The sequence below is a fragment of the Dehalobacter sp. genome (assembly GCF_030063005.1).
GTDB classification, from domain to species: domain Bacteria; phylum Bacillota; class Desulfitobacteriia; order Desulfitobacteriales; family Syntrophobotulaceae; genus Dehalobacter; species Dehalobacter restrictus.
This window is the reverse complement of sequence record NZ_JAPDHR010000039.1, coordinates 1-44,699: the sequence shown is the minus strand read 5'-3', so window position 1 is coordinate 44,699 and position 44,699 is coordinate 1. Positions and strand designations below refer to the sequence as shown.

Here is a 44,699-nt window from a genome sequence, read left to right as displayed (position 1 = left end):
TATTATAACACATTACCACAAATTGCTCAATACTAAATAGCAATAATTTGACGATTTTCTAACAAAAAAAGCCCTGTTTTCAAGGCTTTCAAAGATTTTAATATTTATGCAAGTGTCAAAGACCCGGAAAAACCGTCAGATTAGGACTGAGTTGTGTTTTGATATGCCAAAAAAGCAGGCTCCTTCCAGCTTGACGTGTCCATATTCATCCTTTATAATTATTTCGTATCATTTACCAGTGGAGGGAGGGATAAAAAATGAGTGAAGTCAGAGTCGGTAAAAATGAATCCCTGGATTCCGCACTCCGCCGGTTCAAGCGAAATTGTCAACGTTCGGGGGTATTATCGGAAGCTCGCAAACACGAGCATTACGAGAAGCCAAGCGTTAAGAGAAAAAAGAAATCTGAGGCTGCGCGGAAACGTAAATTCAAATAAGGGAGTTGGCTCCAATTGTCCCTGAAGGATCGTCTGATTGAGGATATGAAGACAGCTATGAAGGCCAAAGAGGAGGGGAAGGTTAGACTTTCTGTTATCCGAATGGTACGGGCTGCCATCAAATACGCTGAGATAGACAAGAAAATGGAGTTCAACGATGATAATCAGGTTATCGAGGTTCTTGCCCGCGAGTTAAAAATGCGGCGGGATGCGATGGAACAGTTTGCCAACGCGAACAGGCCCGACAAAGTTCAGGAGCTCGAAGAGGAAGTCGCCATCCTAATGGAATACTTACCTCAGCAGCTCACTGAAGGGGAAATCCGCGAAATAGCTAAAGAAATCATCGCTGAAACCGGTGCCCAAGGCCCCAAAGATCTGGGGAAAGTCATGGGAATTATTACGCCGAAGATAAAAGGAAGAGCCGAAGGGAAGCTTGTGAATCAAGTCGTGAGAGGACTCCTGGGTTCCTAAAAAAGAGTAGTGAAAAACTGCCGCTAAAACATAAGCGGCAGTTTTTTTGTTTTAATTGGCGTTAAATTTTGCGTCCATTAAGCTATCATATTAAAAGTGAGCGAGCATCTGCTCTTTTATTTTCCTTTGCTCTCCTTTGTTCCTCTGGTTCTCCCGCTAACTGCTTGGACTATTCTCTGCTCCTGATGCATAGACATGCTATGAAGGGAGTGGTAAGCGTGCTGAAAAGGCTTCAAAAACATGCTGGTGAGATCCTGGAATTTCCGACGGATGTCCTGAATAACGGACCTAAAATAACCATTATCGGACGCAGTGAGATCATCATAGAATATTTTGATGAAGTGGTCGGATTTTCGGATCAGGAGATTACTTTGCAGACTTCCGAGGGTAAACTCTGTCTTAACGGAGATAAATTTATCCTTACCACTGTGCAGGATCATGAGATCAATATCCGCGGCCGGTTAACCGGACTAAGCTTTGGGGAGGGCTGAAGGTGTTCGGAAAATTTGGCAGGTACCTGCACGGAAGGGTAACCATTCAAGCGCAGGGTAAGAATTTAGCCGGATTTATTAATGAGGCGCTTAAAGACAGGATTGAATTTTATAATGGAAAAAAATTGACGGATAGCTTTTTGGCCGAAATCAATGCTGCAGATTTCAGGCGTTTGCGTAAGGCAGCCAAAAAAGCAGGAATCAAAATCAATATCCGGAACAGGTACGGATTTCCGTTTGTAGCGCTACGCTGGCAAAAACGCAAGGGCCTGATTTTTGGTGTTTTTATCATCATTGCAGCACTCACGGTTCTTTCTCAGTATGTGCTTTCCATTAGTGTGGAAGGAAACAGCAGGGTGTCAGCGGATCAGATTATTGCCGAAGCCGGGAAAGCCGGCTTAAATAAATGGGTGCTGAAAAGTTCTCTTGACCTTGATCAGATGAGCAAACAAGTTCAGGAGAGCATGCCTGACCTGGTCTGGATGACGATGGAAGAGCGCGGAACGAATATTAAAATCAGAGTCGTCGAAAAAACCCTGCCGCAAACCGTTTTATTCCGGGGAGATCTCCTGGCAGCCAAAACAGGTTATGTGGAAGATGTGATCGTCATTCAGGGGCAGGCGCTAATCGCTGAAGGACAGCTGGTTACCGCCGGACAGGTTTTGATCAAGGCTGCAGGAGGAATGACGGAATACAGCTTTGACGTATCTGGTCAGAACAGAACCAAACAAAACGCGACCGATGCGCCGGCGGCCAAAGGGTTTGTCCGGGCAAAGGTCTGGTACAGCGCGGATAAGATTATTCCCATGGAAGAGGATAGGACGGAAAAGACGGCAAATAGGACCAATGGCTGGGGAATAAAAATAAATAATCGTGTAATAATGATAATGAATCAGGATAGCCCCTATTCCGATTCGATCCAAGAAACCTGCACATATGCATTGCCCAGTTGGAGGAATTGGCGTTTTCCTGTCGAATTGTTAAAAGTACATTATGAAGAAACTCAAAAAGTACATGTAAGCCGTGCGGCAGCAGAAGCAAGGAAGCTTGCCGAGACCCTGGCCAGGGAGGAATTGAAACAAAAACTGCCTTCAGGGGTCAAAGTACTGCATGATAAGGTCCGGATCCTTTCATCCCAAAAAGGAACGGAACATGTCAGGGTTGAAGTTGAGACCTTTGAAGATATAGCGGTATATAAAAAATAAGCAAATATCTTTGCATTTGGAGGAACTCACATTTGCGTAATGAATCAAAACTCAACCTGAAAGATAAAGAAGAAGCATTAAACCTGTTTGGTCTCGAGGACGTCAACTTAAGATTTCTGGAAGAACGTCTCGGCTGTCAGATTGTTTTTCGCAGTGAAGAGATGACGATTTCAGGCGAAGAACAGCAGGTCAAGCTTGCCGAAGCAGTCCTCAAACAGCTTCTGGACTTAATTCGGAAAGGCAATACACTGACCCTGGCAGATGTAACTTATGTTGTTTCCCAGGTGGAAGAGGGCAGCGCGAAGGATATGGCTCAAAACCTCACCCATATCATCGCGACGACGCAAAGGGGGCGTCCGATCAAACCCAAGACGCTCGGACAGGCCAAGTATGTTAAAGCCATTGCTAAGGATTCACTCGTCTTTGGCATCGGACCCGCCGGCACAGGAAAGACCTATCTGGCGGTGGTCATGGCGGTCAAGGCGCTGAGGGCCAAAGAAGTGAACAGGATTGTTCTCACCCGGCCTGCGGTGGAAGCCGGAGAAAAACTCGGTTTTTTGCCCGGGGATTTGCAGGAGAAGGTCAATCCGTACCTCAGGCCGCTCTATGATGCGCTCTATGATCTTCTTGGACCGGAAACGACCGCGCGGTATATTGAGAAAGGTACGATTGAGATTGCTCCGCTGGCCTATATGCGCGGGCGTACGCTAGACGATTCCTTTATTATTCTGGATGAGGCCCAAAATACATCCCCGGAGCAAATGAAAATGTTTTTGACCAGACTCGGGTTTGCCTCGAAAGCAGTGGTTACCGGCGACATTACCCAGGTTGACCTTCCCCGCGGTAATTATTCAGGGCTGATTGAAGTACAACATATCCTGAAAGGTATCGGAGATATTTCCTTCCATTACTTTACTTTGGACGATATTGTACGTAACCCGCTTGTACAAAGCATTATTCACGCTTACGATGCGCAAGATATAAAAGAGGACAAGCAGTCCGGTAAGGATTGATGGGACTTGAATAAAAAATTGAAAACAATGCTTTTGCCTAAAGAGACCAAGAATGCTATGACAAAATACCAGATAGCATTATTTCTGCTGTTCTTTATTCTTTTAACCGCGATATTGGCCTCGGATCTTTTTCAGTCTAAATTAAATATTGAATCCGGTGAACCCAGTCCGGAATTGATTACGGCACCTTATGAAAAGAAAGTGACGGATCTTGCCAAGTTCCAGGAGGAACAGAAAGCAGCAGCGAATGCGGTCGAACCTGTTTATATGGCCGATGACGGTCAAATCTCCAACTTGTCAAAAGATTTGGATCGGACATTCGAGATTCTGGCGGATCAGAAAGATTCTAAGGACAGTCTTACTGAAAAAATGGACGAGCTCCGCAAGAGAGTCCCTTTCAGCGAATTATTGGACAGCACGCTTGGAGCGCTGCTGAATTTGTCTGATCACGAGATTGTAACTGCCTCTGGAACTGGTTCAGTTGTCATCCTTGGGATAGCAAGCAATGCCGAAAGCGGAGCGAGATCTCAGGCAGAAGTATCACTCTTGCAGGACCGAATGATTGAACAGATCAATAAATCTAGCATGACTGAACCTGTGAAAGAACTTATAAATGAATTTATCGAGCAGTGTGTGATCAAACCGACACTGACCATTGATAAAGAAGCGACAAAGAAAATGCAGGATATTGCCATTTCCGACGTTAAACCATCCATCCGGACCTATCGAGAAAATGAAAAAATTATCGGACCGGGGGAAATTGTTGATGATCAGGTTTATCAGGCCTTGCAGGCGTATGGATTGATCAAAGTAAAATCTCCGTGGAAGCCGGCTTCCGGAATTGCAATTATTGTCTTGGTTTCAATGATCATTTTGATTTTGTTCGCCTACCAGTTCAGTCCAGACACGTTTACCCACTGGCAAAGGATGGTGCTGATCGGACTCCTCATGATTGTTGCATTGGCCATGGGTAAAGCCTTTATGGCGATCAGTCTTGGGGACAATGAATTAAATACTTTGACGGCTATCCTGATACCTGCGGCCTGGGTTACGATGACGGTGACACTCCTGCTTGGCGTTAAGATTGCAGTTCTGGTAGGCGTCATTCTGGCTATTTTCACCGGAATGATGGCAGATCCAGGGAATATGGGAGCAGCAGGTTCGCTGGCAGCCTTATTTTCTTTGCTTAGCGGTATTGTCGGTATACAGGGTGTTGCCAAACTGGACCGCCGTTCTGAGCTGGCCAGGGCAGGATTGTTTGTGGCTTTGGTAAACATTGCCCTTGTAAGCGGTGTTGCCTTGATCCTTCAGATCAGCCCAACCGATTGGCTGATCGGCTGCATACTGAGTGTTGCCAACGGATTTTTGTCGTCTGTTCTTACCATGGGTATTTTGCCCTGGCTGGAACAGGGCTTCAACATTACATCGGCTGTAAGACTGTTGGAATTATCCAACCCGAATGCGCCACTATTGAAAAGCTTATTGATCGAAGCGCCAGGGACCTACCATCACAGCGTCCTGGTCGGGAATCTAGCCGAAACTGCCGCTGAGGAAATTAAAGCCGACCCTGTGCTGGTCAGAGTCGGCGCACTCTATCATGATATCGGCAAGCTGAAAAGACCGTACTTCTTTATAGAAAACCAGTTTTCCAAGGATAATCCCCACGAGAAGATTGCCCCGACGCTTAGTTCGCTGATTATCATTTCCCATATCAAAGACGGGCTAGAAATGGCCAAAGCGCATAAGCTTCCATCCAATATTCAGGATATTATTGCGCAGCACCACGGGGACAGCACGGCATCGTTCTTTTACCATAAAGCACTCGAAGAGAATCCGGATATTTCGGAAGAAGCTTTCAGGTATGACGGGCAGCGTCCCCAGTCTAAAGAGGCGGCGTTGGTTCTTCTGGCGGATAATGTTGAAGCAGCCGTTCGTTCCCAGAAGGACAGTTCGCCGGGAAAAATTGAAGGATTGGTGCGTAAGATTATTAAGGAGAAATTTGATGAGGGCCTGCTTGATCAATGTGACTTAACCTTTAAGGATCTGGATAAGATATCTATAGCTTTTGTTAAGGTTCTAAGCGGAATATTCCATTCCAGGATCGAGTACCCTGAATTGCCGTCCGCCAAGACCAAAGTGGCAGAGGAAGCGGGCACTGATCAGAAACAGGAGGAACCCAAAACGCAAAAAGAGAATGAGTCTCCGGCTAAGCAGGACAGCGAGCCTGGTTCGCCGTCTGAAAAAAATAATTCTCACGAATAGGGGGAGAAAATGGAACTAGATATCAGTTGGGAAGAGGATTCTGTTGCAGAAGATGAACAAAATAAAATAGCAAAACTGCTTCGTACGGGCATTCAGAAAGCGCTTCTTGAGGGAGGCGGCCAGGATGACGCTGAGATCGGACTTGTCCTGACCAATGATGAATCCATTCATCTCCTGAATAAGACGTACCGCGGAATTGACAGCCCCACGGACGTCCTGTCTTTTGCCCTTCGGGAAAAGGGGGAAGGAGAGCCGGAGATTTATTTTAGTCCTCAGTCGGACAAAGATAAGAAAGAACGGGTTGAGTATTCTCTCGAAGAAATTATCGACGAAGAAGATCAAGACCTCGACGAATACGAAGCAGATAATTTTGAGGAGTACGAAGAGGATGACGATGATTTGAGCTACTGCGATACAACTCTCGGTGATATCGTGATTTCTGTCGAAAGAGCCCGTTCTCAGGCCATTGCGTATGGGCATTCCTTTGCCAGAGAGATTGTTTACCTGGCAGTGCACGGAACACTGCACCTTCTGGGGTACGATCATGGCAGTGAGGAGGATTCCAGTGTCATGAGGCGTCTGGAGGAACAGGTTATGGATCAGCTGAGCCTGCTGCGCTGACAAGGGGGAAGAATAATGCCGGATATCCATAAGCCTGCTGGTTTTATTGGCAGCTGCAGACGGTCTTTGCAAGGGATTGCTTACTCGCTGAGAACAGAAAAACACCTCAGATTTCATTTTTTTGTCGCTGCGGTTGTTGTTTTGGCCAGCGCTTACTTTCGTCTTTCAGGCGTTCACTGGCTATTTATTATTTATGCCATTGGCAGCGTTCTGGTGGCGGAATTGTTCAATACCGCGTTGGAAAGCGCGATTGATTTGGCTGAACCCGGGTACCATCCCCTTGCCGGCCTCGGCAAGGATGTTGCTTCCGGTGCCGTACTGGTTGCCGCCATACAGGCCGTGATTATCGGAATCATTATATTCGGATCTTATATTTTTTAGAGTAGACCTGTGGGACAAATACCGCTTTTCGGCTGTTGCGCCATCCTTGACTTGTCGCTCCTTGCCCTCCATGGCACCGCGACATTAGGCCATCCGTGGCCGTCAAAAGGCCGCGCTTTGCACTCTATGCTCCGCTCACAGCGGAACTGTAGCCCTCAGACTGATCTTAAGATTGTTTAAGGAAGTCTGCAAGTCGTAGCGTTGTTATTATCTAAGACGGGGGCGGAATGAGATGAAGAACGAACAGGTTTTGGACATCAACCAGGCTGCGGAGCTGATTCGCCAGGCGCATCAGGCTTGTGAAGATGCTTATGCCCCTTACTCCTGCTACAAGGTTGGAGCCGCCGTTCTCTGGGAATCCGGAAGAATTACTTCCGGTGTCAATGTCGAGAATGCTTCCTATGGCCTGACTGTCTGTGCGGAACGTAATGCTGTGTTCCATGGGATCGGTTTGGGGGAAAGGCGGATCAAAGCGGTTGCTGTCGCAGTTCCGCTCGAGGAAATACCGTCCCCATGCGGTGCCTGCCGACAGGTGATCCGGGAATTCGCATCGGATTGCCTTGTTTTGCTCAGCAATGGCAGCGGAGAAATCAGGAAAACCCGTTTGAAGGATCTTCTTCCTGATTCGTTTGGCCCGGAGTTTTTAAAAAGCATTTAGGTTAAGAGACCACATGTTATACAGCTATAGGATATATAACGATAGGATACACAATTTTATGATACGAGACTTTATGATACAAGGAAGGTAAAGCATTTGAACAAGCAGGATAAAAAAGGTTTTCGATCGGGTTTTGTTGCGGTGATCGGACGGCCCAATGCGGGGAAATCGACCTTGCTGAATACGCTTTTGGGTCAGAAAGTGCTGATTATATCTGATAAGCCGCAGGCAACCAGAAACAGAATCCGGTGTATCCTTACCGAAGAACGCGGGCAGATCATCTTTTTTGACACGCCCGGTATCCATAAACCGAAGCACCGTCTGGGTGAATACATGGTCGCGGCCGCCAAAAGCACTTTGCAGGGCGTCGATTTTGCGATATGCGTCGTCGATGCCTCTGTACCGTTTGGATCGGGGGATGAATACGTGCTTCAGGTCATTAAGGACAGCGGAGTCCCGTGCATTTTGGCCTTAAATAAAATTGACCTGATCTCCAAGGATCAGCTGCTGGAGAAAATAGCCGGCTTTGCCAAAATAGCAGATTTTAAAGAAATTGTTCCAATTTCAGCTTTACAGTCCGAGAATACCATAAAGTTAATGGATCTGATTTTTGAAGCGCTTCTGCCTGGCCCAATGTATTTTCCGGATGATGTCGTCATTGACCAGCCGGAAAAGTTTGTCGTTGCAGAACTAATCAGAGAAAAGCTGATGAACCTGACCAGAGAAGAAGTCCCGCACTCCGTCGCGGTCGTGGTCGATAAGATGGAAGAGAAAAAATCCCTGATTAAGATAGAGGCTGTGATCCTCGTCGAGCGTGATTCCCAGAAAGGAATTGTGATTGGCAAGGAAGGAAATGTCTTAAAAGAAGTCGGAAGGCTCGCCCGGGAAGAAATTGAAACGCTGCTTGGCAGCAAGGTATTCCTTGAACTTTGGGTCAAAGTCAAGAAGGACTGGCGCAACCAGAATAACCAGCTCAGGGATCTGGGATATAATCTGAAGGACCTGAAAGAATAAATGTCGCGGGGTACATTAGGTTTACAAAAAATAGGGTATCTTAGCATATTAGCGATACGGGAAAGTATAAAAGAACGCTGAAGGGAAGGTAGATTTATGAATATCGCCGGAAGAATTGACCATACGCTTCTGAAACCTGAAGCGACGGAGAAGGATATCGTTGATCTTTGCCATGAGGCTGTCAAACACGGTTTTGCTTCCGTTTGTGTAAATCCCGTGTATATTTGTACCGCCGCACGCCTGCTGCACGGAACCAGTGTCATACCGTGCACGGTCATAGGTTTTCCACTTGGAGCTGCGTTTATCGAAATAAAGATGCAGGAGATTCTGGCAGCAAAAGCCCATGGTGCGCGGGAAGTTGATGCCGTGATGTGCATCGGCAAAGCCAAATCCGGCGATTGGAAGGCCGTACAGCGTGATGTGAATTTGATGGTTCAGACGGCACAGGGCTGCGGTCTAAAAATAAAAATAATTATTGAAACCGGGCTTTTAAACGAGGACGAAAAACAAAAAGCAGCTGAGATTGTCCGGGAAGCCGGAGCAGACTATATCAAAACATCGACCGGTTATTTTGGTGGCGCAACAGTTGAAGACGTCAAGAACCTGAAAAACTGGGCAGGCCCTGGTGTTAAAGTCAAAGCATCCGGCGGAATCAAGACGAAAGAGTTTGCCTTGGAACTGATCAAAGCAGGTGCCGACAGACTCGGAACCAGTTCCGGGATCGTAATAATCCAGTAGTATTTAGTTCTTAGATGTATTAACTGTTTAGTCAATAGAAATTACATAAATAGGAATGCTACCCAAATAGATAGCATCTATTGAAGATATAATAGGGAATAAAGACACGACCGGGGATGATGTTGGGAGATGGCAGTCTATCAGGCGGATGCGATTGTGATCCGCAGCAGGGAGTATGGTGAGTCGGACAGGCTTATCACGCTTTTTTCAAGGGAAAAAGGAAAACTGGAGGCTGTGGCCAAGGGGGTTCGGAAACCCAAAAGCACCCAGAGGGGCGGGACGCAGCTTTTCACGTATGCCGATTTTTTGCTGTACAGGGGGAAAACACTGGATACGGTGAATCAGGCTCAGCCCCGAGAAAACTTCATCCATCTCTGGGACGATTTTGATCGGACGATCACTGCGTCGGCAATGGTCGAACTGCTGGATATTTCTACTGTCAGGGAACAGCCTGATCCGGAACTGTTCACCCTTACCTTAAGCTTTCTTTTTTTGCTCAAACATCTTGACCCGTATATGGCTCAGGCCGCTTATGCGCTCAGGCTCATGCACCTACAGGGGTATCTGCCGTCAATGGAGGGTTGTACCGAATGCGGCGGAGACCTTTCCGGCGAGCAGGTCTATTTAAGTGCGGAGGCCGGAGGTTTTCTTTGTGCGGCCTGTAAAAACAACCGGATCGTCATAGCGCTGAACCCGGGAAGCCTGGCCCTGATGCGCCAGCTGTACCAGGCCGATTTCGTGAAGATTGATCGACTGCGCTGGAACAAAAAAATGCGGCAGGAAATCCTCGAAAGCCTTTGCCATTACTGTGAACAGAAATTTGAACGCAAACTCCTAGCCTGGAGACAAGGCAGTGAGTTCTGGAACAAGTGAGTTCTGGAAGAATTGACAGTGAAGCTTTATTGGCATATAATATCTCAGATAAAGGTTATACTGCATATAAGTAGCTTCCTTTTTATGAAAATATTTTGTCCGCATAGATGGAAAAGATGCCTGCAATAGCCGCTAAGAGAGTCCGGGAGGGTGAGAGCCGGACAGGTGAAAACAGGTTGGGCAGTCTGGAGCGGATCAGGTTCAAAGAGGATTCCAAGTTATCTGACAAAGTTACGTAAGTATATTGGAATCAAGCAGGGTGGAACCGCGGGAAATACTCTCGTCCCTGCAGCAATTATTTGCTGTATGGATGGGGGTTTTTATTTTTGAACGGAGGAAATCATATGAAATTTCAAGATCTTATTCTGGCCCTTAACCAGTTTTGGGGGGAGCAGGGATGTATTATTGCTCAGCCCTATGATATTGAAAAAGGTGCAGGAACGATGAACCCGGCCACTTTTTTACGGGCGCTGGGACCGGAACCCTGGAATGTGGCTTATGTGGAGCCGTCCAGACGTCCGACCGACGGCAGATACGGTGAAAACCCGAATCGTCTACAGCACTATTTTCAGTACCAGGTCATTCTGAAGCCTTCGCCGGATAATGTTCAGGAGCTTTATTTGGAAAGCCTGGAGCGGCTCGGAATTAATCCGGCCGACCATGATATCCGGTTTGTGGAAGACAACTGGGAATCCCCTACACTGGGGGCCTGGGGCCTTGGTTGGGAAGTTTGGCTGGACGGCATGGAAGTCACGCAGTTCACCTACTTTCAGCAGTGCGGCGGCATTGACTGCAAACCCGTCTGCGCAGAAATTACGTATGGGATAGAAAGACTGGCGACCTTTATTCAGGGCAAGGACAGCGTCTTTGATATTGAGTGGGTCGGAGACATTAGCTACGGTGATATTTATCTGCAGAATGAAATTGATTTTTCACGCTACAACTTTGAAGTGGCTGACATCGATGCGCTGCGGCAGTGGTTTGATATGTACGAGAAGGAATCAGAGCGGACCGTCCAGGCAGGCCTGGTCGTGCCGGCCTACGATTATGTACTGAAATGCTCTCACGCGTTTAACCTTCTGGAAGCCCGGGGGGCGATCAGTGTGACGGAAAGAACCGGGTACATTGCCAGAGTAAGACACCTGGCCCGTCTGTGTGCCCAGGCCTATGTCACCCAGAGGGAAACACTTGGGTTTCCTTTACTGAAAAAAAGGGGGGAATAAAAATGAGCAAGGACTTTTTACTGGAAATCGGCATGGAAGAAATGCCCGCCAAATTTGCACCAGGTGCAGTGGCCCAGCTGGAGAACAATGCCCGAAAAATGCTGGCGGAACTGCGTTTAGCGTATAAGAATCTGCAGTGCTATGTGACACCGAGGCGCCTGGCGCTCTATGTAGAAGCTCTGGCTGAGAAACAGCAGGATATCAGTGAGGAAGTCAAAGGACCTGCCCAGAAGGCAGCGTTTGATGCTGAAGGCAAACCGACCAAAGCTGCTGAAGGATTTGCGCGCGGACAGGGCGTCAAGACCGAAGACTTTTTTTTGAAAGAAATCAATGGCGTGCCCTATGTGTATGTTGTAAAATACCAAAAAGGCGAAGAAACCGAAAAGCTGCTGTCACAGGTCTCGCTGAATCTTGTTACGAGCCTCAACTTCCCGAAACCGATGCGCTGGGGAGATTATGAGATCCGTTTTGCACGCCCGATCCGCTGGCTTATCTCCTTGTTTGGCGACGAGGTAATCCCTTTCAGCTATGCCGGAATTCAGGCCGGAAGAACCTCACGTGGACACCGTACGCTTGGCAGCTATATCCGGATTGTTCAGCCGGCTGAATATCTGAATGCGCTGGAATCGGTTTTTGTGCTGGCTGACCAGGAGAAAAGAAAACAGAATATCTGGAGCCAGATCCAACTGTTGGCCGCTAAGGTCGGCGGCAAAGTCGACCAGGACGAGAACCTGCTGACTGAGATCTGCCATCTGGTGGAATATCCGACCGCTCTTCTGGGCGAAGTCGATGTCAAATATATGGTCCTGCCGGGAGAAGTCATCACCACGCCGATGAAGGAACATCAGCGTTATTTTCCGGTCAAGGCGGAAGACGGCAAGCTGCTGCCGTACTTTATTACGGTACGGAACGGCGACAGAACCTCACTCGATATCGTGAAAGAAGGTAATAAGAAAGTGCTCAAAGCCCGTTTGGAAGATGCCGCTTTCTATTACCGGGAAGATCTGAAAAGTCCGCTGCATACCCTGATTCCGAAACTGGACAGGGTTGTGTATCACGAGAAACTTGGTACTGTCGGACAAAGGGTCGCCCGTCTTCAGAAACTGGCTGTTGCGATTGCGAACGAAATGGGTCTCGATACAAAAGAAACAGAACTGGTTGACCGGACGGCCTATCTGGCTAAAGCAGATCTTGTGTCGCACATGGTTTACGATTTTCCTGAACTTCAGGGAATCATGGGTGCGTACTATGCCGGAAGCAATGGCGAAGCCCCGGCCGTTTGTGCTGGAATCCTTGAACATTACCGGCCGCGTCATGCCGGAGACGCGTTCCCTTCCTCTGTAACCGGGAAAGTGGTCAGTCTCGCTGATAAACTTGATGCGATCGTCGGTTCTTTCGGGATCGGCATCCAGCCGACCGGTTCGCAGGACCCCTATGCGCTAAGGCGTCAGGCGCTTGGAATTGTCGGACTGATGGTTCAAGACGAACTGGACCTGTCTCTTCTGCGGCTAATCGAAGAGTCCTACAGTATATTCACCGTGCAGGGAATCACGCTGGAACCGCTGGAGAAGATCAGACCGGCCCTTCTGGACTTCTTCGTCCAAAGGGTCCGCTACCTGCTCCAGGAATCCGGACTGCGCTATGATACGATTGACGCTGTCATGGCCCACGAAACAGAAAAGCCTGCTCATCTGATGAAAAAGGCCGTAGTACTCGCCCAAGTCAGGGATGAAGCTGACTTTGTCTCCTACAGCAACGCCTATGTCCGTTGCGTGAACCTCTGCAAGAAAGCAGCTGCCGCTGCATGGCAGGTTTCCGATTTACAAGTAAGCTCGGAGCTGGCGCTCGCCGAATGTTTGCACGAAAAAGCTCCACTGATTCGGACGGCTGTGAACGATGCGGATTTCAGGAAAGCCTACGCGTTTGCTACTGAGATCGTACCATTGATCGAAAAACTGTTTGAAGATGTCATGATCATGGTCGAAGATGAAGAGCTCAGAAATGCTCGTCTGGGATTGTTGAAGAGCTGTGTGGAAGCCCTGGGCTGTCTCGGAGACCTGACACTTCTTGCGTAGGTTCACCCTCGTTTTCAGAGGGATGACATTGATCGTCTGTATGTCTCTGTATGTCTGATTCTTCTGAGGGTTGATTTAGATTATTTCTGGAGGTATTTTGGATATTTTTCTAAAATGTATTTTTAATGTATTTTTTGTTTTTCTTTTTTAATGATAAGGCTTTCCTTTTTTTGAATATGTTATATAATATAGAAATATGACATACTATATCATTGGATTACCATCAATGTGCTACGATATTTGAGCTTTAGTTTCTATTTTCCGGAGGGTGAGAAAAATGCAGCTTTCCGAGCGCCAGGAGAAGATCCTCGAACTTGTGAAAAAATCCAGCCCGATGACGGGAGAACAAATAGCCAGTCAGCTGAATTTGAACAGGGCGACGTTAAGACCTGATCTGACAATTCTGACCATGGCGGGTGTATTGGAGGCGCGTCCCCGAGTCGGCTATTTTTATAATGGAAATGCGGGACCTTCACCTATCGCCCAAAGGTTCAGGCAGCTCAGAGTCGGTGATTTCAAATCAATTGCAGCTGCGGTCAAGGAGAGCGTCTCGATTTACGATGCAGTCGTATCCATGTTTACCAACAATGTCGGCAGCCTGATCGTGATTAATGATGAACGTGAGCTTAAGGGGATGGTTTCCCGCAAGGATATCCTGAAGGCTTCACTTGGCAATATGGATCTGCACGGGATGCCGATCAGTGTCATCATGACCAGGATGCCGAATATTATCATGGCTGCATCCGATGAATCCGTACTCGAGGCCGCCAGAAAGCTGGTACAGCACCAAATTGATACGCTTCCGGTCGTCGAAAGCTATATCAATGAGGGAGGTCGCGAAAGTTTTGAGGTAGTTGGCAGATTTACAAAGACCAATGTAACCAGCCTGTTTGTAGAACTGGGCCAGGATAAATTTCCAAATACCGCAAAGTGGTTTTAGAGGAGAAAGCGAGGGGGTGTTTTGGTGACCGATCAAATCCCGGTAATTTATGTAATTTCCGATGCGCTGGGAGAGACGGCAGAGTTTGTCAGCAGAGCGGCAGCAGCACAGTTTAACGGAATAAAGACAAAAATTCGCCGGGTGCCTTATGTTCTGGACGAAACGCATATTGATGACATCCTGGAAGAAGCGGTAGAGGAACAGGCAATTCTCGTTTACACGCTGGTCCTGACAAATTTGAGGCTCTACATAGAACGACGGGCCAAGGAAAAAAATCTGATCACCATCGATATTTTGAGTCCGCTGATTTCGGCATTGGCTGATAAAACCGGACTTGATCCCAAAAATATACCCAATGTTACGCACCGACTGGATGAACAGTACTTTCGGAAGGTAGAGGCTGTGGAGTTTGCAGTTAAATATGACGATGGCAAGGACCCGCGAGGACTGCTGTATGCTGATGTCGTCCTAATAGGCGTGTCCCGGACCTCAAAAACACCGCTAAGCATGTACCTTGCCCATAAAGGGATTAAGGCTGCGAATATCCCGCTGGTGCCGGAAGTGACACCGCCCCGGGAACTGTATGAAGTTCCCCGGAATAAAGTCTTCGGGTTGATCTTAAGCCCGGAAAAACTGAACCAAATACGCAGTGAACGGCTGAAAACGCTGGGACTTGGAGCATCTGCCGATTATGCCAATCTGAACAGGATTATGGAAGAGCTCGACTATGCCAAACAGATCATGAAAAAGATTGGCTGTGTAATCATAGATACCACCAATAAAGCGGTCGAAGAAACCGCAAGTGTGATTCTGCAGAAAGTAACAATAAACGGGGAGTTGAGAAAAGATGGTTGACAAAAAATATGTGTACTTGTTTCGTGAAGGCAGTGCCGACATGAAAAACCTTCTTGGAGGCAAGGGAGCAAACCTGGCTGAAATGACCAACATCGGACTGAATGTCCCGCAAGGCTTTACGATTACCACGGAAGCCTGCCTCGAATACTATGACTGCGGCGAGCAGCTGCCCGGAGGATTATGGGAACAGATCCTTCCCGCGATCCAGGATGTCGAGAGGGCAAGCGGCAAGAGATTTGGCGATCCCGAAAATCCGCTTCTGGTTTCGGTCCGTTCCGGTGCGAGGGTTTCCATGCCTGGGATGATGGATACAATCCTGAACCTCGGTTTGAACGAAGGAACAGCCAGCGGCGTCAGCAAGGCAACAGGCAATGAGAGATTTGCTTTTGACTGCTACAGACGCTTTATCCAGATGTTTGGCGATGTCGTACTTGGAATTGCCAGCCACAAATTTGAGAATATCTTGGAAGAAGTCAAAGAAAAGCAGGGTGTGACGTTCGATTCCGAGCTTTCTCCGGAAAGCCTGAAAGGACTTGTGGTCAAGTTTAAAGCGCTTGTTAAGCAGGAGACCGGTGTACCATTCCCTGATGATCCGTATGAACAGCTTAAGGAAGCGATCACCGCCGTTTTCAAATCCTGGAACAACCACCGGGCGATCGTGTACCGGAAAGCCAATGGTATTCCGGACAGCTACGGCACCGCCGTCAACGTCCAGTCGATGGTATTTGGCAACATGGGTAATGACTCCGGTACGGGCGTGGCCTTTACCCGGAACCCGTCAACCGGTGAAAAACACTTGTATGGGGAATATTTGATGAATGCCCAGGGTGAAGATGTCGTTGCAGGCATCCGTACACCACTTTCGATTGACAGCCTGCAAAATGACAATCCGGAAATTTACCGCCAATTCAGCGAGATCGCCAAGAATCTGGAAAACCATTATAAAAACATGCAGGATATCGAGTTCACGATTGAGAAAGGCAGACTCTACATACTCCAGACCCGTAACGGAAAATGTACGATTTCTGCTGCAATCCGCATTGCTGTTGAACTTTGTCAGGAAGGCCTCATCACCAAGGAAGAAGCAGTTGAGAGAATTGATCCGCATCAGCTGGAAAAACTGCTGCACCGCAGAATCGATGATGCCGCGAAGCTCGATGTTGTAGCGACAGGACTGCCTGCCTCACCGGGAGCAGCTTCCGGCAAGATTATCTTCAGTGCGGATGAAGCCGAAAAGCTTGGTCAGGCCGGAGAAAAAGTCATCCTCGTTGGTACGGAAACCACCCCGGACGATATTCACGGCATGCTTGCAGCCCAAGGGATTCTGACCAGCAGGGGAGGCATGACCAGCCACGCTGCTGTTGTAGCCAGACATATGGGCAAACCTGCAGTCTGCGGTTGTGATGCATTGAAAATTAACCTTGCCGACAAGATCTTTATGATTGGCGATGATGCTTATCCCGAAGGTACCGAGATTACGATCGACGGCGCAACAGGCAGGGTCATCAGAGGAACTGTTCCGATGAAGGATCCTGACTTAAGCGGTGAATTCCAAAAAATTCTGGAGTGGTCTGATGGAATCAGAAAGCTTCAGGTTATGGCCAATGCAGATAATCCGCCTGATGCTGCCAAAGCAAGAGAATTCGGCGCCCAGGGCATCGGACTTTGCCGGACGGAACACATGTTTATGGATCCTGCCCGTATCCCGATTGTCCAGAAGATGATTCTGGCTCAGACGCTTCCCGAAAGAGAAGCTGCCTTGGCTGAACTTCTGCCGATGCAGGAAGGCGATTTCTACGGCATTTTGAAGGCCATGCACGGACTGCCGGTGACGATCCGTCTGCTGGATCCGCCTCTCCATGAATTCCTGCCAAATGGCGAAGAACTTGCTCTCGAGATTCAGGAATTAAAACTCACGGCCAACCTGCAGGATGAAAAAGTCCAAAAGGAAATCAAGGATAAAGAGGTTCTGCTGAAGAAAGTCCGCGGTCTCCAGGAGATGAATCCGATGCTCGGGCATCGCGGCTGCCGTCTTGGAATCTCGTATCCGGAAATCTACGCGATGCAGTCCAGAGCTATTTTTAAAGCTGCAGCTAGACTCGTGAAAGAAGGAGTTGACGTGCGTCCGCATGTCAAGATCCCGCTTGTCATTCATCATAAAGAACTTGAAATTCTGCGCAAGCAAACCGAGGAAATCGCTCAGGAAATCATCAAAACCGAAGGCGTCAAGATCAACTACCAAATCGGAACGATGATCGAAGTGCCGAGAGCGGCGCTTACCGCAGACGAAATTGCACCGTTTGCCGAGTTCTTCTCGTTTGGAACCAATGACCTTACCCAGACTGTTTTAGGCTTCTCCCGTGACGACGCTGAAGGCAAATTCCTGCCCGACTATTTGAACCAGAATATCTTGGCCAATAACCCATTTGCAGTCTTAGACCGGGACGGCGTTGGCAGGATCATGAAGATCTGCGTCGATCTCGGACGTAAAGCAAATCCGGGCATCAAAATCGGAATCTGCGGTGAACACGGCGGAGATCCTTCCTCAATCGAATTTTGCCAGGAAATCAACCTGGACTATGTCTCCTGTTCACCCTTCCGCGTACCAATTGCCCGCCTAGGCGCTGCTCAGGCTGCCTTAAAGAATCGGGCTTAAGCGGCACTGCACGATATCAAAACCTAGACCAATGGGAATGACGTCATCAATAACATTGAGGCGTCATTTTTTTTTGTTTGGGTGGTTGTAGTTGTAGGCTGTATTGTGGTACCCAGACCTACCTACCCGAATATTGAGAGGTCTTGTCACTATAATGTCTTTACGTAATGTGGTAAGCAATCAGCCCCAGAGCGCAGTTAACTGACAATTTAACGTGAAAGATGACTTTTGCAGTATTTTGTAAATATTTTATTTTATGATACAATTTAATACTTTAAGCAGGATTTTTAAACTTAATGTTGAATTAAACAGTTAAAGAATTGAAAGAACGTCTGAAGGTTTTTTGTGAAAAATAAAAGACGAAGTACAAAGTCTTAGCTTATTCCGCCAGAAAGTGGCGGAATTGTGGCCTCAGGTGCTATTTCTTTTGTTTTCGCGTCTGATCCCTTTTGATTCTTGTGAAGAAGGTGGTTGTAGATGTCCCAGTCGATCAGGTTAAGAACGGAGGAACATGAATTTCAGCGGCTCTCGCCTCTGGCAGCGAAAAGTGCCGAAGCAAGGAGAACGAGAGAAGAAGTCGAATGCAGCGTTCGAACCAGGTTTCAACGAGACAGGGACAGGATTTTGCACAGCAAGCCTTTTCGCCGTCTGAAACACAAAACGCAGGTCTATATTGCTCCTGTCGGAGATCACTATCGAACCAGGATGACGCACAGCCTGGAAGTCGCACAGATCTGCCGGACTATCGGCCGGGCGCTGAGCTTAAACGAAGATCTGATTGAGGCAATTTCCCTGGGTCACGATGTCGGTCATACACCTTTTGGACACGTCGGAGAAGAAACGCTGGCCTCCCTGATCGGCCATTTTGAACACAATGAACAGTCGGTCAGAATCTACACTGTCCTTACCGGAAACGGCGAGGGCCTAAACCTCACGGAGCAGGTTCTGGACGGAATTCTACACCATACCGGTCCTGGGATGCCCAATACATTGGAGGGGCAGATTGTAAGGATTGGAGACAGGATTGCCTATCTCTGCCACGATTTTGACGATGCTTTGCGCGCTGAGATTCTGTCCGTGAACGACCTTCCGGCCACGATCAGAAAAGAGATCGGCTCCAGCACCAGCGAAATGATCACGACCATGGTCCTCGATATGATTCAGGCTTCCGAAGGCAAGGACACGATTTGTCAGTCCGCAGAAATCTCCGCAATCATGAAAGAATTCCGCGACTTCATGTTTGAGAGAGTATACTACAGCAGCTCACTGCAGGAGGAACGAAGCAAAAGCCGATTGATTTTGGGAATTCTTTTCGATTACTACCTGCATCACCCGGAAATTCTGCCTGAAGATTATCTGAGATGGACAGGGGGAGATCTGAAACAAGCCATCACTGACTATGTTGCGGGTCTGACAGACAACTATGCCATCAGCATCTTCAAACATCTTTTTATTCCTAAAGAGTAGCAGGGAGATAAAGTACTAAACAAAAAGTGCAAAAAATTGTCTCAAAATAAGAAGGAAAAATAAAAAGTTTATCGAAAAAGATAAAGACTTGTCAGAAAAACGTAAATCCATGAAGGGCGTGCTGGTATGGATTATAAAATATCTGAGGATTTTATCGAAGAAGTACGCCGCCAAGCTGACATTGTTGAAATTATCTCTGAACATGTGGTGCTGAAACGTACGGGCAAAAACTATCAAGGGCTTTGTCCGTTTCATTCTGAAAAGACACCGAGTTTCAATGTAAATCCCGATCGTCAGATGTTCTACTGTTTTGGCTGCCACACCGGCGGAAATGTTTTTTCTTTCCTGATGAAGAAAGAAGGCTTAGCCTTCATCGAAGCTTTGAAGAAGGTAGCCGGGAAGTATGGGATGGCGCTGCCGGAAAGAGAGCTTTCTTCGGAGGAAAGGAAGAACGAAGCCCAGCGCAGCCGCTGGCGGGAGATTCATGAGTGGGCTGCCTGCTACTACCACGACGTGCTTCTGCATCGTCCCGAAGGACAGGATGGACTGGCTTACTTTGAACACAGAGGGATTGGCCCCGAAGTCATCCGGGATTTCCGTCTTGGGTTTGCGCCGGACAGGTGGGATGGCTTGATCAGGGAGCTTGCAGACAAAGGAGTCGCACCGGAAGAACTGGCTGAATTCGGGCTCGCTGTCCGTAGGGAAACCAGTGAGCAGGAAATCAGTTATTACGACAGGTTCCGCAACAGGGTGATTTATACTATCCTCGATGTCAAAGGGGCTCCGATTGCTTTTGGCGGAAGGGTGCTCGATGATTCTACACCTAAATATCTGAATTCACCGGAAACAAAATTTTTTCATAAAGGACGCAATCTTTACGGCATTCATCTGGCTTCCCGGGGAATCAGGGAGGCAGGGTATTCTTTACTCCTTGAAGGGTATATGGATACAATCGCAGCGCAGAGAGCAGGCTTCACAAATGCTGTCGCCTCACTCGGAACCGCCCTGACTAAGGATCAGTCCAGGCTGCTTAAAAAATATTCAGGCAAGATCGTAATCGGCTATGACTCGGATAAGGCAGGGATTCAGGCAGCCCTGCGCGCCGGTGAGATCCTTCTTGATGAAGGCCTGAACATTCAGGTGCTGCTGCTCGAGGATGCCAAGGATCCTGATGAATTCCTGAAAAAGCACACCGTCGCTGAATTCCGCAAGAAACTCGAAAATACCATTACTTTCATCGAGTTTAAATATAAAATGCTGATCCGGGACACCCCCCTGCGGACCATACCGGATAAAGCAGAGCTGATCAGAAAGCTTGCTCCCGATATCCTTAAAGTTTCAAGCGTAGTTGAGAAAGAAGGATATGAAAGATATCTAAGTCTGGAGCTCGGTCTCACGCTCGAAGCAGTTCAGCACGAGATCGACAGCTTGACGAAGAAAACCAGAGGAAACAGGGGTAATTCCGAAATTTTTTCGCAACAACAGGATATTTCTGTAAAAAAAAGAAATACTATAGAAGGGACGGACATTGACAGTTCTAACGAATCTTATGTCCATTTAGGAGTTTTCCGGGCCGAACAGACCATTCTCAGAATCATCCTGGAGAATCCCAATTATAAAAATCAAGTAGCCGACAACCTGGATAAGGAATTTTGGAGGCTGCAGGAACATAGATATATCTTCGAGAATTTCCCGGAAAACAGTTTGAATCTTATCAATGATGACAGCTGGTATGAGAAGGTTCAAAGGCGTCTTGCCGAAATATATGAATTGTCCATCGATTTCGATAAAGCCGATATGCTCCTTAAGGACTGCATTGCTTTGATTAAGGAGACAAAGAAGAAAGAGACGATCGAAGATTTGCAGGCCAAAATGATTTTGCTGGAAAAAACTGGAGATATGACTGGGGCGCTTGTCCTGCTCCAGGAGATAGGAGAGCGGTTGAAACGTGGCGAGAAATAATAAGAAACAATTTGTTGCGAATTATCCGCTGGAAGGGGAGAATTCCGTGACCGTAGATGAAATGAAAAAGGAAAATGTCTCGACTTTAATTGAGCTGGGCAAAACCAAGGGTAATCTTACCTATGATGAGATTGCCAATGCTTTGCAGAAGGTCGACCTTTCTGAGGACCAGATTGAGGAGATCTATGACCAGCTGAGCGGGCTCGGTATTGATGTTGTTGACGACAGCGTCGAAGTGGTTATCGACAAAGAAACAAAAGATCTTGCCGACGAGATCGCTAATGAAACAGACATTGACCTTTCCATTCCTGAAGGTGTGGGGATCGACGATCCCGTCAGGATGTACCTGAAGGAGATCGGCCGGGTTCCTTTGCTGACAGCGGAAGATGAGATTGAACTGGCTCTCAAGATGGAGGCCGGGGATGAAATGGCCAAGCGCCGTCTGGCGGAAGCAAACCTGCGTCTGGTGGTCAGTATTGCCAAGCGCTATGTGGGCCGCGGCATGCTTTTCCTGGACCTGATCCAAGAGGGCAATCTTGGTCTGATTAAAGCTGTGGAAAAATTTGATTACCGCAAAGGCTTTAAATTCAGTACGTATGCAACCTGGTGGATCAGACAGGCCATCACGCGCGCGATCGCCGACCAGGCCAGAACGATCCGCATACCGGTTCATATGGTCGAAACGATTAATAAACTGATCCGGGTCAACAGACAGCTCCTGCAGGAACTGGGCCGCGATCCAACCCCGGATGAAACAGCCAAGGTCATGGAGATACCGGAAGAACGTGTGCGGGAGATCTTAAAGATCGCTCAGGAACCTGTTTCTTTGGAAACACCGATCGGGGAAGAGGAAGATTCCCACCTCGGAGATTTTATTCCCGACGAGGATGCTCCGGCTCCCTCTGAAGCCGCGTCATTCATCCTGCTCAAGGAACAGCTTGAAGAGGTCCTTGAGACGCTCACCCCAAGAGAAGAGAAAGTCCTCAGACTGCGTTTCGGACTCGATGACGGACGCACCAGGACTTTGGAGGAAGTCGGCCAGGAATTCGGCGTAACCAGAGAAAGAATCAGGCAGATCGAGGCCAAGGCGCTGCGCAAGCTCCGCCATCCAAGCCGCAGCAAAAAATTGAAGGATTATTTAGACTAAAAATCAGGATTTTCTTAAAAAATTCTTGTTATGCTAAAGACAATAAATAAGACTAAAAAGGATTAAGAAAAGTTGAGATGAATCCAGATAACGCAAGATAAAATTGATAAAACATGCTTGACCATCGCGCAATAATTCCGTATAATAAACGTCGCAGGCTTTCCTCGATAGCTCAACGGTAGAGCAATCGGCTGTTAACCGATAGGTTGCTGGTTCGAATCCAGCTCGGGGAGCCATATTTTTTGGGCCTATAGCTCAGCGGTAGAGCGGCCGGCTCATAACCGGTTGGTCCCTGGTTCGATCCCAGGTGGGCCCACCACCAAAAATAATGAATTTGAAATCAAAAACAAAACTCTGGTGCAAGCCGGAGTTTATTGTTATAGGGATGATAACATTGAGGAATACAATGGTTTCAGAACAGCAAGATAATAAACTGGAAAATAAAACGGCCATAAAGCTTGGCTCCCGCCTGGAGACAATTGCGTCACTGGTGCCCGCCGGCGCCAGAATCGGGGATATCGGTACGGACCACGCCTATCTGCCTGTCTATCTGGTACAGGCCGGAGTGATTTGCCAGGCTGTCGGGGTAGATGTCCACAGAGGGCCTTATGAATCTGCTGTCGAAAATGTTAAAGCCTATGGATTACAGGACAACATCCAGATCCGGCACGGAGACGGACTGATTCCGCTGGAGTCGGGAGAAGTCGATACATTGGTCATTGCCGGTATGGGCGGCGTGACGATCCTCGAAATACTCGCCACGAAGCCGGACGTACTGCAGAGTGTTCAGACATTGATCCTTCAGCCGCAGGGCGCAGAAAACAGGGTCAGATTCGAACTGCTTTCTGAGGGTTGGAGGCTGAGCGAAGAATGTCTGACAGAAGAAGACGGCAGGCTGTATACCGTCATTTGCCTGTCCCGCTCAGAAGGTCTGGATAGAGAGGAAGTCGAACAGCGGATGAAGCAGGTCATTCAGGATATTGCCGCGGACTGTACCGGAGTGCCTGCGTTGGAAGCAGCAAAGGATCTGGAACAGACGCTGCGTAATTTCATCTGGCAGCTCGGACCGCTGATCATCGAACGCAAAGAACCCCGGTTAAACGACATCATTGCCGACACCACGAGCAATCTCAGAAGAGTCGTTCTGGAAATGATGCGCACAAACAGGGCTGCAGTTTCCCAGAGAGCAGAACAGATGAGGCAGGAAATCGCCATGATGGAGGTAATAAAAAGATGGCTGTATCAGTAGGCCAGGTTGAACAACTCATCGAAAAGATAGCGCCGCGTTCCTGGGCAGAAGACTGGGACAATCCCGGACTCCTGGTCGGCAGCAGCGCCCAGCGCGTCAATAAGATTTTACTGACGCTGGACGGAACCATGGAAGCCGTCGAAGAAGCTGTTTCGGAAAAAGCTGAACTGATTGTTTCCCACCACCCGCTGCTGTTTAAACCGCTGAAGAATCTCCGTATGGACAACCAGGCGGCCTTGGCCCCCCTATCGCTTTTCCGCAATGGGATCTCATATTATGCTGCCCACACGAATCTGGATCAGTCGTATTTGTCATCGAGCCTGACGTTTGCGGAAATGCTCGGACTGCAGAAAAAAGAGTTCCTGGAAACCACCTCTGCTGAGAAACTGATTAAGATCGTCACTTTTGTTCCGGAAGAACACGTCGAGACCATCCGGAAGGCTCTGACCGCCGAAGGCGTCGGCAGTGGAATTACCGATGGCGAGCACAGTGATGCCTACAGCGAATGTTTCTTCCAGACAAACGGTGAAGGCATGTTCCGGGCGCTGGACGGAGCCGAGCCAACTATAGGAAAAGTTGGAGAGCTGACCAGAGTACCCGAGATCCGGCTCGAGAGCATTGTCGAAGAGCGCAGCCTTGGCAGGGCGATTAAGGCTTTGCATAAGGCACATCCGTATGAAGAACCCGCTTACGACCTGATACCACTCCGAAATACCGGGAAACCCAGAGGATACGGGGTGATCGGAACATTACTGAAACCTGTCAGACTAGCCGATTTGTGGGAAGGATTTCTGAAGCAGCTTACGGAGAAGTATGGCCATGACTGTTCTTCAGTGCGATTGGCAGGAGATCCTGACAGAAAGATCAAAAAAATTGCCATTTTAAATGGCAGCGGAAGCAGTTTTGTGGCGAAGGCTGCCTTTAAGGGTGCTGATTTATATATCACAGGAGAGATCGGCTACCATAACGTGCTGGATTGTCTCGAATCAGGTATGGCCGTCGGTGAGCTCGGGCATTTTCTTAGCGAAATCCCAATGATCCATGCACTTTACGATTATATTAGAGCCGATCGAACAATGGATGACGTAGAAGTGGTTATCAGCGCGGCGAGCAAAATACCGTGGTTGAAGCGTTGATAAAGTTATCAACATGACTGAATTGTCTGAAAGATAAATCTATAGTTGGTTCCAATAGCGTCCTGGTTATTTTTGGGCGGATGATCATAAGAACTCAAAAGTTATGCACAATTTGTTCACAACTTGTGCATAACTAAGAATTAAAATAATTACAAAATTATAGGGAAAATTTGATTATAGTGTTATAAATTGTAGCTTGAATTTTGTTTTTGGAATGATATACTGTGATTACGCCGTAATTTGTCGAAGCAACTAATGTCGAAACAAATCATTGAATTCCTGATATACGCTATATGAAATAGGCAACAAATTGATTACGGCGATTTACTTTAGATACGCTTAAGAATTATTTGACCAAACACAAATAATCTAGTAAGATTGGATAGCGAAGTCAACCGGATGGTCGCGGGGACAAGTGCCGAAAGGTCGTCTCTGAGGAAAGTCCGAGCTCCACAGGGCAGGGTGCCGGGTAACGCCCGGCGGGGGGAGAATCCCTTTGAGGAAAGTGCAACAGAGATATACCGCCGCTGCCAAGCGGTAAGGGTGGAAAGGTGAGGTAAGAGCTCACCGGCAGTCAGGTAACTGGCTGGCCCTGCAAACCCCACCTGGAGCAAGACCAAATAGAGGAACGATGGAGCTGCCCGCTCTGTTCCCGGGTAAGGTCGCTTGAGACTGTCGGTAACGGCAGTCCTAGATAGATGATCATCACCTCGCAAGAGGTACAGAACTCGGCTTACAGGTTGACTTCCGCTATATTTCCGGGTAACATCTTTCAATTAAACGAATTTTGGGCTGGTTGCCCTGTCTTATAACTTGGTCTGGGACCAAGTTTTTTTATTTGTCAAAAAGGCTATAAGGATATAGAAATTTTCAGCTGCAATTTAGTATTTTTCCTTGTTCCTTTCTGTGGACCTTCGGAATACGCCGAAAAAGATGTGGCAACCATCGCCTTGGACAATATGCCCGCCGCTTATCACAAAGGAAGAAAGATTGCCATACATCGGATATCGTACCAAAAGAAAGATCCGATCATCAACGCCCACCAATACCGATTGATATTATTTACCAATAGACATAAATTTACATCGGTGTTGACAGGTGATATCTTTTTTTTAACTCATGTCTCCATTATAACTTAGTTTTTTAAAATTTGTGTTTGACTCATTGGGGTCATTATACACAGCCCCGTCCACTGGAACTTGCAACGGTGTTTCCGTTTAAATACATATTAGTATTAATTTGACAGTTATATAGCAAATATTATATAGTATTTACGATATCATAAAAATAACGTCATAAAAATAAAGGAAAAGGAGTATAAGCATTTATGAAAAGTGAATAAAATTATATAATATAAAAAGACTCGCATCAGTAAATATGAAATTAGTTAGTTTAGTTTTAAAAAACAGAAAGGGGAGTATGGTATCGCGTTTTTCAATATATGGATATCATACAAAGTATTTCTATGATACAAAAAAGGAAAATATTTACGTCGGTTGCGGTTGGTCTTGGAGTATTGTCTTTGGCTGTACTATTATTTGTAAATGTTAATAGAGCTTATTCAGACAGCGTTAATTCTCAAGAAGAATCTGCATTTGAAAATTTAGCAGTAGAAACTTTAAAAATAGACACAAATAAGGCTAAGCCTGTATATATGAGAGAAATATATGACGATAATGTTTCTGAATTGAATTCTGATTTAAGAAATAAATGTCAAGATGCTCTTAAATCTTTAACGAAAGATGGGACTCACAAAATAGGTGACTTCATGCCAGTATTTTTCATCGAAGGAAATGATAAAGTATCAATAGCAATTAAACATGATGACGGAACCTTAACTCTTGATGAATTTGATATATCAAAACATGACCCAATTAAATTAAATCATATAGCCAGAGAGGTGAAATAATGAATGGAAAAAAATTAAAAATTACCGTATTAATATTGGCATTTTGCCTTTTATGTTCCAATGCTGCATTTGCTTGGAATATGGCCTGTGATTCTGAACTCAGTAGCGGTATAATAAATATTGGAGGTTATTCTGTCACTAGTACTGACATAGTATGCGATGAAGTTGAAGCATATAGTGAACTTTATCGTAACTATACTCTTGTAGATTATGATTTTGTATTGAATTACGACGTTACTTGGGCACAAACCGAGGTTTCTGTCGGTAACCCGCTTGGAATACAGCATTTTGCGATTTATGGAGATCATCGATCCAAGGATGGTCAAGTGGAATATAATGATAGTAGTTATAGTATGAGAGACATTTAACTCTTAAAGGTAGAACAGACCGGGGATGATTGTGAATTAAAGAATTAATTATAAATATAATAATTTACAATTGGGCATACAAATAATTTTTTTACTCCCGCGCAGGATAGGGCAACGCTGGGGAGCGACCTCAGCGGCGCGTGAGGTTTTGCAGGGCGGTGTATTCATTCATGAAGCACCGCTTTTTTACGGCCCTGGAAAACCAAGCGATAAACCCAGGGGGTTCGGGGGCAGCAATGTCGTCAACTTAAGAACTTATATTACACTTTTTCCCCTAAATTTAGGATGCCTTATGCAAGGCAAGCTGGAAGGCTGAGGTTAAAAACAGAAGATGATATTGCCGATCTAGTGAAACAAGTCAGAAAAGAAATGTGGTAAACCACTTATTTCAATAACCGTAGAATTTGCAAGCGCTTGCAAATTCTACAAATTGAGAAATTTTGCCGCATCGAAGGTATAATTTTTTCGCAACAAAGGTTTACAGCAAAAGGATTGACAAATAGGTAACATGTTACATATACTAAAAAAGTAACATGTTACCTATTTATATGGAGGCAGTCAAGAACGATCTGGAGGTGTATCAGATGGACGAAATGAAAAAGCAGGCCAATATCTTCGGAATGATCTTTGTTTTAGCTAACAGGCTACAAGTACTTGGGGATGCTTTTGATCAGAATATTACCATTAAGCAGTGGCTTTTTTTAGTCAGTGTAGCCCGTTTTGAAGAACCGCCGACTGTTAGCGAAGCAGCTGATTATATCGGTTATTCCAGGCAGAATGCCAAACGTCTGGCAGCGACGCTCGAAGAAAGCGGATTTATAACCATCTCCAAAGACAAAAATGATGCCAGAGCTTTGAGAATTGCACTCACCCCCAAATTTAACACCTATTTTGGCGAACGGAGACACAGGGAATTAGCATTCATGCAGAAGCTTTTTAACGGATTTGACCCTGAATCAACAGATGGATTTTACCAAGGGCTAGTCAAGATCGGTCGCAATATCGAAATGATGGAGAATGAAAATGAAAAGATTAAGGAGTAAAAAAATGATAACGTTAGGTGTTGTTACAGGTATTCTTGCAGCGATTATTTTGCTGGCCGTCGTTTACTTTATCCAACCTTATTCGTCTTTAAAATCAGACTTTAATAAGACGGCTGCCCAGCTTATTTCCGAGACCCGACCGGAAACAGAAATGTTTTCGCAGCAGGATATCGCCCATCTGCCTGAGCCTGTACAAAAATATTTTAATCACTGCGGCTATATCGGTACTTCCAAAATGTCCTGGATGAAAACCGAATTTAAAGATGTACCTTTCTCCACCGGCGTGGATAAGGCAACGCTTACCATTGACTATACGCAGTACAACTTTGTTGAAACGCCGAACCGCTTGGCTTTCATTGACAGTGCGATGTACGGAATACCTTTTCAGGGCTTCGACAGCTACAATCAGGGCGTGGGCTCCATGAAAGGCGTGATCGCCAAAGCCTTTACGCTGTTTGACCAAAAAGGTGTCGAAATGGATAAGGCCTGTCTGGTAACGGTTCTCGCAGAGAGTTTGTATGTACCGAACATTGCCTTACAAGACTACATCACTTGGGAAGCGATTGACGATACGCATGCCAAAGCGTCGATTACTTCCTTCGGTATAAGTGCGAGCGGCATCTTTACCTTCAATGAAGTGGGAAAAATGTTTGAATTTACCACCAATGACCGAATGGCTGTAGGTTTTGACGGCAGTAAGCAAAGCATCCCCTGGTCGGCGGTATATGAAGGTTATGAGAGGAATGAGAACGGCATTTTCAAACCGACCATTTTAAAGGCAGTCTGGCATTATCCGGAAGGTGACCTGACATATTTCAACGGAAAAATTTCTTCTTAATCAAGGTAAATTAAACGGTTATAAAAAGAAAAGCCCTCATATAAAATTAAGAAAATAAATAAATTTAGAGAAAATATTTATCGTTTAGCTTCAAGCCGTTCTAGTCTTTCAGAAACACGTTGATTGGTTTCGATCTGACTCTCGCGGAAATCGAATAAAGCATTGACTTTTCCAGAAAGATCATGCTCCACACGCGCTTGGCTTTGGCGCATATGGATGATGTCCCCCTTAATCGTTTGTATGTCCTGCTGCATCAGCTCTTGGCTAACAGCAATTGTATCTATACTCGTCCAGATTTGCTGCTGGCCTGCCTTGAGCTCTTGCTGATTAGAGTGAAGTTTCTGCTGGCCTGCCTTGAGCTCTTGCTGATTAGAGTGAAGTTTCTGCTGGCGCCTGCCTTGAGCTCTTGCTGATTAGAGTGAAGTTTCTGCTGACTTGCCTTGAGCTCTTGCTGATTAGAGTGAAGTTTCTGCTGACTTGCCTTGAGCTCTTGTTGATCAGAGTGAAGCTGCTGCTGACCGGTCTTGAGCTGTTGCTGATCAAAGTGAAGTTGCTGCAGCCCTTCTTCAAACCGATCCTGCCGGTTATCAAGTCGTTCCATTCTTTTCCCAAGAGAACCCAATTGATCCAGTACCAGTTCCTGAAATTGATCGTTATCCATCTGGTTTACCCCCTTTCAGTTGAGGTTACTTCCTACTGTCCTTATTATACCATATAATGGATGATATGAGAACGTATGTTTGCTTGAAGTATTTTTGTTTTTGCCTTTGGACAAAGATATAAGTATATTTTATAGTGTTTCTAGTGTAATGGAAATGGTCTGGATGACCAATTTATGTTGGCAACAGCATTGTCTAGGACAAATTTTATAATCGAGTACCTTCAGGCTGGCTTTTTAGATTACCTGACTGAAGATCAAAAACTTTTTATTTTGAAAATGGCACAAAAAAAACCGCCGATGAGCGGTTTTGTTTCTCCCAAAAGTTATACCTGAGGTCTATAGATCTCTTGTTTAACTGTTGAAATTTAAATTATCTAGATCAAACGTACATTCATATTCACGGTTGGATGATCTTCAACGGAATCTTGGATGAGATTATTACTATAGGATTTTTGGGATTTTTGGTGTTTTAGATACTGAGCATAGTGTTGCAGCCATAAGGCATGAAATTCCTTATCAATCTTAAAGTCTATGAGCTTATCTAATAAATCTGAATTCAGGTTTTCTTCTACTAAGTCAGCGTATATTTCCAACATCTGATTTTCTAAGGCAAACCCAATCTTACAGATATTTTCCTGCCCGGCTAATTCAATCGCCTCCCCGATAATGCTCCCGGCAATGTCAGCAATACTTGCTGTGATTAGCGGGATGTCTATGTTATGTTCACGAAAAAGCTCAGTAAAAAATTCAGCATGCTTTTTATCAGCTTCGACGATTTTGAATAGAGCTTTGTTAAATATCGGATCGTCGCTTTCAGACAATTGGGACTGATAATAATGGATCTGAAGGTTCTCCAGCTCGTAGATCCTTTTTAATTTTGCTGTTCGTTTTTCATCCATTTTAAATCTCCTATAGAAGAGTAAGTATTCATTAGTTTTCTCTGGTTTTGTAAAAATTATTTGCCAACGATCTCTCAAATTGCATGCCGAGAATAATGGTACTATCTCAAAGATCAGATCAAATCGATTTCACTAAGCAAGAAATGTTGGATACTGCGATAAAATTTATTGCTTGGTTGGCAGAATAACAAAAAATTGGTATTGATACATGCGGTAATAAGTGGTATGTTTTTTATGGCACAAAATCAAAATGGGGTGAATGTATTGGTTGAAAAAAAGAGAAAGAAGAAAAAACTGAAAAAAGTTTTTATGATCATAGCACTGGTAATCGCAGGCATTGTTGCCGGGACGGCAGCATTTGCCTTCTATTTCGCTAAAGGAGGCAATCTGCCCGGCGACAGTGTGAATTTGAACAATCGGGTCAGTATTCTTTTGATCGGGACGGATAAAAGGCCAGGGGCAAGTTCTTACAATTCGGACTCGATCATTGTAGCCAGCTTTGACCCGAAGACGAAACTTATTTCCTTACTGTCCATTCCGAGAGACACCCGGGTAACACTCCCCGGATCAAAAAGCTATTGTAAGATCAATGCCGTTCCCATGTTAAAAGGGATTCCGGAGCTGGAAAAACAGGTTACCGAACTGACCGGTATTGAGCTGGATGGGTATGTCCTGACGAATTTTAATGGGTTCAAGGATATGATCGATACGCTGGACGGGATCACCATTGACGTGGAAAAAGACATGAAATATGAGACCGGGGATAAAGAGGACGGCTATATCAACCTAAAAGCCGGGGTACAGGAATTAGACGGGACAAAAGCGCTCCAATATGCCCGTTTCCGTCATGACGCAACCGCCGATATCGGGAGAACCGCCAGGCAGCAGAAAGTACTGACCGCTGTGGGTAAAAAAATGCTTCAGCCTGCCACCCTATTAAAATTGCCCGAGCTGATTCCGGAATTAATGAAGGCTGTGGAAACAGACTTGTCTCTGAAAGATCTCCTAAAACTCGCCGGGGCGGCCAAGTCCTTTGAAGATGCAACGATCGTGACCCAAACACTGCCCGGCGATGCAATTAATCTTGATGGGTTAAGCTACTGGGAGGTAAACAGAGACGCAGCCAAAGAAGTCGCTCAGAACCTTCTTTTAGGTAAAACCACTGATAAAGTCTGGGACAGCACGGTCCTTGCCTCCTTGGATCCGGAAGTTAAAGCCCACCTTGCGGCCCCGTCTACGGCAGCTGCGATCGATATACCGGAAATATCCGGCGTAACTGCACCTGAACCGGGGGCGATACCCGTGACAACGATCCAAACGGAGCAGTATTCAGGAACAATCACCTGGTCGCCTGCTGACAGTACCTTTGTTGACGGCCAGGAATACACGGCGACGATTACGCTTGTTCCTAAAGCAGGGTATACCTTAAAAGGCGTCGGTGCGAACTTCTTCACCGTACCGGGAGCAGCAGCGCATAATGCTGCAGGATCCGGGGTCATTACGGCAGTGTTCAAGGCGTTACCACCTATAACGTCAGCAGCCACCATCGACATTTCGGAAATAGCCGGGGTTACACCGCCTGCACCGGGAGCGGCACCTGTGACAGCGACCACCGAAACGGAGCAGTATACCGGGTCGGTCACCTGGACGCCGGCCGACGCCCCCTTTGTGGAAGGCCAGCAATACACAGCGACCATCACGCTGGTTCCGAAAGAAGGATATACATTGGAAGGCATTAGCGCAAACTATTTCACAGTGCCGGGTGCAACAGCGACAAACGCGGCCGGATCGGGGGTCATAACAGCGGTATTTCTACTATGATGCCGTATACCAATACCGTATTAACCAGCCGGGGTTGTCCAACAAAACTGCCTTTGAAGTCAGGCTGAAGAGATCCTGATTTCAAAGGCAGAATACTGCGTACGGCGGAACGGTTTTGGTCAAGTTTTGTTTATAATGGCAATTCGGGGGAACGCAGCCTTTTGTCCGCTGCTGTTCTGAGTTACCGGGAAAATGGAGGTTATATTCATTTTTATATTAGCAGTAAATTTTCGCAAAACAAAATATTCGTAGTTGCATCAACATTTTCCTTCTGGTATAATTGCGTTATCGTAAATCAAAGGGGAGTAGCTGGATAATAAAGTCGTCAAGACGGATTTCGATCCCGGCTTTATTGCAATTGACTGATTGTAAGCGAGACCTTTGCCCTTGGGGGTGAAGGTTTTTTTATTTATATTTAAATATGATATGAATGAAGTCAGGTGAAAAATATGTTCGGTTATGTCGTCGCCAATATCGATAAGCTAACTGCCGAAGAAAAACTACACTATCGGTCGTGCTACTGCGGTTTATGCCAGACGCTGGGAGACCGTCACGGCACCCTTAGCCGTATCACACTAAACTATGACATGACTTTCCTCGTACTGTTCCTTTCCGCGCTTTATCAGAAAGATACCACCATTCAAACCGGGCGATGCATCATGCATCCCCGCAAACCTCACTGCTATTGGCATAACGAGATCTCAGATTATACCGCCGATATGAGTATTGTCCTGACTTATTTCAAATTTCTCGATGATTGGAAGGACGAACGGAAGATCCTGTCGCTGGGTGAAGCCAAGCTGTTCGAAAAGAAATACAGGCAGGCTGCCATCCGCCATCCCAGGCAATGTGCTGTCATCAGTGAGTGCTTGAACACCCTTTCCGACATAGAAAAATCAGGGGAACTGAAACCGGATATTCCTGCAGGTTGTTTCGGCAGACTCATGGGCGAAGTCTTCGTTTTCCAAGAAGATGACGATGCCCAAGATTTACGTAACTTTGGAGAATCGCTTGGCAAATTCATTTACATTATGGATGCCTGTCTTGATCTCAAAATGGACATCCAAAAGGAATGCTATAATCCGCTGACTGCGTTGTCAACAGATCATTTTCCGCAAATATTAAATCTGCTTATGGCCGACTGTATGGAAAAATACCGGCAACTGCCAATCAAACGCGATCAAAACCTTATTGAAAACATTCTCTATTCAGGCGTTTGGACAAGGTATGAAGCAGCGAAAAGAAAGTAAAGGGGAGATAAGAAAGAATGATATCCGATCCTTATCAAGTACTTGGTGTTCCTCAGACGGCTGCGGATGATGAAATAAAAAAGGCCTATCGCAAACTGGCCAAAAAATACCACCCGGACCTGAACCCCGGCAATGCGGAAGCGGCTAAAAAAATGAGTGAAATCAATGCCGCTTACGAACAGATCAAAAGCGGAAACCCCTACCCAAACACCTATTACAACGGGAGCAACGCTTCCCGAGAATATGCTTCCTCAGCGTATGATTCGGTAAAACACTATATCAATTTGGGCTATTTTCGCGAGGCGTTGAATATTCTGGCCAGGATGAGTGACCGAAGTGCCGAATGGTACTATTGCAGTGCTGTTGCCAATGCCGGTATCGGCAACATCATCACTGCGCTGAACCACGCCGAAACAGCCGTACGCATGAATCCCGGCAATCCGGAATACCAACGCATCTTGAATATGCTGCAACGCGGCGGACACGTTTATCAGCAACAAAGACGCGGCTTCGGCATGCCGAATGACACGCTGGACAAACTCTGTTTTGGCTTATGTATCGCGGACCTTTGCTGTCCGTTCTGTTGATGAAAATAGCGTAAGGAGTGTGGGCAATGGGTAATTTGAAAAATAAGCTGACACGTTTGATGATTGGCCGGTACGGCATTGATCAGTTGTATTATGCTTTACTTGGGGTCTGGTTTGTATTACTGATCGCCAATACGTTTATCCGTTCAGGAATCATCAGTATTTTGATGGGGGCTGTTCTGGCTGGAATGATCTTCAGAACCTTATCCCGGAACATCTATAAAAGACGCCAGGAAAACGATAAATTCATGAAAATGTGGAATAGGATTAAGGCTGAAGGTTCTTTGACGATGCGCCGAATCAAAGAAATTAAAACCCACCGTTTCCGCAAATGCCCGCACTGTAAAAGAGTACTTCGGCTGCCGCGGCGAAAAGGCAAACATACAGTAAAGTGCCCTTGCTGCCATCATGAATTCGAGCTCTGTATCCGCTTATAACTAAGAACAAATAAATTTGATCATCGTAGTACTTCATAAACAGTAAGAACTAAAAAGAATAACCTTGGAACTTTCAAGTCATTCCAAGGTTATTTTTTTTGGTTAATATTTTGCTTTGATGATCTGTTTAATATTTTTTTCCATAGAAGAACGAGTAAATCAAACTGCAAGTGGGTTACAAAGCTGCATTTTGTTTTCGTTACAAAGACCGCGTTTTGATTTACAAAATGGCATCTCGCCTTTCAATTAAGTTTTCAATTTAGTCGTTTGAGTTTATCTATAAACAACATAAATATATTGATAAATGATAAATTAATATTGACTTACAATAATATACCATTTACAATAGAACCAAAATAGATAGAAAGGGTATGATACAATGTGGAATCCAAGTAAGTCCGTAAGACTATCTTCCATTTGTACCAAGATCGCCATTGTCCTGGTCATATGTGCAGCTTTTGCTATGCCGAATTTAATCCCTACATATGTAAACTATACAGGAAAAGATCCTGAAATCATTCATTCCTTGCTCCTAACGGTCTATGCCTGTGTTCTGCCGGGGATGTTATCGTTGATCTGTCTTGGCAGGCTTCTTTCCAACATCAGGCGGGAAGAAGTGTTTATAGAAAAAAATGTCAAACTCCTGCGGGTGTTGTCATGGTGCAGTTTTGTCGTCTCCGCCATTTTGTTCATCTCAGGATTTTATTATATTCTTTTTGTGATTATAGCCGTTTGTGCCGCTTTTTTAGGGCTGATCCTGAGAGTGATCAAAAATGTTTTTGAACAGGCGATTGTTATCAAAAGAGAAAATGATTTTACGATTTAGGGGAGGGATTCTCATTGATTGTCGTTAATCTCGACGTTATGATGGCAAAAAGAAAAATTTCTGCCGGTGAGCTGGCGGATAAAATCGGAATCACTCCGGCTAATCTTTCAATTCTAAAAAACAATAAGGCAAAGGCTATCCGCTTTTCGACCCTGGAACAAGTTTGCAAGGTTCTGAATTGCCAGCCCGGAGATTTATTAGAGTATCGGAAAGGAGAACAGGAAGATGAATAACAGGGAGATGAATAACAGTACGGATACGGCAACCTATACAAGGAGTGATATTGTTTTCGCATTGGCAATGCTGGTCTGCGGCTTCTTATATTGGAATCTGATCCTGGCTGCCGGTCTTGGTGCGGGTGTTACCTTATTTGCAGCAGTATTCTGTCTGTCTACCGTCCTATATCTGAAATCAGGTAAGTTCCGTCAAACAAGAACGAGCTGGTTATGTTTCATTGTCATTATCCTGTCGTCCCTGGTTTTTTTGCTTTTTGATAATATCCTGATCAAAGGACTGAATTTTATCTTTCTTACAGCCGCTGTCATCTATTGGATCAGCCTGTTTACGGGCAGAAACCTGGAGAAAAGGATCTCCGCCTATATCCTGGGCGATCTTTTTAATCAGGTTTTGGTCATCCCATTCCGCAATTTTGCCTGCTGCTTTGGCGCGGTCAAGAGACTGTTTGGCAGAAATCAAAAGGGGAAATCCCTTCTGGCCGGCGCGGTTGGTATTCTTGTGATGATTCCGATCCTGGCCGCAGTCATCAACCTATTGACACGAGCCGATGCTGTTTTCGCAGGGATGATCGCCAATCTGCAGTTTTCGGTATCGATGAATATTATCGTCCAGATATTGATGGGAATTCCCGTCGCCTGTTATCTGTACGGATTGATTTACGGCGACCGGCATGGGAGGAATACGGGATATGTCACCATCGAGACTGTTGACAAAACGGCCGCTGCTTTCCGTTTTTCCCCGGGAGTGACCGTATACACCGCCTTGACAGCGTTGAATCTTGTCTTTGTGGTTTTTTTTCTTTCTCAGATCACCTATCTTTTCTCGGCATTCAATGACCGTCTCCCGGAACTCATGACGCATGCGGAGTATGCCCGCAGAGGTTTTTTTGAACTTTGTGCGGTAGCCGGGATCAATATGGTCGTGATTACGGTGGCCCATCTTATTGTGAAAAGGGACAAGGTGAGGATTCTGCAAATAGAAACAGCCATTTTATGCCTTTTCACCCTGATGTTGATCATTACGGCCATTAGCAAGATGGTGATGTACATCCATTATTTTGGTTTGACCCCGCTGCGTGTCTATACGACTTGGTTTATGCTTGTGCTGCTCTTTCTGTTTGCGGTGATTGCCGTCAGACAGTTTAAAAAATTTAACGCAGCCAGGATCATGCTGGTCGGATTTGTAGTGTTTTTCATGATCCTGAGCTACGGGAACATCGACGGCCGAATCGCTGCCTATAATATTGACAGGTACAGTAACGGAACCCTGGAGAATCTCGATGTGCAGGCTTTGTCCGGCTTGTCTGATGCAGCGGTCCCGTACATCTACACCTTATACCAGGAAACAACGGATCAGAGCCTGAAGGCGGATCTTAAAGCAGCCATTGATCAATCAGCTGGATCTGCGCTTGGAGCGTCGCGTCAAGAAACATTCCGGGATTTCAATTTTCAGCGGCATACGGCGGAAAGCATCAGAAATATGCTCTGATAGCTCCGGCAGCCAATACAAAAGGGCTGTAACACCACTTAGCCCCAAATGAAGGATAGGTTATTTTAAATCGCTATCCAACGGCGTTACTTACAGTCCCAGTCATCAATAAGGAGCGGACGCTGTCAATGATCGGCGTCATGGTTTCGGTTGGCGCAAGTGCGGAGCTTGTAAATATCATGACGATACAAAATAAGAGGAAAGACCAGAGACTTAAAGGTATCCCTTTAAGTCTCTGGGTCCTGCAAGAACTTCCCGGCCTATATACAAGGTACCGTTATCCTTGGTTTTGATATTCCATTTAACCAGTGTAATATTGCCTTCCGCGATCTCTATGCCTGTGATCGAACGCGGATGAACACAACTGCCGTCATTAAAATATAGCGGTTTCCCCGCATCAGGGAACATGGGCCTATGGGTGTGACCGGCAATCAGCATGTGCTTTTCCTGATTGACCCATTCAGTAAGGTTTTGTTCTATAGAATCCTTCTTATGATAATTTTTGGCTGTACTGGTGGGGTCTTTAAAACCGAACAACTCAAGTTTCTTCCATACATATCTGACCAGAAATCTTCTTAACCCCCAAAACGTATAGTCCAACATACTGCCTTGGTGCCCATGGATCAAAAGAATTTTTCGGTCTGAATCCTTATACCGTAAAACGAGCCCCTCGTGAAATTTAACATTCTCAAATAAAGGAACGTGACGGTTTTCCTCGGCATCATAGTACCGGTTAAAGCATTTCTGTACAAAATGATCATTGCTTTTGACCATGTCATGGTTTCCGTAAATGAAATAAAGGCGGCCTTCATTATAATATTTTTGCAGGAGTGAAAATGTATCCTTATGAACAGGCACGATGTCCGACATGTTTTTATACTTCCACAGTTCGTCACCGTCACCAAGCTCGATATACGTGTACTGTTCCTTATAATAATGCGTTAACGCTGCAAAATACAGATTCTCATTCCCGGAAAAATCGTCAGCCCAGCTGCCGTCCCCCCTATGGACATCACTCATTAAAATCATCTTCGAGGAATCGTCAACAGGGATTTCTTCAGCAGATTGAAAAGCTTTGGATATACGATCCACAGCATTCATAGGATACCACCCGCCCAAAAGCATCTTCGTTTAATGTCAATATATTCAGGGGGCAGTATCAAGAGTGCCGGTCTTTTTTGACTATATGATCTATAACAAAAACTGCCAGTGTAGAAAAGGTAAATATGTTAATAATAAGTGTACATTCCAAAAAGGAAAGGAGGGAAAAAGTAATGGCAAAATATAGACTTCCTATAGACAAGAGTCAGGCAGCTAGTTCAATGGGTGTAAACTTAGGCCCTGATACATCTGCTAGACAAAATGGTTCCGTAGGTGGATACATGGTGAAGAAGACTTTTGAAAGCCTCGGCATGCGTTAAGACTGATTTTCGAGAGCAAATGATTATAAGCCGGAAGGGAACCGTGAGAGAATACGGTTCCCTTTTCTTTAACCTTAAATAGGATACCTCAGAATTTCAATCATTATACCGGTAAAAAATTCCTAAAAGTATTTGGAAGAAGTCATGGAAATCCTCATGGGATTTATTGAATAAGAATCTCTTTCGGTAAGTCAAATGTACCTTCGGGGATGGAACCTGCACCGACTTTAATGTCTGTATATTCTGAGGTATTGGTCTGCCCGTCCTGAACCAGTTCAAACTTAATGACGATTCCGTATTTTGTGCTTAACCAATCTTTATAATTCCCTTGGCCGCTGGTTACAGAAATTATTTTGCATTCCAATCCGTTAAGCGTTTGTGTTCCGATGATTTGGTAACTTACATCAGCATTTTCATCTGTATCTAATGCCAGTGAATAGTCCATGGGGGTAATATTGTCATTCCCTTTATATTCGTTAATATTTACCTTGGCAGCCACAATTTGTCCTGGCCGGTAGGAAACGATTTCTCCCTTTTCTAAATCGAAGATGGAGACCGTTCTTTGCCCATTCGTAATCGTATCCGTTTTCATTTTGGTATCTTTAAACCAAACGTTGCTTTCGGAAGATACTCCCGCATTCGTTGTTACAAGATGATAAGAGATCTCTCTGAGACCTGTACCTTTCATAATTAAGTTTGAAACCACTTCCTGATCACTGGTGTTATTGGTTCCAGCGGAGGAAACTGCAGCCGAAGGAGCAGAAGAATTGTTTTTAAAGCTGCAAGCGGAAAGGATCAAGGTACTTATGAGCAATAGGACGGTAATCGTAAGAAGCTTCTTGTCAGTGATTTTCATGATTTACCTTCTCCAAGCGTAAGAGTTTATTGTCGGTTAAGAAGATATTCGTCATGGACAGGAAAATACCCTTTGAAACCTTGGTGCAATTGTTAGAGAAAGAAGCTACAATAAAAGCAATAAAAGACGACGCCTATAAAATATTCTGTTGTACATAAAATAACGAAAAATAACGAAAAGAGGTTAGATCATGAGTGACCAAATGAGGAACGACCATGAGAACGACCATAATGATTTTTATCAATCTCTAAGGAAAAAGATCAAGGATTACTTCACAAGTGAGGAAGGTAAAACGAATAAGTATGCAGAGTATATCCTGATTGCCCCCGACTTATTTCATCTTCTGTGCAAATTGACTATAGACAAGGAAGTCAACGTAGACGATAAAGCAAAACTGGCGATTGCGATTGCTTATTTTGTCTCACCGATTGATTTAATCCCTGAGCTTTTTGTAGGACCGGTAGGATTTGTTGACGATATATCCGTGGCTGCTTATGTCCTGAACACCATTATTAATAACACGAACCCGGAAGTTGTCCGCAGGCACTGGGCCGGTGAGGGTGATATCCTGATTAAAGTCCAGGAAATCATAAAAGTTGCCGATAATATGGTTGGCACCGGACTGTGGAAGAAAATTAAAGAGATGCTTAGTAAATAACGCAATAGGGTATAACAAAGAATGAAGATAAAATGGAGTGTAATATCATGCAATATACGCTACTAGGAAAAACGGGACTCCAAGTTTCAAGGCTGGGGCTTGGCTGTATGCGATTCCCGAAAAGTGAAAAAGAAGCGATAGAAATGGTGCGGTATGCGGTAGATCACGGAGTCAATTACCTGGACACCGCTTACATCTATCCAAACAGTGAAATGATTACCGGGAAAGCGCTTCAAGGGGGCTATCGGAATAAGGCGTTGATCGCCACCAAAAGCCCCATATGGAAAATCGGCAAACACGGAGACTTCGAGAAATACTTGGATGAAGAGCTGAAACGCTTGGGAACCGATCATATTGACATGTATCTTCTCCACAACATGAACCATGACAACTGGGAGAAAGTCAATCATTTTGATGGTCTTACTTTCCTTGATAAAATGGTCCAAAAGGGTAAAATACTGCACAAGAGTTTTTCTTTTCATGGGACACTGCCGGCATTCAAACAGGTCGTGGATGCCTTTGACTGGGAGATGGCACAAATTCAGCTGAATATTCTGGATGAAAATCAGCAGGCCGGGATTGAGGGGTTGAGATATGCGGCAGGAAAGGGTCTGGCGGTTGTTATCATGGAACCGTTAAGGGGCGGCTACATGCTGGCTAACGTTCCCGAAGCAGTCGCTGATTTGGTTCATCAATATCCGGAGAAGAGATCCTTGGTCGCGTGGTGTTTCCGCTGGCTTTACAATATGCCTGAGGTTTCCGTGATTCTTAGTGGCGCCAGTACGCTGGAGCAGTTGAAGGACAATTTGCGGATCTTTGATGAATCTGCAGTCAACGTAATGTCCGAGGCCGACCAAAATCTGATCAAAAAAATCCGGGAAGCTTTCGAGTCCAATAACAGCATCGGCTGTACAAGCTGCAGCTATTGTATGCCTTGTCCCCAAGGCGTAAGCATTCCTGAAATATTCAGACTCTACAACAGCCACCAGCTCATGAAAACGCATTGGGTAGACAAAGGGATGTACAGGGAAAGTCTGCTCCCCTCCGGTTCCGGAGCTGATCAGTGTATTTCTTGCGGAATCTGTGAGGAACATTGCCCACAGGCGCTGAGTATCCCGGTCTTGCTGAAGAAAGTACATGAGGAATTTACAGCGAAAACAATCGGTGGGTGGAGTTGATTTTGTAGAAAGACTATGTATCTATAGGATATTGGCGCATGGTTTTCTTAATAATTCTTCGATTTCCTCAGCAGGCATTGGTCGGTAGAAATAATAACCCTGAACCTCGTCGCACATGTTCTGACTTAAGAATTGTACTTGTTTCTCGGTTTCCACCCCTTCGGCAATAACCTCCAGGTCTAGATTTTTAGCAAGATTTATGATGACTTTGGTGATTGCTCTGTCTTTTTCATCTTTTTCAATACCGTGAACAAAATGCATATCCATTTTCAATCGATCGATCGGCAAATTTTTCAGCCTGTTTAAAGAGGAGTATTCTGTGCCAAAGTCGTCGATAGAGATGGTAATCCCTAACTTCTTAAAATCGTTTAAAACCTGAATAATATTTGCTTCATTTATCGCAGAACCTTCTGTAATTTCCAATTCCAGATACTTGGGTTGAAGTCCGGTTTCTTGAAGGACATTTGCGATCTGACCAACAATATTCGGGTTGCGAAGTTGATTTACCGAAATATTAACAGACATCCGCACCGGAGGATATCCTTTTTCCTGCCAGATCTTATTTTGCCGGCAAGCTGTTTTAAGTACCCATTCTCCGATCGTGTTAATGATCCCACTTTGCTCGGCAATCGGGATGAATACTGCCGGGGATACCATTCCCAACTCCGGATGCTTCCATCTTAACAAAGCTTCCATTCCGATGATTTTTGCTTCCGGAAGATGGACCTGGGGCTGGTAATACACCAACAATTCTTCGCGTTCTAAAGCTCGGAACAGACTGTTTTTCAGTATCATTTTATTCCGAATGTCCTCTTTCATCTCGGAAGAACAGAGGGCATACTGGTTTTTCCCTTTCTCTTTGGCCTTATACATTGCAATATCCGAGTTTATAATCAACGTTTCTGTATCTTGTCCATCAATAGGATATAGCGCAATCCCTGCACTTGCTGTAACAAAGAATTCCTTACCTCTTAGTACCGCCGGTTCTTTGAATAAACCCATTATTTTATCGGCAATGGCCATAACATCTTGATAGTCGGAAATATTATTCAGCAAAATCAGAAATTCATCGCCGCCAAAACGGGATACTGTGTCGGTTTTGCGGGTACATTCCAATAATTCCTGCCCGACTTTAGTGATCAGTTCGTCCCCGCCTTCATGGCCCAAAGTATCATTAACCGTTTTGAAAGAATCAAGATCCAGGAAAATCACCGCGAGCATCTTTTGAATCCGGCCGGCTTGGTGGATCGCTTGCGTAACCCTGTCCTGGAACAATACCCGGTTGGGTAGCTTCGTTAAATGATCATAGTAGGCTAATTGTTTAATTTCTCTTTCCGCCTGGACTTTCGTCAGAGCGTCTCCCAAAATATTTGCAATGACCTTGAGTAAATCAATCTGGTCTTCACGCCATTTTTTAGGGATTCTGCGGGAATCAATCCCAAATGAGCCTAATATCTGACCGTTTCCAGCAATGGGTAGGCAAATTTCTGATTTTGTATGAATAATTTTACCCTCTGATATCTGATTCATGAGGATCGAGTCTTCCGCTCCCGGGCATTCTATCGCTTCGCTGACAATAAGACCATGCCGGTACCAAGCAAACGGAAGGGTAACGCGATGTTGCTCCCTGTCCAGTAAATAAATCCATGCCCTGTCCATCTCAAAAAACCGTCCGCATTCCTCAAGCGCCTGATTGATTTTCTGCTCTAAATTCATTTGATTTGCTGTGATGAAATCCGAAGAAATCTTCGAGATTAATTTCTGCAGTTTTATCTGCTCAGCGTTTTCTCTCAGTCTGCGAATATACAGTTTATTGACATAGAAAGCCAACCAAAGAACGACAAGGAAAAATAAGATTCTTGCCAAATAGTCTTGAGCATTTATCTCAACGTTAACCTTTGGCGTGATGAACCAGCCCAGAATCTGGGTAGATATGATGGAGACTCCCAATGAAGCTAAGATAATGCGTTGATTGAACACCAGGGCAATAATTACAAAAATAATAGGAAACGCCCAAACCGTAATACTCCCGGTTTCAATAAACCTTAAAGTAAAAATTGGAATGGCCAGAACATTCACCACAAAATAAATAATATCTTTTTTATTTTCCGCGATAGGCATCCACTTCACGAACAAAATGACAAGTCCTAGAAAAAGGACAGCAATACTTGTCAATATGACAGGCGTTAAATCGTTCGTCATGTTAAAAAGAAAAAACGAAACAAAATTAATAACGCCGCAGGCAAACATAGCAAAGGCCATATAGCTGATAATATTGCCGCGGGTGGATTCATTTAAGATGGTTTCCTCAGCATTGATGATCTTCTCAGGCTTCATCAGTCCGTATTTTTTAATAGCGTAGTAAATGACGATGAGCGACATCGAGATAATAAAAGGAGCCAATTGGGGAAGCGGCATTTTCCAAAAAGTGCTGGCGACAATATCCGTAAAGGATGCAAAGATTAAGGTTGCAATAATCCAAGATAGGATGAGCCTTGCCTTTTTCTTACTACTCCGGGCAGAAGCTCTTCTCCCCCATAACCAAATCATTCCTGCGGAAACAATGCAGAAAATAATATAATAATAATTGAAGAAAGAATTAAAGCCACTATTCGGAACATTAATCCAGCCATTGACCGTATGAATTAATTTATACTTAGATTCCGCAGAACCGGAGATCCCATAAATATACATTGTCAGGACGGAGGGGAAATAAAGCAGCAGGTATAGCCACCATTTGTTTAACAAATTTTTTTTCTCGGTTAGAATTAAACTGAAATGAAGCAGGATACTGAAAAACGAACCCCAACCAACGACTGAGATCCTACGCCAGATTAAGCTAAGTTCTTGATTCTGGGCAGAAACGCAAATGGAAAACCCGAAAGCCCATAGACTCAAGGAAATACACAGTACAAAAAAAGCTTTGTTCAATCCGGCTTTCGGGTCAAGATAAAGTGTATAGGCCCCAAGAGAGCTGCTCATTACACAAGAAAAGAAAAATAAAACTGAAAAAAAATGTGATGATTCCATATTTCCCTTCTCTGATGGAAATACTGCTAAGATCAGATTTACATCATTTTTGATAAAGTAATCAACGGCTGTTAAACAAATTATTCTACTTTTAACTACATTTTCCTTCATCATTTTCAGAAAGCATCAACTATTTTACAGAACTGCCTTATAATGCAAATGAAGATTCAACTTTATGTCAAAAAACGTGTCAAAAAAAGGCGGTGTTGCAAAACTACAAATGTAGTGGGGCAATACCGCCTTCTCCAATAGTTAAATAAGTAGCCAGCAAAATCGTTATAGGTTTTAGCTGGCTTTTTTCATAACTGGATAGTCATAGGT

44 protein-coding genes, 2 tRNA genes and 1 other RNA gene are annotated in these 44,699 nt (G+C 45.3%); 41 read left to right on the top strand and 6 right to left on the bottom strand.

The genetic code is table 11. The annotated features are described in order from the left end of the window. Positions 1-257 precede the first annotated feature (257 nt). The 30 genes from rpsU (at position 258) to OKX56_RS10785 (ending at position 29,029) form a co-directional block, all read left to right on the top strand. Positions 258-434 (top strand): 30S ribosomal protein S21, encoded by a 177-nt coding sequence (gene rpsU, locus OKX56_RS10930; RefSeq protein ID WP_015044591.1) that lies wholly within the window; start codon positions 258-260, stop codon positions 432-434. Positions 435-449: 15 nt separating this feature from the next. Then, positions 450-905 carry a GatB/YqeY domain-containing protein gene (locus OKX56_RS10925; RefSeq protein WP_015044590.1) on the top strand — a complete coding sequence of 152 codons (456 nt, stop codon included), beginning with the start codon at positions 450-452 and terminating at the stop codon, positions 903-905. A gap of 218 nt (positions 906-1,123) precedes the next feature. Next, positions 1,124-1,396, top strand: coding sequence for a YabP/YqfC family sporulation protein (locus OKX56_RS10920; RefSeq protein WP_019225745.1), 273 nt, complete (start codon positions 1,124-1,126; stop codon positions 1,394-1,396). 2 nt (positions 1,397-1,398) lie between these two features. Then, positions 1,399-2,601 (top strand): sporulation protein YqfD, encoded by a 1,203-nt coding sequence (gene yqfD, locus OKX56_RS10915; protein ID WP_019225744.1) that lies wholly within the window; start codon positions 1,399-1,401, stop codon positions 2,599-2,601. Between the two features lie 32 nt (positions 2,602-2,633). Next, complete coding sequence (locus tag OKX56_RS10910; RefSeq protein WP_019225743.1) at positions 2,634-3,614, top strand: PhoH family protein; 981 nt, start codon at positions 2,634-2,636, stop codon at positions 3,612-3,614. A gap of 6 nt (positions 3,615-3,620) precedes the next feature. Then, positions 3,621-5,876, top strand: coding sequence for an HD family phosphohydrolase (locus OKX56_RS10905; protein WP_019225742.1), 2,256 nt, complete (start codon positions 3,621-3,623; stop codon positions 5,874-5,876). Positions 5,877-5,885: 9 nt separating this feature from the next. Then, positions 5,886-6,497 (top strand): rRNA maturation RNase YbeY, encoded by a 612-nt coding sequence (gene ybeY / locus OKX56_RS10900; RefSeq protein WP_019225741.1) that lies wholly within the window; start codon positions 5,886-5,888, stop codon positions 6,495-6,497. Positions 6,498-6,512: 15 nt separating this feature from the next. After that, entirely contained in the window at positions 6,513-6,878 is a 366-nt protein-coding gene (locus OKX56_RS10895) for a diacylglycerol kinase family protein (RefSeq protein WP_019225740.1), read from the top strand. Positions 6,879-7,110: 232 nt separating this feature from the next. After that, a complete protein-coding gene (locus OKX56_RS10890) occupies positions 7,111-7,536 on the top strand; it encodes a cytidine deaminase (RefSeq protein WP_019225739.1) in 426 nt (141 codons plus the stop codon). A gap of 96 nt (positions 7,537-7,632) precedes the next feature. Further along, positions 7,633-8,550, top strand: coding sequence for a GTPase Era (gene era, locus OKX56_RS10885; protein ID WP_025205220.1), 918 nt, complete (start codon positions 7,633-7,635; stop codon positions 8,548-8,550). A 96-nt stretch (positions 8,551-8,646) separates the two neighbouring features. After that, positions 8,647-9,288: a deoxyribose-phosphate aldolase gene (deoC, locus tag OKX56_RS10880; protein WP_025205221.1), complete on the top strand. Its 642-nt coding sequence runs from the start codon at positions 8,647-8,649 to the stop codon at positions 9,286-9,288. A 129-nt stretch (positions 9,289-9,417) separates the two neighbouring features. Further along, a complete protein-coding gene (gene recO, locus OKX56_RS10875) occupies positions 9,418-10,161 on the top strand; it encodes a DNA repair protein RecO (protein WP_025205222.1) in 744 nt (247 codons plus the stop codon). Positions 10,162-10,277: 116 nt separating this feature from the next. Further along, positions 10,278-10,400: a hypothetical protein gene (locus OKX56_RS10870; protein ID WP_282432014.1), complete on the top strand. Its 123-nt coding sequence runs from the start codon at positions 10,278-10,280 to the stop codon at positions 10,398-10,400. Positions 10,401-10,505: 105 nt separating this feature from the next. After that, positions 10,506-11,384: a glycine--tRNA ligase subunit alpha gene (gene glyQ, locus OKX56_RS10865; protein ID WP_015044578.1), complete on the top strand. Its 879-nt coding sequence runs from the start codon at positions 10,506-10,508 to the stop codon at positions 11,382-11,384. Between the two features lie 2 nt (positions 11,385-11,386). Next, positions 11,387-13,459, top strand: coding sequence for a glycine--tRNA ligase subunit beta (gene glyS / locus OKX56_RS10860; RefSeq protein ID WP_025205224.1), 2,073 nt, complete (start codon positions 11,387-11,389; stop codon positions 13,457-13,459). A gap of 277 nt (positions 13,460-13,736) precedes the next feature. Then, complete coding sequence (gene ccpN, locus OKX56_RS10855; protein ID WP_068883577.1) at positions 13,737-14,399, top strand: transcriptional regulator CcpN; 663 nt, start codon at positions 13,737-13,739, stop codon at positions 14,397-14,399. Between the two features lie 24 nt (positions 14,400-14,423). After that, entirely contained in the window at positions 14,424-15,254 is an 831-nt protein-coding gene (locus OKX56_RS10850; protein WP_019225733.1) for a pyruvate, water dikinase regulatory protein, read from the top strand. After that, positions 15,247-17,910, top strand: coding sequence for a pyruvate, phosphate dikinase (gene ppdK, locus OKX56_RS10845; protein WP_025205227.1), 2,664 nt, complete (start codon positions 15,247-15,249; stop codon positions 17,908-17,910). Before OKX56_RS10850 ends, ppdK begins: the two co-directional genes overlap by 8 nt. A 477-nt stretch (positions 17,911-18,387) precedes the next feature. Next, positions 18,388-19,377, top strand: a complete 990-nt coding sequence (locus tag OKX56_RS10840; protein WP_019225731.1) for a deoxyguanosinetriphosphate triphosphohydrolase — start codon at positions 18,388-18,390, stop codon at positions 19,375-19,377. A gap of 126 nt (positions 19,378-19,503) precedes the next feature. Then, the gene (dnaG, locus tag OKX56_RS10835; protein WP_019225730.1) at positions 19,504-21,339 is read left to right on the top strand and encodes a DNA primase; all 1,836 of its coding nucleotides are present in this window, start codon (positions 19,504-19,506) and stop codon (positions 21,337-21,339) included. Then, positions 21,326-22,486 (top strand): RNA polymerase sigma factor RpoD, encoded by a 1,161-nt coding sequence (gene rpoD, locus OKX56_RS10830; protein ID WP_015044571.1) that lies wholly within the window; start codon positions 21,326-21,328, stop codon positions 22,484-22,486. The genes dnaG and rpoD overlap by 14 nt, the downstream gene beginning before the upstream one ends. Before the next feature lie 161 nt (positions 22,487-22,647). Beyond that, positions 22,648-22,722: transfer RNA gene (locus OKX56_RS10825), tRNA-Asn, on the top strand. Positions 22,723-22,730: 8 nt separating this feature from the next. Next, positions 22,731-22,805 (top strand) — tRNA-Ile (locus OKX56_RS10820). A 66-nt stretch (positions 22,806-22,871) separates the two neighbouring features. Continuing rightward, positions 22,872-23,735: a tRNA (adenine(22)-N(1))-methyltransferase gene (locus tag OKX56_RS10815; RefSeq protein ID WP_242837019.1), complete on the top strand. Its 864-nt coding sequence runs from the start codon at positions 22,872-22,874 to the stop codon at positions 23,733-23,735. Beyond that, positions 23,720-24,871, top strand: a complete 1,152-nt coding sequence (locus OKX56_RS10810; RefSeq protein ID WP_019225728.1) for a Nif3-like dinuclear metal center hexameric protein — start codon at positions 23,720-23,722, stop codon at positions 24,869-24,871. Before OKX56_RS10815 ends, OKX56_RS10810 begins: the two co-directional genes overlap by 16 nt. Positions 24,872-25,258: 387 nt before the next feature. Continuing rightward, positions 25,259-25,623, top strand: an RNA gene (gene rnpB / locus OKX56_RS10805) — RNase P RNA component class A. A 770-nt stretch (positions 25,624-26,393) separates the two neighbouring features. After that, entirely contained in the window at positions 26,394-26,780 is a 387-nt protein-coding gene (locus tag OKX56_RS10800; protein ID WP_242871514.1) for a hypothetical protein, read from the top strand. Continuing rightward, entirely contained in the window at positions 26,780-27,148 is a 369-nt protein-coding gene (locus OKX56_RS10795) for a hypothetical protein (RefSeq protein ID WP_019225726.1), read from the top strand. The genes OKX56_RS10800 and OKX56_RS10795 overlap by 1 nt, the downstream gene beginning before the upstream one ends. A gap of 584 nt (positions 27,149-27,732) precedes the next feature. Continuing rightward, complete coding sequence (locus tag OKX56_RS10790; protein ID WP_019225724.1) at positions 27,733-28,191, top strand: MarR family winged helix-turn-helix transcriptional regulator; 459 nt, start codon at positions 27,733-27,735, stop codon at positions 28,189-28,191. A gap of 4 nt (positions 28,192-28,195) precedes the next feature. After that, positions 28,196-29,029 (top strand): DUF6544 family protein, encoded by an 834-nt coding sequence (locus tag OKX56_RS10785; RefSeq protein WP_026071861.1) that lies wholly within the window; start codon positions 28,196-28,198, stop codon positions 29,027-29,029. 77 nt (positions 29,030-29,106) lie between these two features. Here the strand turns inward: OKX56_RS10785 and OKX56_RS10780 are convergent, their stop codons facing one another. Both OKX56_RS10780 and OKX56_RS10775 read right to left on the bottom strand, forming a co-directional pair. Then, on the bottom strand, positions 29,107-29,241 hold the full coding sequence (locus OKX56_RS10780; protein ID WP_019225722.1) for a hypothetical protein: 135 nt from the start codon (positions 29,239-29,241) through the stop codon (positions 29,107-29,109). Positions 29,242-29,309: 68 nt separating this feature from the next. Then, a complete protein-coding gene (locus tag OKX56_RS10775) occupies positions 29,310-29,690 on the bottom strand; it encodes a hypothetical protein (protein WP_026071860.1) in 381 nt (126 codons plus the stop codon). A gap of 174 nt (positions 29,691-29,864) precedes the next feature. On the opposite strand from OKX56_RS10775, the gene OKX56_RS10770 reads away from it, so the two are divergent. After that, on the top strand, positions 29,865-30,023 hold the full coding sequence (locus OKX56_RS10770) for a hypothetical protein (protein WP_019225721.1): 159 nt from the start codon (positions 29,865-29,867) through the stop codon (positions 30,021-30,023). A gap of 41 nt (positions 30,024-30,064) precedes the next feature. Here the strand turns inward: OKX56_RS10770 and OKX56_RS10765 are convergent, their stop codons facing one another. Next, on the bottom strand, positions 30,065-30,589 hold the full coding sequence (locus OKX56_RS10765; RefSeq protein WP_019225720.1) for a hypothetical protein: 525 nt from the start codon (positions 30,587-30,589) through the stop codon (positions 30,065-30,067). Positions 30,590-30,823: 234 nt separating this feature from the next. Here OKX56_RS10765 and OKX56_RS10760 point away from each other — a divergent pair, with 234 nt between their 5' ends. From OKX56_RS10760 to OKX56_RS10730, 7 genes are all read left to right on the top strand, one after another. Next, entirely contained in the window at positions 30,824-32,410 is a 1,587-nt protein-coding gene (locus OKX56_RS10760) for an LCP family glycopolymer transferase (RefSeq protein WP_019225719.1), read from the top strand. Positions 32,411-32,859: 449 nt separating this feature from the next. Further along, entirely contained in the window at positions 32,860-33,660 is an 801-nt protein-coding gene (locus OKX56_RS10755) for a DUF5685 family protein (protein ID WP_019225718.1), read from the top strand. A gap of 17 nt (positions 33,661-33,677) precedes the next feature. After that, entirely contained in the window at positions 33,678-34,247 is a 570-nt protein-coding gene (locus OKX56_RS10750; protein WP_019225717.1) for a DnaJ domain-containing protein, read from the top strand. A 26-nt stretch (positions 34,248-34,273) separates the two neighbouring features. Continuing rightward, positions 34,274-34,684 (top strand): Zn-finger containing protein, encoded by a 411-nt coding sequence (locus tag OKX56_RS10745; RefSeq protein ID WP_019225716.1) that lies wholly within the window; start codon positions 34,274-34,276, stop codon positions 34,682-34,684. 379 nt (positions 34,685-35,063) lie between these two features. After that, positions 35,064-35,510 (top strand): DUF2975 domain-containing protein, encoded by a 447-nt coding sequence (locus tag OKX56_RS10740; RefSeq protein WP_019225715.1) that lies wholly within the window; start codon positions 35,064-35,066, stop codon positions 35,508-35,510. Positions 35,511-35,524: 14 nt separating this feature from the next. Beyond that, entirely contained in the window at positions 35,525-35,743 is a 219-nt protein-coding gene (locus OKX56_RS10735) for a helix-turn-helix domain-containing protein (protein ID WP_019225714.1), read from the top strand. Next, positions 35,736-37,235, top strand: coding sequence for a DUF4153 domain-containing protein (locus OKX56_RS10730; protein ID WP_019225713.1), 1,500 nt, complete (start codon positions 35,736-35,738; stop codon positions 37,233-37,235). Before OKX56_RS10735 ends, OKX56_RS10730 begins: the two co-directional genes overlap by 8 nt. Positions 37,236-37,448: 213 nt before the next feature. On the opposite strand, the gene OKX56_RS10725 is transcribed toward OKX56_RS10730, so the two are convergent. After that, positions 37,449-38,336, bottom strand: a complete 888-nt coding sequence (locus OKX56_RS10725) for a metallophosphoesterase family protein (RefSeq protein ID WP_025205229.1) — start codon at positions 38,334-38,336, stop codon at positions 37,449-37,451. Positions 38,337-38,509: 173 nt separating this feature from the next. On the opposite strand from OKX56_RS10725, the gene OKX56_RS10720 reads away from it, so the two are divergent. Then, on the top strand, positions 38,510-38,656 hold the full coding sequence (locus OKX56_RS10720) for a small, acid-soluble spore protein, alpha/beta type (protein WP_019225711.1): 147 nt from the start codon (positions 38,510-38,512) through the stop codon (positions 38,654-38,656). Positions 38,657-38,819: 163 nt separating this feature from the next. On the opposite strand, the gene OKX56_RS10715 is transcribed toward OKX56_RS10720, so the two are convergent. Further along, entirely contained in the window at positions 38,820-39,512 is a 693-nt protein-coding gene (locus OKX56_RS10715; protein ID WP_025205230.1) for a DUF4412 domain-containing protein, read from the bottom strand. 190 nt (positions 39,513-39,702) lie between these two features. On the opposite strand from OKX56_RS10715, the gene OKX56_RS10710 reads away from it, so the two are divergent. Together OKX56_RS10710 and OKX56_RS10705 are read left to right on the top strand one after the other, a co-directional pair. Continuing rightward, on the top strand, positions 39,703-40,170 hold the full coding sequence (locus OKX56_RS10710; RefSeq protein ID WP_025205231.1) for a YkvA family protein: 468 nt from the start codon (positions 39,703-39,705) through the stop codon (positions 40,168-40,170). A 47-nt stretch (positions 40,171-40,217) separates the two neighbouring features. After that, positions 40,218-41,348 (top strand): aldo/keto reductase, encoded by a 1,131-nt coding sequence (locus OKX56_RS10705; RefSeq protein WP_025205232.1) that lies wholly within the window; start codon positions 40,218-40,220, stop codon positions 41,346-41,348. Between the two features lie 21 nt (positions 41,349-41,369). Here the strand turns inward: OKX56_RS10705 and OKX56_RS10700 are convergent, their stop codons facing one another. Beyond that, positions 41,370-44,378 carry an EAL domain-containing protein gene (locus OKX56_RS10700; RefSeq protein WP_242871513.1) on the bottom strand — a complete coding sequence of 1,003 codons (3,009 nt, stop codon included), beginning with the start codon at positions 44,376-44,378 and terminating at the stop codon, positions 41,370-41,372. Positions 44,379-44,699: the final 321 nt, after the last annotated feature.

Excerpts from the sequence above, each read along its gene's own strand:
- rpsU (WP_015044591.1), top strand. The coding sequence starts at position 258 with ATGAGTGAAGTCAGAGTCGGTAAAAATGAATCCCTGGATTCCGCACTC.
- ybeY (WP_019225741.1), top strand. The coding sequence starts at position 5,886 with ATGGAACTAGATATCAGTTGGGAAGAGGATTCTGTTGCAGAAGATGAA.
- OKX56_RS10895 (WP_019225740.1), top strand. The coding sequence starts at position 6,513 with ATGCCGGATATCCATAAGCCTGCTGGTTTTATTGGCAGCTGCAGACGG.
- OKX56_RS10890 (WP_019225739.1), top strand. The coding sequence starts at position 7,111 with ATGAAGAACGAACAGGTTTTGGACATCAACCAGGCTGCGGAGCTGATT.
- deoC (WP_025205221.1), top strand. The coding sequence starts at position 8,647 with ATGAATATCGCCGGAAGAATTGACCATACGCTTCTGAAACCTGAAGCG.
- recO (WP_025205222.1), top strand. The coding sequence starts at position 9,418 with ATGGCAGTCTATCAGGCGGATGCGATTGTGATCCGCAGCAGGGAGTAT.
- OKX56_RS10870 (WP_282432014.1), top strand. The coding sequence starts at position 10,278 with ATGCCTGCAATAGCCGCTAAGAGAGTCCGGGAGGGTGAGAGCCGGACA.
- glyQ (WP_015044578.1), top strand. The coding sequence starts at position 10,506 with ATGAAATTTCAAGATCTTATTCTGGCCCTTAACCAGTTTTGGGGGGAG.
- glyS (WP_025205224.1), top strand. The coding sequence starts at position 11,387 with ATGAGCAAGGACTTTTTACTGGAAATCGGCATGGAAGAAATGCCCGCC.
- ccpN (WP_068883577.1), top strand. The coding sequence starts at position 13,737 with ATGCAGCTTTCCGAGCGCCAGGAGAAGATCCTCGAACTTGTGAAAAAA.
- ppdK (WP_025205227.1), top strand. The coding sequence starts at position 15,247 with ATGGTTGACAAAAAATATGTGTACTTGTTTCGTGAAGGCAGTGCCGAC.
- OKX56_RS10840 (WP_019225731.1), top strand. The coding sequence starts at position 18,388 with ATGTCCCAGTCGATCAGGTTAAGAACGGAGGAACATGAATTTCAGCGG.
- dnaG (WP_019225730.1), top strand. The coding sequence starts at position 19,504 with ATGGATTATAAAATATCTGAGGATTTTATCGAAGAAGTACGCCGCCAA.
- OKX56_RS10815 (WP_242837019.1), top strand. The coding sequence starts at position 22,872 with ATGATAACATTGAGGAATACAATGGTTTCAGAACAGCAAGATAATAAA.
- OKX56_RS10810 (WP_019225728.1), top strand. The coding sequence starts at position 23,720 with ATGGCTGTATCAGTAGGCCAGGTTGAACAACTCATCGAAAAGATAGCG.
- OKX56_RS10795 (WP_019225726.1), top strand. The coding sequence starts at position 26,780 with ATGAATGGAAAAAAATTAAAAATTACCGTATTAATATTGGCATTTTGC.
- OKX56_RS10790 (WP_019225724.1), top strand. The coding sequence starts at position 27,733 with ATGGACGAAATGAAAAAGCAGGCCAATATCTTCGGAATGATCTTTGTT.
- OKX56_RS10785 (WP_026071861.1), top strand. The coding sequence starts at position 28,196 with ATGATAACGTTAGGTGTTGTTACAGGTATTCTTGCAGCGATTATTTTG.
- OKX56_RS10780 (WP_019225722.1), bottom strand. The coding sequence starts at position 29,241 with ATGCGCCAAAGCCAAGCGCGTGTGGAGCATGATCTTTCTGGAAAAGTC.
- OKX56_RS10775 (WP_026071860.1), bottom strand. The coding sequence starts at position 29,690 with ATGGATAACGATCAATTTCAGGAACTGGTACTGGATCAATTGGGTTCT.
- OKX56_RS10770 (WP_019225721.1), top strand. The coding sequence starts at position 29,865 with ATGTTGGCAACAGCATTGTCTAGGACAAATTTTATAATCGAGTACCTT.
- OKX56_RS10765 (WP_019225720.1), bottom strand. The coding sequence starts at position 30,589 with ATGGATGAAAAACGAACAGCAAAATTAAAAAGGATCTACGAGCTGGAG.
- OKX56_RS10760 (WP_019225719.1), top strand. The coding sequence starts at position 30,824 with ATGGCACAAAATCAAAATGGGGTGAATGTATTGGTTGAAAAAAAGAGA.
- OKX56_RS10755 (WP_019225718.1), top strand. The coding sequence starts at position 32,860 with ATGTTCGGTTATGTCGTCGCCAATATCGATAAGCTAACTGCCGAAGAA.
- OKX56_RS10750 (WP_019225717.1), top strand. The coding sequence starts at position 33,678 with ATGATATCCGATCCTTATCAAGTACTTGGTGTTCCTCAGACGGCTGCG.
- OKX56_RS10745 (WP_019225716.1), top strand. The coding sequence starts at position 34,274 with ATGGGTAATTTGAAAAATAAGCTGACACGTTTGATGATTGGCCGGTAC.
- OKX56_RS10740 (WP_019225715.1), top strand. The coding sequence starts at position 35,064 with ATGTGGAATCCAAGTAAGTCCGTAAGACTATCTTCCATTTGTACCAAG.
- OKX56_RS10730 (WP_019225713.1), top strand. The coding sequence starts at position 35,736 with ATGAATAACAGGGAGATGAATAACAGTACGGATACGGCAACCTATACA.
- OKX56_RS10725 (WP_025205229.1), bottom strand. The coding sequence starts at position 38,336 with ATGAATGCTGTGGATCGTATATCCAAAGCTTTTCAATCTGCTGAAGAA.
- OKX56_RS10720 (WP_019225711.1), top strand. The coding sequence starts at position 38,510 with ATGGCAAAATATAGACTTCCTATAGACAAGAGTCAGGCAGCTAGTTCA.
- OKX56_RS10715 (WP_025205230.1), bottom strand. The coding sequence starts at position 39,512 with ATGAAAATCACTGACAAGAAGCTTCTTACGATTACCGTCCTATTGCTC.
- OKX56_RS10710 (WP_025205231.1), top strand. The coding sequence starts at position 39,703 with ATGAGTGACCAAATGAGGAACGACCATGAGAACGACCATAATGATTTT.
- OKX56_RS10705 (WP_025205232.1), top strand. The coding sequence starts at position 40,218 with ATGCAATATACGCTACTAGGAAAAACGGGACTCCAAGTTTCAAGGCTG.
- OKX56_RS10700 (WP_242871513.1), bottom strand. The coding sequence starts at position 44,378 with ATGGAATCATCACATTTTTTTTCAGTTTTATTTTTCTTTTCTTGTGTA.